Source organism: Gottschalkia purinilytica, from assembly GCF_001190785.1.
GTDB classification, from domain to species: Bacteria; Bacillota; Clostridia; order Tissierellales; family Gottschalkiaceae; genus Gottschalkia_A; species Gottschalkia_A purinilytica.
The window spans coordinates 1-57,671 of the sequence record NZ_LGSS01000016.1 but is presented as its reverse complement, the minus strand read 5'-3'; the positions used below and the strand labels follow the sequence as shown (position 1 = coordinate 57,671).

Here is a 57,671-nt window from a genome sequence, read left to right as displayed (position 1 = left end):
ATTCTTTTATACTTATTTTATAATAGTCATTTTCTAAAATTTCTTTTATGGAAAGTTTTATTATCTGTTGTTTTATTTCATCTATTATTTGTTCATAACAATAATCTTTATATGTTATTATAGTATAAAGAAATTTAGATAAAGCAACTCCTTCTAATAACGCTTCTATACTCCCTGTAGAGTATAATATATTTTTTATTATTTCTTCTTTTATAACATTCCAGTTTTCATTTGCAAATACTATAGGTATTATTCTACTGTATATACTATCATCTGAATTTTCCCAGTAATTTTTATAAGTCTTATTAACTAATTCTTTTAAGGAATTATTATATCCATGCTTATAAAATCTCCATAGATCTAGCTCTTTTTCGAATCTATCATATTGAATTATATTTCCATCTTTTTGTATATTAGGAACTAGAGATTTTATTGCAATTATCAATATTTCCACTATATACGACCATTGATCTTTTTCATATTCATCTATAGAAGGATAGTTGTTATTTACAATATATCTTTTTGTATCTTCATAACAAGCATTTAATATAAAGTTCTTAATTATATTTTCTGGCATTTTAAAACACTCCTGATTATATGTACAAGGTATTATACCTCTTGTCATAGTTTATTTTATTCATAGACTACATGAGTTTAAGTAGACTATAATTTATTGCACATTTTATTAAAAATATGTCATAATTATCTAGTCAAAACTCTAATATACTAATTATTTTTCCTTATTTTTTAGACTATATCCCAATGAAATAAATGTTATAGCTAAACTCATATAAAAAATTCCAAGTAATTTTTTTCATAAAATAACATCTACCTTAAAACTCTTTTACAGTACAGTAATTTACTATTGTTAACTAGCTATATCAAATGTAATCCATGATTTTTTATAAAATTTACTTCAAAGTAAGTTTTATAGCAGTTTATTTTAGTATATCAAAGTTTGCATATTTTAAAAAATAGTCTATACATTATAGCATAAAAAAAGCTAGGCAATGCAACATTAACCTAACTTTTAAAGTAGTTTTTAATTTTCTTTTATTTTTGTTTTTTTAAGTATATATAATCCTAATCCTATTAATACTAGTGGTGCTAGGAATGATCTTATAACATATATATCTATACTTATTAATTGTAATTGTATTAATTTATCTATTATTCTTTGAAATAATAGTATACCTCCTAATATAACAAGACCTGCTCCAATATGTTTAGGGTTCAATTTGTAAAGACTAGTTTCTATAAATAAATCCTCTTCAGTAATTTCTTCTCCTCTTTCAACTTTCTTTCTAGAGTGATAACAATCAAAGAATGAGTAGAACCAAACTATGCTACTAATAATAAATGCTGCACTTTCAGTATTTAAAACACTTCCTATTGCCAAAACTCCAAAAAACAAAACCATAAACTGTAAGCCTTTTTTCATTAATCCTAGATACATATGACCAGCTCCAGGTATAAATGAAAAAATAGTAACCCAAAACTTACTAACTCTTGAGCTTCCATATGAATTATAGCCATTTTCCATATTATTCATGTACGTCTCTCCTTTCTATTTATTCCATATATTTAAATTGGATATGATTTTAAATTTATCAGATATTTTACTAAATGGATTTACAACTATCTTATTTATTTCAGTTGCACTTTCATACATGCTTTCCATAATCTTACTAGGACTGTATTGAGTAAAGTTAAGAATCATTAATAAAATTCCTGCTGCTACAAGACTTGTTCCCCATCTACTTAAAGCTAGTTGTTTTATCTTTTTACTTGTTTCATAACTTTTAATATTATTCATAACTCTATCAGTAAAATTTAAAGGTGCTTGAATGTTACTACAATCTGAAATAATATCAAAAACATTCTTCATCTCTATATACTCTTTTTTACATGGCTGACACTTATCTATATGTTTCTTTATATTATGAGCCTCTATATCTGTGAGTCTTTTTTCAATGTATTCATCCATATTCTCTATTACTTCTCTGCATTCCATTTAGGTTCACCCCTAACAACAGTCTTTGAAAGTTTTTCTTTTAAGATTCTTCTTGCTCTATAAAGCCTTGTTTCTATGGTTCGTTGTGGTACGTTTAATACCTCAGCTATATCTTCATATGACATTTCATTAAAATGATACATTGTTATTACTGTTTTATATTTGTCAGGTAGACTATAAATTAAGTTATGAATTTCCTGACTCTTTTCATTAGCTACAATTTTATCTTCTGGTAATAATGATTCATCTTTTATTTCAATTTGTTGATCTTTATTTTCTTCACTTGTCATATTAGAAAAGTTTATACTTTTTATTTTTTCTTTTTTTCTTTTCCAATCTATACAAGTATTCATACATATTCTATATATCCAAGTTGATAACTTACTTTCGAATCTAAAGTTTTTTATTTGTTTATATATTTTCAAAAAAACTTCTTGTGATAAATCTTGTGCCTCATCATAATCATTTGTAAATTTATAAGCCATTCCAAAAACCTTATTTTTATATAAGTCAACTATTTGGGAGAATTCTGAATAGTTACCATTTTGAATTTCTTTAATAATTTGTTCTTCATTCAAATCTTAACACCACCCTAATAGTTGGTCTTTAATTAGAGTTAAGTCTTACATTCTCATTTTTAGTATTTATATTGATTCTTACTTCTCCCGAACCTTTTGTCTGTCTTACTATTTGTTTATTCATTTTATCTTCTACTTTTAATCCCAACTGATTTTCTATCTCACCATGTTCATTTATTATATTAAAGTTACCTTCTTGATTAGCTGGAATAGATATATCAGTATCTCCATATTGACTATATATCTCTAATTTTTCTTGTATAGGATTTGCTACCATATATTTTATATCACCATATTTAGATTTTATATAAACTGATTTATTTGATTCTTTTATATCTATATTTGCGTATTCACTTACTATATCTAAGTTATTATTTATTTTTTCTAAACTCATATCTCCATACTTTTTATCTGCTTTTAAGTTTCCAGATACATTTTTTATATCAATTTCACTATATTTATCTTCAATCTCGACATCACCATTTACAGAATCAATAGATATATCAGAGTATCCTGATTCTATATCCAATTTTCCAGTTATATTTTTTAATGTCATGTTTGAATAATTACTATCTACATCTATAGGTTTCTCAATATTCTCTAAATTAGTTTTTCCATATTTTTGATCTAAATCTAATAATAAATTGTTTGGTAAAGTCACTCTATACTCCATTTTCTCTATAAAAACATCAGATGATAATCTATTAAAATAATCTTTAACATCGCTAGTATTTATCTCTATAGAATCACCATTTTCTCTTACTTTAAGAAAATCCTTAACAGTTTTTTGTCCATATTTATTGTCATCATATTTATATGTTATTTTAGCCTCTACTTTAACTTCGTTTCCCTCACCCTTTACAATGGATACATCTCCATAGTAATCATCAACTTTCAATTCATTCTTTCCTTCTGAACTTATAGTAAATGTATCCTCAATATCTTGACTATATTTGTAGTTCGTTCTGGTTACCCTCTTTACGAATGATTTAAAATCAGAAGATCCTATCTCGTCTAAATAAATTGTTCTTACAAATGATGTTATAGCTAATATAAAAACAACCATCGATAGTATAATCACACTTATAACATCTATCTTAGTTTTTACATCTATTTCCTTTCTTTCATAAACTAATTTAGTTATGATAATTTCTAGTCCAAATAATATTATTATACAAGGCCACATTATAGAAAGTACATTAAATATATCTATTTTAATAAAGTTTTTAAGTAGCAATACTATTCCTAAGAATATAAGTGTTATTGCCAATGTTATTCTACCTATTTTGCTTGTTTTCAAAATATCTACCTCCTTACTTTATATTATTTACACTTTTTTAGTCTTAATAATCTATGTTAGTACTTCACTTTTTATTGCTTTTTTACAAATAAAGATAGCATCGCCATTTTTAGCGATGCTATTCAGTATTACAGGGGGGATATTAATTATTTTTATATCCTTGTATATATCGTTGTTTATATTTTAGTGCATTTCGACAAATCCAATTATATTATACTATATTTTTTCATTTTTGTAAATATATAAAACCATTTCAACCTTTTTCTACATTTTTTCAGGAGCTTCTATTCCTAATAGCCCTAGCCCTGTTTTTAAAACAGTTACAACCGAATATACTATACTTAGTCTAGCTTTTTGTGTCTTTTCATCTTCAACTATTATAGGACATTCATGATAAAATCTATTGAAAGCTTGTGCTAAGTCGATTATATGTCTAGCTATAAATGATGGTTCATTTTTTTCCATCGCTGAAACTACAGCATTGGAAAAGCTTTGTAATAATCTTATCACATTTATTGCCACATCATTTGTAAGTAAAGAATAATCTATATCTGAAGTTACATCATATTGTGCTTTTCTTAAAACACTATTTGCTCTTGCATGAGTATACTGTACATATGGACCTGTTTCTCCTTCAAAGCTTAACATTCTATCCCAGTTAAATACTATATCTTTTATTTTATTATTACTTAAATCGTTAAAGATTACTGCACCAATACCTACCATTTTAGCGACTTCTTCTTTATTTTCTAATCCTGGATTCTTTTCTTCTATAACTAATTTTACCTTTTCAATTGCTCTTTCTAATAATTCATCTAATAGGATTACATTTCCTTTTCTAGTCTGTAATTTACCTTCTTCAGTACTTACTCTACCAAAAGGAACATGCTCTAAATTTTTAGCCCAATCATATCCCATTAATTCTATAACCTTAAACCATTGTGCAAAATGTAAGTTTTGAGCATAGTCTGTAATATAGATTGCCTTTGCAAAATCGAATGTGTCTTTTCTGTATATGGCAGCAGTTATATCTCTTGTAGCATATATTGTAGTTCCATCACTTTTTATAATAAGACAAGGTGGCATATTATAGTCTTCTAAATCAACTATATAAGCGCCTTTACTTTCTTTTAGTATATTTTTTTCTTTTATCATATCAACTACTCTGTCCATTTTATCTTCATAAAAACTCTCACCTGTATAATAGTCAAAGTCAACTTTTAATAATTTATAAATTCTCTCAAATTCTTCTAGACTTAATTCAACAAACCACTTCCAAATCTTTTTTGCTTCCTCATCTCCATCTTCTAACTTTTTAAACCACATTCTTCCTTCATCTTCTAATGACGGTTCCTTTTCACATTCTTCATGAAACTTCACATATAAGCCTTGAAGTGTCTTTATTGGTTCTCTTTCTATTTCTTCTTTATTTCCCCATTTTTTATATGCACATATCATTTTTCCAAATTGTGTTCCCCAGTCACCTAAGTGATTTATACCTATAGAATTGTATCCTAAGAAATTATATATATTATATAAAGACTTTCCTATAACTGTTGAACGTAAATGTCCTACATGAAATGGCTTAGCAATGTTTGGTGATGAATAGTCTATAACTACATTCTTTCCTTCACCAATATTTTTAGATCCAAACTTTTCTTTTTGATTTAATACCTCTTCTAATACTGTCTTTGCAAGAATCTCTTTATTTACAAAGAAGTTTATATATCCTCCTACATTTTCAATCTTGCTAAAATATTTATTTCCTTTTAAGTTTTCTGCTAATTCTTCTGCAATTATATTAGGTGACTTTCTAAATATCTTTGCAAATCTGAAACATGGTAGTGCATAATCTCCTAAATCATAGTTTGGTGGTACTTCAATAAGACTTTCTATTTCTTCTACATTTAGTCCCTCTACCTCACTACTAATTAATATCGAGATTTCATTTTTAAAATCAATCATTTTATATACCTCCTACTTTTATACTATCTATTATCTTTTTTTGTTTTTTTATAATTTTTTCTTTTAATATAGTTATCTAAAAAACTAAAATAAGTACAATAAAAAATCTCGTCTCTATGAAAGAGACGAGATAAATTTCCCGTGTTGCCACTCTAATTGATATACATAGCATATATGTATATCCACTCTATCCTGTAACGTAGGAATACGTCAAGTCTTACTTTTTACTTTCAGATAGCTTCTCTAGGTCTCTTTTCAGATACACACGTGTATCAGGCTTACACCATTCCCGACTCGCTTTAACAATTGTATATCTTACTCTTCCCTTCATTGAATTTAACTTATATTTAACGATTCGTTATTATATCATATTGAAATTTTTTTATCAACAATCTAGTATAGAGCTTTCTTTTTCTATATCCTCTTCTGTATATATTTTTATTCCATTTTTTAAAAGAAGACTAGATGTAACTCCAACTCCATTTTTTAGCTTTCCACTAAATGTTCCATCATATATTTTGCCATAACCACAAGATGGACTTCTTGCTTTTAATATAGCTACTTTTATATCCATCATTTTAGCTATATTTAAGGTTTCCTCTGCACCTTTTACAAAATACTTAGTTACGTCTTCTCCTTCGTTGGTTAAGATTTTTATTTGACCTTCAGAATCTTTCACCATCTCACTAGGAGGTCTAGGAGTAGAAAGTCCTCCTAACTGTTCAGGGCAAACTAGAATAGCTTTTTTGTCTTTAACCAACTTCAATATTTTTTCATTTAAATTATTATCTCCATTATATCTACAATTAACCCCTGCTAAGCATGCACTTATTAAATACATTTTATTTTTCTCCTTGCATTAGTTATTTCATTTCTACTATGGTAACTCCTGTTCCTCCTTCTCTATAGTTACCTAGTCTATATGATTTAACATGTTTATGTTTTTTTAGAAGTTGTCCTATTCCTTCTCTTAGTATCCCAGTACCTTTTCCATGTATCAATTGTACAGTTTTAAGTCCTGCAATATATGCATCATCTAAATATTTATCAACATCTAACATAGCCTCTTCTAGATTTTTTCCTCTAAAATCTAGCTCATTTTTAATGTTTTTAGATTTATCTTTAATTACAGCTTTAGCAGAAACCTTAGTTTCTTTTTTACTTTCTTTCTTACTTATTTCTATAGTATTTAATGGAACCGTTATTTTCATAACACCTACCTGAACCAATACATTTCCTGACTCATCTGGTGGAGCTAAAACAGTACCTGTTTGATTTAATGAAAGTATCTTAACATCTTCACCAATTTTTACATTTGATAAAGGCTTTGAACTTTTTTGAGACAATATTTTTTCAGCTAAATCTCCTTCTATATTATCTAGCTTACTTTTTAGCTTATCTTTTGCTTCTTGTAGCTTTTTATTCTTTTCTTTTTCAATTTCAATAGATAAATCTCTTAAATCATTTATGATTCTTTCAGATTCTTCTTTAGCCTCTAATAGTATATCTTTTGCTTCTTTTTTAGCTTCTTTTATAATTCGGTCTTTACTAATATCTATTTTTTCTTTCTTTCTATCAAGTTCTTCTTTTAATTCTTGTATTTCTTTTTTAAGTCTTTCTGTCTCTTCTCTATTAATTTCAGTTTCTCTTCTATCTTTTTCTAAACTAGCAAGTACATCTTCAAAATCTATATTTTCCTTAGATATAAGTTCTTTGGCACTATTTATTATGAAGTCTTGAAGACCTAGTCTCTTTGATATTTCAAAAGCGTTTGATTTTCCTGGTACTCCTATTAAAAGTCTATACGTTGGACTCAAAGTTTCTACATTAAATTCTACTGAAGCGTTTTCTATACCATCTTTAGTAAGAGCATATACTTTCAGTTCACTATAATGAGTTGTAGCTACAGTTCTTATATTTCTTTCATGAAGATAATCTAATATAGACATAGCAAGAGCTGCACCTTCTGTAGGATCAGTTCCTGCTCCTAATTCATCAAATAGTATTAGTGAGTTATCTTCTACACTATTAAGCATATCTACTATATTAGTCATATGAGATGAAAATGTACTTAAACTTTGTTCTATACTTTGTTCATCTCCAATATCAGCAAATACATTTTTAAATACCGCCATTTCACTACCATAGTCTGCAGGTATTTGAAGTCCTGATTGTGTCATTAATGTAAGTAATCCTATAGTTTTTAATGTAACAGTTTTTCCACCTGTATTCGGTCCTGTAATAACCAATGTATTGAACTCATCACCTAAGTAAAAATCCGTAGGTACCACATCATTTATATCTAGCAACGGATGCCTACCTTTTTTTATGTTTATATATCCATTGCTATTTAACTCTGGCTTTATTCCCTTTATATCTAATGAAAACTTTCCTTTTGCAAATATAAAGTCTATATGAGCAAGAATATCTTGATTTGATTTTATACCTTCTGACTCACATGATACTTGTTGTGTAAGCTCTGTTAATATTCTCTCAATTTCTGCTTTTTCTTTTAACTTTAATTCTTTTAATTCATTATTTAAATTTACTATTTCCATAGGCTCTATAAAAAGAGTCGCCCCGCTTGAAGATTGATCATGTACTAGTCCTTTAAATTCAGCTCTATATTCTTGTTTTACTGGTACAACAAATCTTCCTTCTCTTATAGTTATAAGGGCATCTTGTAAATACTTTCTATGTGTAGAAGAATTTATTATTGAATTTAATCTACCTCTTATAGAGTCATTTTTCATTTGGATCTGTTTTCTGATATTTCTTAGTGTGGGACTTGCATTATCAGAAATTTCTTCTTCACTTATAATAGCATTAAATATATCATCCTCTAATTGTCTATAACTATTTAGCTCTTCTATTAGTCCTAATAATATTACAAACTCTGATATCTCATTTTCTTTATCCGATTTCATAAAGTTTTTTAAATTTCTAGCTGCTCTTAAAGTATCTGCTACTTTAAGTAGTCCACCAGGTGATAATATAGCTCCAATTTCCACTCGTTTTATTTCTTGAAGTATATCATGAATTCCACCTAAAGGTGGTGCTCCTCTTTTTAATAATATTCTTAAAGCCTCATCAGTTTCTTCTTGTAAAGTCTTAACTTCATTAAAGTCAGAACTTGGAGTTAATCTTAATGCTATGTCTTTTCCCAAAGATGATTCTGCTTTTTGAGATAATATATCTATTATTTTGTTATATTCTAATACCCTTAGGGTCTTTTCCTTCATACTAAACCCTCCTTGTTTTACGTCTTTTTAAAAATATATAATATCTTCTATAATATCCCTCTAAAATAATGACCTTTTGTAATTCCTTTATTTAATTTAAAGTAATCAACAAATTTTTCTACTTCTTTTATATCTACTTTATTGTTTGCAAAATCATAATACATACTTTGAATTTCGTTTATATTATCTTTTTCTAAAGTAAAGTCAAGTCTTCCTAGATTTACGTTACTAGAATATATTTTATCTAAATAATCTATAACCATGAGAGACTGACTATTATATATAGTAGTTGTTTCTTCTTTTCTTTTAAATTCAAATGTCATCCCTTTTCTATCATACAAACCATAATTTTCTTTAAAATTACATGAAGAACAGTCTTTACTTGATTTACATTTTTTAATTAGAGACATTGGACAATATTTCATAGTCATAAGTGGTAAATACCCATAAACTATGCTTTCGTATTCCATAAAGTTGTTTTTGCATATTTTTGATATTTGATTAAGCTTTAACTCTGGAGATAAAGTTAAACTACTAACTTTATTTTGATATAGTAATTTTGCATTAAGAGAGTTAAATATATTTAATCCAATATCACAGTGTATATTAGTTTTATAATTATCTTTTATGAACTTAAGTGTTCCTATATTTGATACACTTATACCATCTATCTCAGTTATTATTTTATCAAAATCATTTTTTAAATTTGCAAATTCCATATTAGATATTATTTTTTCAGTAGATATATATACCTGCTTATTATACTTTTTAACCTCTTTTATACAATCTAACAGATTTTCTCTAAAATTTAAATATATTCTGTCTAATTTATTTAAATTTAATTGTTTAAATTGATTTAAGGTATCTATTTTCACACTAATTTGTCTAGTTTTTCTTATATTATTTAAAGGAAAGTCGTAAACTTGATTTATTCTGTCATTTAAGTCCTCTTTTCTTATCTCCATTCTATTATTAAAATTACTTCTTTTTTCATCTAGTTTCTCTATTGCTATTCTTCTTACTTTATTTAAGACACTTATAGGTACCATTGCTCCATCTTCTAAATCTATTTTTATATTTTTTAGTATATATGGAGTATCTCCTAACTTTGACATCTGATTTTCCACTTTTTCTTTTTTTAGACTAACTTTCATAGCTCGTTCTACTAATTCATCGCTAATAACAGTTATTAGTCTATTCCCATCGCTAACTTTTAACTCAATTGGTTTCCCTATATTTATTTTTATATCCATATCTATAGGAAACATCTTCTTATTTTTTTTATTTTCAAAACTTTCTCTAGCCAATTGATTTAGTTTTATATCATATGTCTTGTGTACTTTAGCATTGTTTAAAACACCTTTAACAAACTTTACTTTAACTACATTTCCTTTTTCACAATGATCTACTATATTATCTGCCAATATAAGTTTATCAACTATAATTCCTTCACTTGTACTATTTCTATTTATAAATTCTATTCCATCACCTTTGTTTAAATTTTCTTTTAACTTTACATGTATATATTTCTTATCTATCTTAATAACGTCTCCTATATATATTCCTCTATTATTAGGTTTGTCAATTGAAACATAGTCTTCTCCAAAATCGTCTTTAATATATCCTTTTGTAAATCCACGATTAAACATTTGTGCCATATCTTTTTGATCTTTATCTTTTATAGATTTAGTTCTTTTATTTAATACATCATCTAAAGCTTTTCTATATTTATCTATAACAATAGCAACATATTCTGGTTTTTTCATTCTTCCTTCTATCTTTAACGAATCAACACCAGAATCTACTATATCATTTAAGTATTCAACAGTATTTAAATCCTTTGGACTTAAGATGTGTTTTTCTTCAAAGTCTTTAGCGAATACTTTGTTTGTATTTGAATCCACTATGGAGTATTTCATTCTACAAGTTTGAGCACAGGTTCCTCTATTTCCACTTCTACCGCCTATCATACTACTCATTAGGCATTGACCTGAATAACAAACACATAAAGCTCCATGTATAAAGGTCTCCAATTCTACATTTGTATTTTCTTTTATATATCTAGTTTCTTTTAGATTTAATTCTCTAGCTAAGACTACCCTTTCAAATCCCAATTCTTCAAGAAATTTAACTCCCATGTGGTTATTTATACTCATTTGCGTACTTCCGTGTATTTCTAAGTCAGGCAGTATGTTTCTTACAAGCATTGCTAATCCTAGATCTTGAATGATTATAGCGTCAACATCTATATTATATAAAAATATAAGATAATCTATAGCTTCTTTAATTTCTTCATCACTAAGCATTATGTTTAAAGTCACGTAAATCTTTACATTTCTTATATGAGCATATTTTATAGCCTCTTCTAGTTCTTCATAGTCAAAATTAGAAGCATATTGTCTCGCATTAAACAACTTTCCGCCTAAATAAACAGCATCAGCTCCATTTTCAACTGCAGCATACAGTGCTTCAATACTTCCTACTGGTGAAAGTAATTCCACTTTATTTAACATAAAAATTTCTCCTTATATTTATAAAAATATTTTCTTTAGTAAAAAATAAAGAGTAGAATTCTACTCTTTATTTTTTATATTTCTAATTTCTATTATAAGATTATTAATCGATTCATTCAATCTATCTATTTCTTTTCCCATTTGTGAAAATCTTCGATCTAAATATTTTGAACTTTCACCTTCGCCAAATATTTCTATATCTTTTCTTTTAATAGGTTCTTCCTCTTCCTTTAGTATAACAGTAAATTTTCCACAAGACTCGATAATACCTTCCTTTACTTCACAAATATTTGATATTCCATGCTTTCTTAATTCTTTTGTAATATCATCCTTACTTATATTTTCTTTATTTAGATTTTCTTCTATTACTTTACCATCTCTGATTAGATATGTAGGTCCTCCTTCTATAATTTTAGCCATTTTCCTACTTTTTAAGGTTAGCTTAGAAAGTCCTACTTCTAAAATTCCAAGTGTAATTAGGACTAAGACACCATCATGAAAAGGAACTTTTTTCTCTAAAACTATAAATGCAAGTATATCTCCTATACTGGCCATAAGAACAAAGTCAAAAGGTCCCAATTCTCCTATAGATCTTTTTCCCATAATTCTAACTATAATCATTGCTATGAAATATGCTCCAAATGCTCTTATTATATATATCGGGTCCTGAACTAAATGATTATGCATAACCTACCTCCGAAAAACATTCTCAAATATATTTTTTCTAAGGTAGGCTATTTTTATTCTTAAATTATTTATCTATCATTTTTAATGCTTCTTCTAATTCTTTTTTTACTTGAACAAGCTCTACTTGATTTTCAAATAATTTGTTTTGTAAGTCACTTATAATTTTTTGATTGTTACCAAGTTCTTCTTCATTTATAGATAAAGATTGTTCATATTTTTTTATTTTCTTATTAAGTTGTTCTAATTCTCGTTTTGATTGTAATAATTCATCTTTGTATGAATTACACTCAGATTTTAATAATTCCATTTTGTTTTTATTTTCTTCTAATTCTTCTTTTAATCCTTCCAGTTCATTAAGTGGTTCCGTTACGTTTTCTCTTAATGCTTCTAATTCACTATATTTTTTGTAATATCTATCTGCTATATTAAAAGCTGCTAACACAGAAGCCATAGTATTACTCAATTTGCTATTTTTTTCTAATATATCTTTTATATTTTCATCTACATAAGTAGCAATTTCTAATACATATTCTTCACTTTCAGTACTAACTACAATAAAATCTTGTCCATTAATTTTTACTACAACTTTTTTCTTATCTGTCATAGTATATCCTCTCCTTTAAGATATAGCTAAATATTTATATTCTTCTTTAGTTATCTTTTTCCTGCTTAAATGTATTGGTAATTATCTACATTGTATCAACATATTAGGTCAATTTTCACTTATATATTTATTATATATTTTTAAATAAAAAGTTAAGAGTAGATTCCTACTCTTAACTTCTTAAAGCAGCATGTAGTTTTTCTTCTAATTGTTTTAATATATTATCATGTACTTTTACAACTTCTTCATCTGTAAGTGTTTTTTCTTTAGATCTATATACTATGGAGTAAGCTATACTCTTTTTACCCTCTTCTATTTGACTTCCCATATAAACATCAAATAATTTTACATCCTCTACTAATCCTTTACCATTTTCTTTTATAATTTTCTCTATTTCTCTTACCAATATATCCTTATCTACTACTAATGCTATATCTCTTGTAACTGCTGGATATTTTGGTAAAGGACTATACTTTCTCTCTAAATTAGATAAAGATACTATAAGTTCAAAGTCTATTTCTGCTATATAACATCTTTCCTTCATTCCATAGTTCTCTATAACATCTGGATGAATTTCTCCTAATGTTCCTATAAGATGATTATCTTTAACTATATTAGCTGTTCTTCCTGGATGAAATGTATCATTATTTTCTTCTCTTACATATTCATAATCGTTTATTCCTAATTTATCTAAAAGATTTTCTATAACTCCTTTTAAAGTATAGAAGTCACTTTCTCCATACATACCTATACAAAGAGTTCTTATTTCATAAGGTAAATCTTTAATTGGAAGCTGTCTAGGTACAAATATATTTCCTATTTCATATGTCCAAGCTTTTTCAACACCATGTTTATAATTTCTAGACAAAACATCAATTGTATTTGATATTAATGTGCTCCTCATAACACTATAATCTTCACCTAAAGGATTTCTTATTTCAACACATTTTCTTTTAAAACTATCTGGTGCTAATTTTATTTTATCATATGATTTTGGACTTATGAAAGAATAAGTCATAATTTCATTTAATCCTAATCCTGTTAAGAAACTTTTAGCAATGTCCTCAGTGCTTCTTGAGTATGACTTAGAACCTTTAGTTAATGTACCTATTAAAGGCTCTGGATTTATTTTATCAAATCCATATATCCTTCCAATTTCTTCTACTAAATCAGCTTCTATTTCTAAGTCACTTCTAAACGAAGGTACTCTTGTTATTATTTTACCATCTTTATATTCTGATTTTAACTCTAAACTGTTTAGTATGTCTAGTACATTATTAACTTCTATTGATATTCCTAATAATCTAGTAACTTTATCTAATGATAATTCTATAATTTTTTCTTCTTTTTTATCATTATATATATCTACATATCCACCTACTATTTTACCTGAGTTCGTTTCTTCTATTAGCTGACAAACTCTGTCACATGCTATTTCTACTAAATTTGAATCTATATTTTTTTCAAATTTAGATGAAGCCTCTGTTCTTAATCCTACTTTTTTAGATGTAAGTCTGACACTTCTTCCATTAAAGTTAGCTGATTCTATTAAGATAGTTTTAGTATCAGATGTAACTTCACTATCCAAACCTCCCATAACTCCTGCAATTGCTATAGGCTCTTTATCATCAGCTATAACTAACATAGATTCATCTAAGTTTCTTTCTACCCCATCAAGAGTAACTAATTTTTCACCTTCATTGGCCTTTCTTACTATTATTTTTTTTCCATTTAGACTTTCTAAATCAAAAGCATGTAATGGCTGACCTAGTTCTAGCATTACATAGTTAGTTATATCAACTATGTTATTTATAGGTCTTACTCCTGCTTCCATAAGTCTTCTTTGCATCCAATATGGTGAAGTTTTTATAACTACATCTTTAGCTACTCTAACATAGTATCTATTACATAAGTCACTATCTAAAACTTCTACTCCATTTACAAAGTTATTTATATCTTCTTCTTCATTCTTTATTTCTATTTTAGGATATTTAATATCTACCCCAAGAGTAGCAGCTGTTTCTCTAGCCATACCTATAATACTTAAACAATCTGGACGGTTAGGTGTTATTTCAAAATCTATAATTTCCCCATACAGTCCTAATACTTCTTTAATATCTTTTCCTAGTTCATAATCTTGATCTAATATATATATTCCATCTTTGAGTTCTTTTGGAACTACACTATCAGGTATTCCTAGTTCATCAGCAGAACATAGCATTCCAAAAGATTCAACTCCTCTGAGCTTACCCTTCTTTATTTTTATTCCACCAGGTAGTTTTGCTCCCACCATAGCAACAGGTACAACATCACCTTCTTTTATATTATTAGCTCCAGTTACTATCTGTAATTGTTCACTACCTACATCTATAGTAGTTATAACTAACTTATCAGCATCAGGATGTTTCTCAATTTTAAGTATCTTTCCTACTACTACGTTTTCTACACCTTTATTTATATTATCTATAGAATCTACATGAGACCCAGATATAGTAAGTTTATCAGCTAATTCCTTAGTATCTATTTCAAAGTCTACATATTCTTTAAGCCATTTAACAGGTACTAACATATTTATCCTCCTTATTATCTACTATCATATCTATTAAAACTGATTTAAAAATCTCATATCATTTTCAAATAAAAGTCTTATATTATTAATTCCATATTTAACCATAGCAATTCTATCTATTCCAATTCCAAATGCAAATCCACTATATTCATTAGGATCTATTCCACAATTTCTTAATACGTTTGGATGAACCATTCCACATCCTAGAAGTTCCATACTCCATCCAGTTCCACTACAAGAATCGCAACCCTTTCCCATGCATTTAAAGCAAGTTACATCTACCTCTGCACTTGGTTCTGTAAATGGAAAATAATGTGGTCTAATTCTAGTTTTCATTTCACTTCCAAATATCTTTTTAATAAACATATCTATAGTATCTTTAAGATTAGCAAAAGTAACATTTTTATCAACTACAAGTCCTTCTAACTGATGAAACATAGGTGAGTGAGTATCATCAACGTCATCAAATCTAAAAGTCCTACCTGCTGAAACTATTCTTATTGGCGGTTTACTCTGTTTCATAGTTCTTATTTGTACTGGAGAAGTTTGAGTTCTTAATAGTATATCATCTGTAATATAGAAAGTATCTGATTCATCTCTAGAAGGATGATTTTCAGGAGAATTTAAAGCATCGAAATTATTATATACAGTTTCAACTTCTGGTCCCTGAACTATATCGAATCCCATACTCATAAATGCATTTTCGAGTTCTTCCATTACAGTTATAAGTGGATGTCTATGTCCTACTTTTATATCTTTACCTGGCATAGTTATATCTATTTTTTCTAGCTCAAGTCTAGCTTTTTTCTCTTTATTTTTTAGTTCATTTTTACTAGCTTCTATGTTTATCTCTATAGCTTCTCTAACTTCATTAGCTATCTGTCCAACAACGGGTCTTTCTTCCTTTGAAAGGCCTCCCATACCTCTAAGAACTTGTGTAAGTTCTCCCTTCTTTCCTAAATATTTAACTCTTATTTGATCTAAAGCTTGCAAGTCATTAACATCTTTTATCTCTAACAATGCTTTTTCTTTTATATTTATCAAATTATCTTTCATTAAATATACTCCTTTCTAACTTCTTATTCCTACAATATTTATTAAGATGTATAGCATTAATATATATATAACACTTGTAATCAAAGTGTTTTTTAAAACTTTTTTTACTCCATTATCGTTATATTTAGTTTTATCTTTTTTACTTTTCTTACATCTTTTATTAGATCGTCTTTTAAACATAGAATCATTCTTTTTAGATTTATTACCATTATCTTGCTTAGACTTAATCTTATACATTGCAAAATTAACTATAAAAAACGCTATGAAAAACATTATAAAGCAAACTAAGTATATCAAATTCAACATCTCCCTAAATATTATAAAACAAAAAAGAACCTTCGCTCCATAAGGGACGAAAGTTCTCCGTGGTACCACCCTAATAGCTTAGCAAAATTACTAAACTACTTATTTAGATTAACGACATAGCCGGCTTAAGTCTACTATTATTTCAACTTAGCAGTTCAAGAGAGAATTCTGTAATTATCCACCTAGAAATGCTTTCAGCCACGACATTTCTTCTCTATAGGCTTCATTAAATACATACTTAGCTCTATCATCACTTTTATATATTAAGTTGTATTCAGCTTAAGTTTAATCTTTTATATGCTAAATAAGCATCAATAGACCCCGTTTTTTCAAATAACTGCCAAAAGAATTTAGCATTAATCATTCCCTTACACCCCTTCAAGGATATTCAATTAAATTATACCATGAAGGCCAGTGAAATACAACAATGTCGCAAATTTATTTACCATTCACTATATTTTGCCTTTGTCTGACAACTTCATACATAATAATCGCCGAAGCTATAGCTGCATTTAAAGATTCTGCATTCCCTAGCATAGGTATTTTCACCAATGAACTCGATGCTTCTACAATAAAATCTGATATTCCCGAAGCTTCATTTCCAATGACTAAAGCAAAATTCTTATTAAAGTCTGTATTATAACAATAATCGCTAGATTGAAGAGTAGTAGATATTATGTCTATATTTTTAGATTTAAGATCGTATATAGCGTCTTTTATATCTTCATACTCAATTATAGGAACTTGAAAAATTGATCCCATAGTTGATCTCACTGTTTTAGGATTATAAATATCTACACAACCATTAGAAACTATTATTCCATTTGCTCCAAAAGCATCACAGGTTCTTATTATAGTTCCCATATTTCCTGGATCTTGTACTCTGTCTAATAACACTAGAAAGTTTTTTTCTTTTAACAATACTTCTTCTAATTTGTAAAATTTAAAACTTAGCACTGATAATATTCCTTGAGGATGCTCAGTATCAGAAATCTCCCTAAATAATTTATCAGTTATATAATAAATATCGTATCCTAATGTTTGTATTTTTTCTAGTAACTCTTTTCCACCCTTTGTATCAAATAGCATGTCTGAATATACTATATATTTTATATCAGCATTAGACACTATACTTTGTTCAACAGACCTTATTCCTTCTATAAAAAAACTTTTTTCCTTTTGTCTTCCTCTTTTTTTATGAAGTAATTTTAAAGTCTTTATTATATGGTTAGACGAGCTAGTTATTTGTAACGACATTTTACACCTCTAGTCTATATATCATGATGTTCTAATTTTCTTAATCCTTCAGTATGTCCTATAACTATCAGTATGTCACCTTTTTTTACTATATCATCAGCGTAAGGCGATATATTTATATTATTCTCATGTTTTATAGCCATAATGTTTATTCCATATTTATTAGGAAGTTTTAGATCTTTAAGAGCTTTTCCTTCCCACTCTGGTAAAGCTTCAATTTCAATAACACTATAGTCAGGTGATAATTCAATGAAATCTAATATATTAGTTGAGACTAAATTATGAGCAACCCTTATCCCCATATCTCTCTCAGGAAATATAACTCTATCTGCTCCTATTTTGTATAAGACTTTTGCATGAACATCATTCTGAGCCTTGGCTACTACAGTTTTAACACCAAGTTCTTTAACTATTAGTGTAGCCATTATAGAAGCTTGAACATCAGATCCTATACTTACAATTGCAACATCAAAGTTTCTTATTCCTATTGATTTTAATGTATTTTCGTCAATAGCATCTGCTTGAACAGCATGTGTTACAAACTCAGATATTTCCTTTATTATTTCTTCATCCTTATCAATAGCCATAACATCATAGCCTTGTTTATACAAGTTTTTAGCTACACTCTCTCCAAATCTACCACAGCCTATAACAACAAACTCTTTCAACAAACTCACCTTCCTACCCTATCATAATTTTTCCTTCTGGATATCTATATTTACCTTTACACTCTTTTTGTCTGCTTGCAAGTGCAAAAGCCAATGTAAGTGGCCCTACTTTACCAGTAAACATAGTCAGTATTATTAGTATTTTTCCTATCAATGAAAGATCAGGAGTTACTCCTCTTGTAAGTCCAACTGTAGCAAAAGCTGAAGTAACTTCATATAACAAATCTAAAAAAGGTTTATTTTCAGTTAAAGTCAATGCCATTGTAACAGATACTACCAAAAGTAATCCTACACTCATAACAGCTAAAGCTCTAAATATAAGTGTATTCGGTATTCTTTTTTTATATACTTCTACATCCTGATTTCCTTTAAGTACAGAAATTACACTTAAAATTATGACTCCAAATGTTGTTGTTTTAATTCCTCCAGCCGTAGAGCTTGGAGATCCACCTATAAACATCATAATTATAACTAAAAATATAGAAGCACTTGTCATTCCACTAACATCTATACTGTTAAATCCTGCTGTTCTAGGTACAACCGCTTGAAAGAATGATGCTAGAACCTTTTCACCATCAGATAAACTTTGTAAAGTCTTCGGATTATTATATTCAACTATAAAAATAAATAAAAATGGAATTACGATTAATAATGTTGTTATTAATAAAACCACTTTAGTATGAAGCGTAGATTTCTTTATGCTTCTATTTCTTGTTAAATCAATGTATACAGTATATCCAAGTCCTCCTAATATTATAAGTCCACAAATAGTAAGGTTTATAATAGGGTCTCCTACAAAGGGTACTATACTATTTCCTATAATATCAAATCCAGCATTACAAAAAGCAGATATAGCATGAAATATTGAAAACCATATGCCTTTTTTAAGTCCGTATATAGGTATAAACCTTGTAGATAATAATAAAGCTCCAATTCCTTCAATAATAAGAGTAGAGATAATAACATATCTAGTTAATTTGACTATACCAGATAATGAAAACTGATTTAGCTGTTCTTGCATTATAAGTCTTTCTTTAAGTGATATTCTCTTTCCTAAAGCAAATGCAATTAAAGTAGCTAATGTCATAAATCCTAGTCCACCAGCTTGAATGAGTAGTATTATAACTACTTTTCCAAATAAAGTCCAATGTTCAGCAGTATTAACTACTACAAGTCCAGTTACACTTACAGCGGATGTAGCTGTAAATAAAGAATTTATAAAGCCTATACTCTGTCCATCATTTGAAGCCATGGGTAAATTAAGTAAAAAAGCTCCAATTAATATGATACCTGCAATCCCTAATACTAGAACTCTTGCAGGCTTTAACATTAGTCGACGAATCTTCTCTTTCATAAGTATGATTACCATCTCCTATATTTTAGATATTATATTGAATTTTTATCTATATATTATACTACTTTATTCTTCTGGCAAAAAGCTTTAAAAAATACCTATATCAATCATTTTTATAACATATAATGTTTTTTATACATAAAAATAAAAGTTCCTTAACAGGAACTTTTATTTTACGCGTTTTTTGAAATTTCTACTAATTTAGCAAATCCTTGTGGATCATGTATACCCATTTCTGCTAACATTTTTCTGTTTATTTCTATATTAGCTTTTTTAAGTCCATTTATGAATGTACTATATGACATACCATTTAATCTAGCTGCTGCATTGATTCTTGTTATCCATAGTCTTCTGAAATCTCTTTTTCTTAACTTTCTTCCAACATATGCATAATTTAATGATTTCATTACAGCTTGATTAGCTGGTCTATATAATTTACTTTTTGCTCCATAGTAACCTTTAGCAAGCTTCAATACTTTTCTATGTTTTTTTCTTGCATTTAAAGATTTTTTAACTCTTGCCATTACAATCTTCCTCCTCTATCTGTATACTAGTATGGTAATAGTGTACTAATTCTCTTTTCATCTCCACTGCTTACTAAGCTTGCTTTTCTTAAGTTTCTAACTCTTTTAGCTGATTTTTTCCCTGTTAAGTGACTTTTGTAAGCTTTATATCTTTTTAACTTTCCTGTACCAGTCTTTTTAAATCTTTTTGCTGCTCCTCTGTGAGTTTTCATTTTTGGCATGATAGTTCCTCCCTCCCGGTTATGAGTTTTTTGGATTTAAAAACATAACCATATTTCTTCCTTCTAATTTTGGTTGTTTATCAATAACTCCATATTCTGAAGTCAGGTTTGCGAATTTTCCAAGGACTTGTTTTCCAACTTCTGCGTGTCCAAGTTCTCTTCCTCTAAATCTAACAGTAACTTTAACTTTGTCACCATTTTTTAAGAAATCTATAGCTCTTTTAGCTTTAACTTTTATGTCGTTTTCCTCTATACTAGGTGTTAGTCTTATTTCTTTAACATTTATAACTTTTTGTTTCTTCTTAGCTTCTTTTTCTTTTTTAGTTAATTCATATTTATATTTTCCATAGTCCATTATTTTGCAAACTGGTGGTTTTGCATTAGGAGCTATTTTAACTAAGTCTAGTCTCTTCTCTTCAGCTAATTCCTGAGCTTTTCTTCCTGGCACTATTCCTAATTGTTCTCCATCAGCATCAATTAGCCTTACCTCTTTGTCTCTAATCTCTTCGTTAATTTGAAGTTCTTTAATAATAAGACACCTCCTGGATATTTTTATATATCATTACAATTTAAAAAGCGAATAGTATAAAATACTATCCGCTTCATTGTACAATATAATAAGGCATAGCCATACGAACTTAATAACCATATCAGCTATTCAATACAATAATATTAACCTTATAAGCCCTATTACCATAAGGTGAGAAGCGGATAACTTCTACTTTGTTGTATAAACAATGTAATCGAACCAATTCTAAAGTTCTCATCTATACATTATATTTAAGTGTTAGTGTTTTGTCAACATATTTATCACTTAATTTTTTATAATATTATTTTACTACATTCTTTTACCTTGTTAATTCATATAATGCCTTAGTATAGATTTTAGTAATTTTTATTAAATGCTCTATTTCAATATATTCATCTTTTTGATGAGCTAATTCCTTTTGCCCTGGAAATAATGGTCCAAATGCAACTGCATTATCCATAGCTCTTGCATATGTTCCACCACCAATTGTTATAGGCTCTGTTTCAACATCTCCAGTTTCATCTCTATATACTTTCATTAACTTTTGTATTAGCTCATGGTCTTTGGATATGTATATTGGTCTCATATGGCCTTTTTCTATTATTTTAGCATCTATACTTTCTAATTCCTTTTTAATACCATTGTATACATCATCAACATTATATGTTATTGGATATCTTACATTTACCGTAGTTATTACTTTGTCTTCTCTATATTCAATTGTTCCAACATTAAACACAAGTTTTCCTGATAAATCATCCTCAAAACCACATCCAATATTTTCTCCATTATAGTTTATACCTATTTTTTCTTTATAGAATTTTATAAATTTACAAATATCATTATCCTCATTCACAATTTGATCTAATAGGACCATTAGCTGTGAAATAGCATTTTTACCAGATTGAGGTGTACTTCCATGTGCAGAAATTCCTCTTGATTTTATAGTTATAACATTTTTATCATCTACTAATTCAAATTTAGAGTTACTATTCTTTATATATTTATTTAATTTATTAATTAAAGATTCTTTGTAATTCTCCTTAACTTTTAGAACAGCTTCACAATTATCTGGAACCATATTAGGTCTATTTCCACCCTGTAACTTCTCTATATTTATATTTTCATATTCTTTATTCTCTATATTTTTTATAATCTCAAAATCTAATATTCCCATTTCTCCATATATAGCAGGAAAGTCTGCGTCTGGAGTGAATCCTATATTTGGAGCCTTATTCTTTTTAAAATAGTAATCCATATCTTCCCATCTTGTTTCCTCATTTGTCCCAAATATTACTCTTATTTTTTTATTTATTGGAATCTCTAACTCTTTTATGGCTTTCATTGCATATATTATAGATATTGCTGGTCCTTTATCATCAATAGCTCCTCTTCCATATATTTTTCCATCGTATATTTCCCCTCCATATGGAGGATATGTCCACCCATCACCTTCTGGAACAACATCTAAATGAACAAGTATCCCTACAGTTTCCTCTCCATTTCCTATTTCTGCATGTCCTGCATATCCATCAAAGTTTTCCACTTTAAACCCAAATCCTTCACATAGATTCAAAGCGTATTTTAAAGCTTTATCTACTTTATCTCCAAATGGCTTTCCTTTTTCAGGTTTCTCTTCCACACTTGGTATTTGTATTATGTACTGAGTTGATTTTATTATTTCTTCCTTATATTCATCTATTATTTTATCAATATTCATAGAGTTTCCTCCTTTACGTTCTAAACTTTCAAAATTAATATATACAATTAATTTTATATTAAAACATCGTATTAATGTATACTTTTGTATATTATTTTTTTGTATTATAAAAAATTTGTACTATGCTCTTAAATTGAATAGAACTAAATACTGTATAATACTTGTCTTTAAATTATAGTATAAAGAATATTGTAATTGTTAGTTATCTAATTAAATATATCTATTCTTTCACAAATTTTTATTAAGTTAATAAGATAATAAGTATTGAACAGCTGAAACTTCACAATATTTGCTTTTCATTAAGTATTTTTACAAATAAGTGTTCCTTATATATAAGTTAATTAATATTATGAATTAGTGAACAACCTATAAATTAACTAAAAATCAAAAAAGATTTTTAGTTAATTTTTTGGAAGTTATTATTCAAATCAAGACTAATGTTGGAAATTAGCCAGTTATAATTATATTTTGACTAATTTCTGTATAAGTATAGAAAAATTTTCCTTGACATTGTAAATTCTTACTCTTATATTAACTTTTTCATTGGTTAAAATAATAATAAACTTAATCTCAATATAGAAAATTTATGAACAAAGAAGGTGTTTAGTGTCTTGAAAAAAAATATAATATTAGTTTTAGTTATATTCAGTACAATATTTTCTTCTTTTGTATTTTATAACACTTATTTTGCCGAGACAAATGTCTATAACTTTAACTCTTTTGACAGAACTATAGTTTGGGCTATTACCTTGGGTTTATTCATATATTATTTGAAATTAGATTCAAGATTATCTCTAGCTCCAGCTTCTATTAACAGCGAAAGAAAAAAAACAACTGAAACTTTAAATGAAAAAGATAAATCAGATATTTCTTTTAAAGACGTAGCTGGTTTACACGAAGTAAAAGACGAGTTACAAGAGATAATTGACTTTATTAATAACTCTGAAAAGTATGTTAAAATGGGTGCTAAGGTTCCAAATGGGATACTATTTCATGGACCACCTGGAACAGGAAAAACTCTTTTAGCAAAAGCCGTAGCAGGTGAAACAAACTCCACTTTTCTCTATTCAAGTGGTTCCGAATTTGTAGAAAAATATGTTGGTGTTGGTGCTAAAAGAGTAAGAAGTTTATTTGAAAGAGCAAAAAAAGAATCCCCGACAATAATCTTCATCGATGAAATAGACGCAATAGGATCAAAAAGAAACTCTGATAGTAACAACGAGAAAGATCAAACTCTTAATCAGCTTTTGGTAGAAATGGACGGATTCCATAAAAGTAGCACTATAATAGTAATAGGAGCAACTAATAGATTAGATCTATTAGATGAAGCTCTCTTGAGACCTGGAAGATTTGATAGACATATTTATGTTGGTAATCCTAATATAAAATCTAGAACAGAAATTCTTAGTGTTCATACTAAGAATAAACCTGTTGACTCAAGTGTTAACATCAATGACTTAGCAAAAAAAACGCATGGTTTTTCAGGAGCTCAACTTGCAAATATAGCAAATGAAGCCGCTATAATTGCCGTTAGAAATAAAAAGAAACTTATTGGAATAGATGAATTTAATTCAGCTATAGAAAGAGTAGTAGCTGGATTAGAAGTTAAAAATCCTTCCGTATTAGATAAAGAAAAAAATATAGTTGCATATCATGAAGCTGGTCATGCGTTGGTTGGAAAATTATTAAATGTTGACATGATTCAAAAGATATCTATTATACCAAGAGGTCAAGCTTTAGGCTATGTTATAAAGCTTCCAGATGAAGAAAGATATCTTTTAACCGAAAAAGAACTTTGTAATAGAATAAAAGTTTTACTAGGTGGTAGAGCTTCAGAGCAAGTAATTTTTAATGAGGTAACTACTGGAGCCAAAGATGATCTTTTAAAAGCTACTGAGATAGCTTTAGACATGGTATGTAGTTACGGTATGAGTTCACTTGGTAATGTAGCCATACAAAATCAATTTATTAAATACTCTTTTGAAAAAATAGATTGTGAAGTAAAAAAAATAATAAACGCATGTTATAAAGAAACACTAAAAATAATACAAGAAAATAAAGATTTAATTGCATATGTAGCTAACTATCTCATTCAAAATGAAGTTCTTACTGGCGAAGAATTAGATACACTTATAGAAGAATTTAATAACATTGATAAAATGGCAAATATAAGTTAATATTTTAAACTAATATAAAAAAGCATGTACACTTTAGTAGTGAACATGCTTTTATATTAATATTACTATAATACCTTGAACTATTCCTATAATAAAACCTAGAACTCCACCTAGAACCTCAATATGTTTAAGTTCTCTACTAGAGATTGATAAAATAATCTTTTCTATTTTTTGTAACTCAAAGTCATTTATCTTATCTTCCACTATTTTAGAAATACTTATTTTTTGATTAGGGCTATTTACTATATTTTCAATGAAGTCAACAATTATTCGTTCTCCTTCTTTTTCTACTAAATCATCAACATAGCTATATATCTTAATTTTAAAAGTATTTGGAATTATTGAAGGAAGCTTTTGTTCAACTATTTTATTTATTTTTAATTTTAGCTTTTCTTTTATAGGAGTAATGTTACCTTCTTCTAAAGCCTTATCAACAATTTCATCTATAGACAATAGTTCATCTTCTATTATATCCCCTATACTCTTAGCTATTTCAGTTTTTCTTTTAGGTATAACACCTTGAAATTTATATCCAAATATATTTATAGGATTAAGTGGTCTAAAAATCAGTTTAATTGCTACAATATTTGTAGTCCATCCTATTATAGCTCCTATAATAGAAAGTAATAAAACTCTTAGAACATCATTCATTTTATTATTCCTCCCGTTATTTCATAGTTGCTAAATTATTATAGCATACTTTGAATTTAACTTGTAAATAGAAAAATTCCAAAGAAACCTTTGGAATTTATATTTTACTATTTTTCCTTATTTATACTGCTTTCCATTAAAACGCTAAATCCACAAAGTTCACATCCATCACATATGGTAACTTTGTCTATAAAAACATTTTTTATAATATTTATTATATCACTCTCTATATCATCTTCTAAGTGAATCTTTATCTTTTTAGGCGCTATAGTTATAAGTGAGCTTATTAATAAGTCGTCATAGTTAATATCTATATCATATAACTCATTTGCTATTTCCTGCATAAATTCATCATTTATGAGCCTATTTCTATTATCTATAAGTTCATATTTTTCATCTCTAAAAATAATATTAAGTTCATCTAATTTAGGCTCTTGTATTTCTACAAAGTATTGAAGTATCTTAATAAATTCTCTATATTCTTTTTCTATAAAAAAATCTTCCACATTTTTTTCTAAAGCATCTTTTATAGTATCTATATAGAATTTAAGTCTAAAGTTAACAAATCCATCTATATTTAGAGTATCATTATTCTCTAAATATTCCAAAATTTCTTTGAGAATTTTAGTTCTTTTATTTACCTTTAATATAATTCCTTCCAAGTTAAGATATTCATTTTTTCTTAAGTACTCAGTAGTTTTATGTTTAACTTTTTCTTTTTCTTCTTTATCAAGATAAGAAAAAGAACTAAAAATTTGTCTATCTATTATTTTATCTTGATATATTTTAAATATAATATCACATATAGCATTTGATATATAATCTCTAAATACTACCTTTAAGTATTTTTCATTTTTTTTATCACTCTCAGATAGTTTATATTTTATAAAAAATGTGTCATCAATTTTATCAATTTTTCTATCTATATCAATTTTCTCCTTGAGAAAATCTAAATTTTCATTTAATATTTTTTCAATATTATATATATCGCATTTTGTTTCAATACAAAGCAAATCCACTTATGTCACTCCTTTCTTTTAGGTAATAGTAGTATATGTTGTATGAGTTCCTATATTCGTTAATACAATAGACATTAATTGTATTTTAAAGTAATAATTGAGCCTACATCTATTATTTTATCTTCACTTAAAAAAATTGGTTTTAATCTATATTTTTTCAAAAAATTATCTATAGCTTTTTTACTTTCATGCTCTTCATAATTTCCTGTAAATAACACCTCATATTGTGATAACATTCCTGTTGCTCCACCTATAAATCCATAATTTAATCCAGGAAGTTCTATAAACCCTTGTTTTATTAAGCACACATCTATATTATATTTTTTTGACTCTTTATATATTGAAACATCAGATGTAATAATAGCATTATTATTTATTATGGCTGTAGAACATTTTGAATATCCTTGTTTTACATTTATAAAGCTTATACCTTCTTTTTCTAAATAAAACTTAAGTTTTTCATCTGTATACCTTATATTATGTATGGCATATTTAGAAACTCTTGCTACATTATATGCAATATTATCAGGATAGTTTCTAAGCAGTTTTTTCTCTCCTTTTATCAGCTTAAATCCTTTATATGAAAATATGTCTTCATAGTATTCAAATACATTAGGTGCAATCATTAATGTATTATAGTTTATGGGATGTATCACTATATCAGGATGATATGATATAGAATCATATAATTCTTCACATTTACAAGTTAAAATAACTTCTAGATTTCTTTTTTTAAGATTATTTACTATACTACTGGAAGCTCTTCCATCAATTATCGCTATATTACCTTTTTCTTCTAATACAAAAGGATTATTCATCATATTTATCTCCTGTTATTCTTAAATAAATCAAAATGTAATCTTTTAAATTAATAATAAAAAGTCATCTACTTTAAATATATCTTAAATGATTTAAAGATTTTTTTAAAAGAAATAATTTATATGATTATACCACTTATAGTAATATAAAATAACTCCTTTTATTTAAAATTGTAAAACCTTAACATATATAATATCAAAAATTAATAAAATAAAACCCTCAAAACTTATAATAAAGTCTGAGGGTAATTATAACTAATTAATTAATAATTCCATATTTTTGAATTAAAAAGTTATTATATTATACTTTATCTTTTTAGTCTTCTCCTAAATAGGCTTTACGAACTCTATCATCATAGAGAAGATCCTTAGCATCTCCTGTAAAAGCTATTTCTCCAGTTTCAATTACATATCCTATATCTGCAAGTTGTAGTGCTATATTAGCATTTTGTTCAACTAAAAGAACTGTAAGTCCATTACTCTTATTTAATTCTTTTATAGCTTCAAATATTTCATCTATTACTATAGGAGCCAATCCCATTGAAGGTTCATCTAGCATTAAAAGTTTAGGAGCTGACATTATTGCTCTTCCTATGGCAAGCATTTGTTGCTCTCCACCACTTAAAGTTCCTCCTAATTGTTTCACTCTCTCTTTCAATCTAGGGAAAAGTTTATAAACAAATTCTAAATCTTTATTTATTCCATCTTTATCATTTCTTAAGTAAGCACCCATTAGTAAATTTTCTTCTACTGTTAAAGCTGTAAATATACGTCTTCCTTCTGGAACATGTATTATACCTTTCTCAACTATTTTTTCTGAAGATAGTCCAGTTATTTCTTCCCCGTTATATTTAACACTTCCTTTAGTTTTAACTAAACTTGATATGGCTCGTAATGTGGTAGTTTTACCTGCACCATTACTGCCTACGAGAGTTACTATTTGACCTTGATCTATTTCAAATGTAACCCCTCTTAATGCATGAATTCCTCCATAATATACGTTCAAGTCATCTACTTTTAACATAATTATGAAGCACCTCCCTTGCCAAGATAAGCAGCAATAACCTTTTCATTTTTTTGTATTTCTTGTGGTACTCCTTCTGCTATTTTGTTTCCATAATCTAATACAACTATCCTATCTGATATTCCCATTACTAGCTTCATATCATGTTCTATCACGAGTATAGTATATCCCTTTCCTCGTATTTTCTTTATTAAATTAGTCATTTCAACTTTTTCCCCTGTATTCATACCTGCTGCTGGTTCATCTAGCAATATGAATTTTGGATCAGTAGCAATAGCTCTTGCAATTTCCACTTTTCTTTGACGTCCATATGAAAGACTTACTGCTATTTCATCCTTAACATCAGTTAAATCAAGAAAATCTAATATTTGTAAAGCTTTTTCCCTCACTCTTTTTTCTTCTTCTTTAACTTTAGGAGTTTTTATTATAGCTCCAAATAAGTTAGTAGAAGTTCTACAATATTGCCCTACCATTACATTTTCTAATACTGTCATACTACTAAATAATCTTATATTTTGAAAGGTTCTACCTATTCCTAATTTAGTTATTTCATATGGTTTTGATTTTTTAAGCTCCTCTCCTAAAAAATTAACAGTACCTGAAGTAGGTTCATATATTCCTGTAATAAGATTAAAAAATGTTGTTTTTCCAGCACCATTAGGCCCAATTAAACTTACTATTTCTCCTTCATCTATATGAAAGTCTACGTTATTTACTGCTGTTAAGCCCCCGAATGACTTTGTAACGCCTTTTGCTTCCATTATTCTCATTTTTATTGCCACCTCCTTTTAAGCTATCCATGCTAATCATACCTTGTGGTCTTATAATCATCATCATAACTAACAGTATTCCATAAATAGCATAACGATAAGTTGCTATATCTCTTAATGCTTCTGGTAATACTGCAAGAACTGTCGCACCAATAATAACTCCTGGTATGCTTCCAACACCACCAAGCACAACCATAGTTAATATAACTACTGATTCCATATATGTGAAGTTATCTGGGTTAACATAGTGTATAAATGAAGCGAAAAATCCACCTGCAATACCTGCGATAGCTGAACCTAGTACAAATGCAAGTATCTTTAAATATATGGGATTGATTCCCATAGCTTCTGCTGCTATTTCGTCGTCTTTAATTGCTATAAGACCTCTTCCAAGTCTTGAATTTAAAAGTCTTAAAGATATAAATATTGTAAAAATACCTAAGATAAGTATTAGATAAAAATATCCTATGTTACTTCTTATTGTCATACCAAATATAGATGGTGATGGAATTCCTGGAATTCCAGCAGGTCCTTTCGTAACATCTGTCCAGTTTATTAAAACTAGACGTAGTATCTCTCCAAATCCTATTGTAGTAATTGCTAGATAATCTCCTTTTAATCTTAATGTAGGTATCCCTAGTAATAAGCCAAATATTCCTGATATCAAAGCACTTGCAATTAATGCAATCCAAAAAGAAACTTTGAAATTAACAGTAAGTAGAGCTGTAGTATATGCTCCTATAGCATAGAATGCAGAATGCCCCATTGAAAGCTGTCCTGCAAACCCTAATATTATGTTAAGACTCAGTGCAAGAGCTATATATATAAGCGCTATAATACTAGTTCTAAGAACGTATGGCTGACCAGAAAATATTATTGGCCAAACTAGCACTAAAGCTAAAATTCCTGTTATTAATATGATCTTTGTTTTCTTATCTGCTTTTGAAAAGTACCTTGTTATAAAGTCGAATACCTTTGACATAACTTTTATAGCTATATAAAGTATTATTGTATATATGGCTAAATTTTTCAGTACTGTCAAAAAGTTGCCCATGCTATCTCACCCCTTTATACTTTTTCTCTAACTGATTTTCCTAGTATTCCTGCTGGTTTAAATAATAGAATTATTATTAAAATTATAAAAGCTATTGCGTCTCTATATCCTGATGAAATATATGCTGCTCCTAAACTTTCTGATACTCCCATTATAATACCGCCTAACATAGCACCAGGTATACTTCCTATTCCTCCAATAACTGCCGCAATAAATGCTTTAAGTCCTGGTACAAATCCCATCATAGGAAACACTGCCTTATAATACATTCCTACTAATACCCCTGCTGCTGCACCTAAAGATGATCCTAAAGCAAATGTAAAATATACTATCCTATTTGTATTAATTCCCATTAATCTTGATGCATCCATATCTTGAGATACACATCTCATTGCTTTTCCCATTTTTGTATATTGAACAATATAAGTTAAGATTAAAACTAAAACTATTGTAGTTCCTAAAATAATCAACTGTAACTTTGAAACTCTTAATCCACCAAATACATAAACAGTATTCTTTATTACATTAGGAAAAGACTGAGTTTCAGGTCCCCATACTAACATTGCAAAGTTTTCTAAGAAAAGAGCCATTCCTATGGCTGAAAGAAACAAGTTTATTCTTGGTGCTTTAAATACTGGACTATAAGCAAACTTTGCTATTAATATACCAACTATTGAAGCCCCTGCCATTCCAAGTAAGAAAGCTGGTACTATAGGTAAGTTCAATGCAGTAATTCCCAAGAGTGCAATAAAAGCTCCCACCATGTATATATCTCCATGTGCAAAGTTTATAAGCCTTATAATTCCATATACCATAGTAAATCCTATAGCTGTTAATGCATATATACTTCCAAGAGCAATTCCATTACTAAAATGTTCTAAAAACATGCTTCTTCACCTTCTTTCTGGATTTTAGATATCTAAAGTTTATATATTTATACAAGATGGTGGAAAGTTTCCACCATCTTTAAATATTATTTATCTGGTTGAATATCTGCCGGAACGATTTTTCCATCTTTAACAGTAAGGATAATTATGTTTCTTGATGCTGCATTATTCTTAAATGACACTGGTCCTGCAACTCCTGGAAAATCTTTAACTTCTTCTAAATATTTTTTAATACCATCTCTTGATACTCCGTTTTTCTTTAAGCCTTCGAGAATAAGTTTAGCTGAATCGTATGCTAATGCCCCATAAGTATCAGGATCTTTATTATATTTCTCTCTAAATGCCTTAACAAATTCTTTTGTCCCTGGGAATTCTACTTCTGGATGGAAAAAGCCAGTAAATTTTATTCCTTCTACTGCATCTCCACCTAATTTTACAAGCTCTTCAGAACTTATCCCTTCTGTTCCAAGCATATCAACATCTAGCCCTAACTCTTTTGATTGTTGTGCAATTAATGCAGTCTCAACATAATATCCTGCTATAAATAATAAGTCTGGATTTTTTCCTTTTATTTTTGTAAGCTGTGGACTAAAGTCTTTAGATTGTCCTTCAAAATATGTTTCAGTTCCTACTATATTTCCACCTAGAGATTCAAATTTTTTAGTAAAATCATTTTTTAAACCAGTTCCAAAATCATTAGCTGTAAATAAAATAGCTGCATTTTTTTTGCCTAATTTTTTATAAGCGTATTCAGCAAGTTTATTTGCTTGATCTGTATCTGTTAAAGATACACGGAATACATAAGGAGTAGTTCCATCTGTAACAGCTTTATTTACTGAGTCAGTTATAACAGGTATTCCTGAAGAATCATATATTCCTCTTGCAGCTAAGGTACAAGAACTATTCCAGTGACCTATAACCGCTAATAGTTCGTCATTAGAGGCAAATTTTTGAGCAACATTTGGTGCTTCTTTTGGATTTCCAGTATCATCACCTATTTCTAATTTAACTTTTTTTCCATCTATTCCCCCTTTTTCATTAACCTCATCTATAGCAAGTTGAATTGCCTTTACTTTCATATCCCCAAATTGAGCAGAATCTCCAGTCATAGGATTAGCACTTCCTATAACTATTTGTGATATGTCATCCCCTGATACTCCACACCCTACTAGCGAAAACGCCATCAAACCAATTAATAGCCCTGATAACAACCTCTTTTTCTTCATAATAGACCCCCCTAAAATTTTTAAACGGTTATTATTTTTTTAATGATTTTTCTAATTCTTAAAATCTCACTCCTTCATGAATAATTTAAAAAACATAATATATGTTTGCATTAATATATATACAAAAACTGTGCCAACCTTTTAAATTTAAAATAATATTTTTTTATATCAATCTAAAACATTGGTAAATACATGTTTAAAATATTTTAAATTTAATTATTTAATAAAAAAAGAGATTCAAATATTTGAATCTCTTTTACCAAAAATATGAAATAATTTCATATACTGAAATTATTTCATATTTTCTCTTCTTCTAAATAATTTTTTAATTTTGTATGAATATGTCTTTCACTAATTCCCAGTATCTTTGCTGTTTTTCTTTTATTTTCATTACAATATCTATATGTAGCTAATATTAGTTTTTTCTCTGCCTCTGCTAGTGACTCCCCTATATATATAGGAATCCATTCAGAGGTTGTACTAATTTCAACACCCTCTATTATCTCTCTAGGAAGATCCTTTACATTTATTATATTATCCGAAGTTAATGCTACGGCTCTTTCAATAATATTTTCAAGTTCTCTTACATTACCTGGGTAATCATACTTTTCTAAAATTCCTACTGCACTTGAAGATATTCCAGAAACCATTTTATTAAACATGGAACTGTATTTATTCATAAAAAATTTTGCAAGAGAAGGTATATCTTCTTTTCTCTTTCTAAGTGGAGGCATCTCTATAGATATTACATTTAATCTAAAAAATAAATCTTCTCTAAATGTTCCTTTTTTAACTTCCTCTAATAAATTCTTATTTGTAGAAGCCACAAGTCTAAAATTAACCGGTATAGATTTTTCACTTCCCAGTGGAGTAATCCTTTTTTCTTGTATAACTCTTAAAAGCTTAGCTTGTAAAAAAACATCCATTTCTCCTATTTCATCTAAAACCAACGTTCCCTTATCTGCTAGTTCAAACTTTCCTTTATATCTTTGATTTGCACCTGTAAAAGCTCCTTTTTCATAACCAAATAGCTCACTTTCTAGTAAACTATGAGGTATAGCAGCACAATTTATAATCTCTAATGGCTCTGATGATCTCTTACTAAGATCATGTATCGCCTTAGCTATTAGCTCTTTTCCAGTTCCACTTTCCCCTGTTATTAAAACATTTATATCTAAATCTTTTATTCTATCTATTATTTTAAATACCTCGTTCATAGATTTACTAGATGAAACTATATTATACTTATTAGAGTTTTCACTTATTTTTTTAGTTAAATTTGCTACTTTATTAGTAAGATTCTTATAATCAAGAGCTTTATTAATGAGAAGCTTAAGTCCGGTTATGTCTAATGGCTTAGTTATGTAATAATATGCACCATTTTGAATAGCCTCAATTGAAGATTCGATACTTCCATATGCAGTCATAGCAATAACCAAAACCTCTGGATTTTTCTTCTTAATAGTCTGAAGTACCTCTAATCCATGATATTCACCTAGATATTGATCTAAGAGAACTAAATCTATATTTTTAGCATTTATCATGTCTATACCTTCTGGTACATTTAAAGTGCAGTATACATTAAAGCTATCCTCTAATCCAAACTGTAAAGCAGTAAGAATTGCTGGTTCATCATCTATAATAAGAATGTTATTCATACAATATCCACCCCTTTGATCATTAATTAATCTGGATATATTGGAAATCGAATAGTAACAAGCGTTCCCTCTCCCTTTACACTCTTTATAGATATTTCACCTTTGTTTTCTTGTACAAGTTGATGAGTTATAGATAGTCCTATTCCATATCCATCTTTTTTAGAAGTGTAAAATGGATCAAATACTTTATTTATATTTGACTTATTTATACCACATCCATTATCCCATATTCTTATTACAGCCTTATCATCTTCAATATGACCTGTTATATCAATTCTTCCTTTTTTAACTATTGCATCAATACTATTTACTATTATGTTAAGTATTATCTGTTTTGTTTGAGACACATCTGCCCAAAATATTAAATTATTGAATTTTTGAGTTATCTTTATTTCTTTTTTCTTAAAATGTGGATTAAGAAGTAGTAAAACATCCTTAATTAATTCATCAAAGTAAACTTCTTGAGGATTTGATTCTTTAGGTCTTGAATAGTCTAATAAAACACTAACAAGATTATTTAATCTATTTAATTCTTGTGGTACTATCCGCATAAGTTGTTCTCTAAAATTAATATTATCAATTTTTTCTGGAATCATGTCTATAAATGCTTTTACTGATGTTAGAGGATTTCTCAATTCATGTGCTACTCCTGCTGATAGTTTTCCAAGTGCCTGCATCTTGTCATGGTGAATAATCATTTCATTCAAATTTTTTTCTTTTGTGTAATCATAAAAATACATTATTACACCTTCAACACACTCAGGACCCTTTATTGGAATAATACTACAATCTATATACTTTATTTCCCCATTTCTTAGTTTCCATTGTATACTTTTTTTCAATGTCTCGTTAGATAATACTCTTTTTATTTCTTCAACTTTTATTCTTTCATATATATCAATATCATGCCAAGTCATACCTTCCTGTATATCTACTTCTAACAGATTTTTAGCAAAGCTATTAAAGTTTATAATTTTTCCTGTAGAGTCAAATGCAATTATCCCACTTATAATACTCTCTATTATCTTCCCTTTTAGTCTATCATTTTGATCTATTTCTTTTTGTTTTTCTTTTATTTCTCTCGTTTGCTTTTCTACTTCTTTCTTTAATCTTTTATTCCAGTAGTATACAGATAATGTAAATCCCAATGTAATAATAATCATTATTTGAGCTATATAAAATAGCTGTTTCCATTTTTCATTTGTATCTGAAAAACTTTCTCCAAACCATTTTTTATATATTTTATCATATGTACCATTTTTCTTTATTCTCTTTATACCTTCATTTAAAATTGCTAATGTTTCTTTGTCCCCTTTTTTAGTTGCAGAACAATACTGTATTGTATGCATAGGCTCTCCTACAATTTTTACATCTTCTATCCTCTTGGTTTTCTGAAGATAGTATAATCCTGTAAGCCTATTTCCAACAAAAGCATCAACTTCATTATTTAACAATGCTTCTATAGCTAATCCCTGATTTTCTTTCTCTAATAAAGTAATATCTGAAACATTTCGTATCAGCTCATCAGATACATCTCCTTTTTGACATGCAACTTTTAATCCTGATAAATCTTTAACTTCAGTTACAAAGCTAGTATCTTTTCTAACGAATATTGCTTGTGAGTTAATAACAAGTTCATTTGAAAATTCAAAAATACTTTTTCTGTATAAGCTTTTTGTCATTCCTTGTACTATATCAACTTCTCCTCTTCTTAAAGACATAAGAGCATCATTCCAATTCATAGGAATTATTTCTATATCTATTCCTAGCTCTATAGATATAGCATTCATTACGTCTACATTAAATCCTTTATAGTTTCCATTCTCATCTACAAACTCATACGGTGGATAGTTATTATCACCTGCTATCTTTAATGTTTCTTTATATCCATAAGCATAAGACTCACTAACCAAGATAAAAATAGTTAATATAATACTTAATACTCCCCTATACCTCAACATAAACCCCCTTAATATCCTTATTTAACTTATTAATCTACTTTATTTCTTAAACTATGAATACTTATTTTTATAATATCAAATAATTGTATTATATGGAAATATGTATTTATACACTTATAAACTAAATTTTATTTTATGGAAATAAGAATCGTATTTAAAATATCGTTTTCATTATAACTATATGTTATAATTTAATTGTATTAATATTTATAATTTTTCAATTACTGACAAATAATATTTATCATTTGGGAGTGATTAAATGTTACAAAGCTTTGATTTAAACTTATCACAGTCTCAAAAGCTAATAATAACTCCAAGATTAAAGCAAGCAATACGAATACTACAATTTAATAATCAAGAACTGTACGATTATCTACAAAAAGAAATGGAAAAAAATCCTTTAATTGAAATAAACGATAACTATGCCTCAGATGAAAATAGATCACTTTATACTAAACAGGAATATAATATAGATTGGAAAAAGTATTTAGATCATAACATAAACAGCGGATATTATAAGTCTTATAGTGTAGGAAACAATGACAAGCCTTCCTTTCAAAATTTTATGTACTATGAAAAAACTCTAAAAGAATACTTAATGTTTCAATTTAATTTATGTAATTTAAAAGGTAAAGATAAAAAAATTGGTGAATTTATAATCGAAAGTCTAGATGATAATGGATATTTAAATAATACAGTAGAAGAAATTTCTGCTCAAGTAAATGAATCACATAAAAAAGTTGAAAGTATTCTTAAAGTAATACAAACATTTGATCCATATGGTGTTGGAGCAAGAGACCTAAAAGAGTGTTTGACTATACAACTTAATATGAAAAAAATAAATAACTTAACAGTTTATCATATAATCAATAAACATCTAGAAGATGTAGGTAAAAATAGACTAAATAAGATAGCAAAATCGTTAAATATTAACATAGCCGAAGTACAAAAGTCATGTGATTTAATAAAGTCTTTAGAACCAAAACCTGGTAGAGAATTTAATCAAAGTGGTAATACTGTTAAATACATAAAGCCCGATATCATTCTACATCATATTAATAACGAATACATAGTACAATCTAATGAAACTGCTCATCCTAATATAATAATAAGTAACTTTTATAAACAGTTATTAAATAATTCTAATGATAAAAATACTATAAATTTTCTTACAGATAAACTTAATTCTGCACTATGGCTGTCAAAAATTTTAGAACAAAGAAAATGTACTATAAAAAAGGTATCTAGCTCTATTCTTAAGTTTCAAATTGATTTTTTTAATAAAAATATATTAAACCCTCTGACATTGCAGGATGTAGCAAATGATATAGGAGTACATCAATCCACCGTAAGTAGAGCAACTAATGGAAAGTATATACAGACCCCTAAAGGTATTTTTGAGTTGAAATTTTTCTTTTCAAATAAAGTTGAAATTAAGGATGGATATGTTTCTTCTTCAACCATAAAATCATTAATAAAAGAAATAATTCAAAATGAAGACTGTAAAAAGCCTTTTAGTGATCAAGAAATATCTAATATATTAGAATCTAAAAAAATTAACATATCTAGAAGAACTGTTGCTAAATATAGAGACGAACTTGGAATACCATCATCTCCTTTAAGAAAAAGATTTTAGTCATAATAAAAACTCCTTTGACAAATTAAGTAAGTGTACAAAGGAGTTTTTATTATTAATTACTATTTAATTCTTGTTTATTGTATTGATGTGTAAATAACTTGGCTATTAATCCCCCTATAATTGCTGGTATAACCCATGCAAATCCTAATGAAGCAAATGGAATTTTAGCTATTAGATTGTTTATTGGTTTTAAACTCATACCTATAGAATCTAAAGTATTAAATAAACTTATTAAAAAAGCTCCTAATACTGCACCTTTATAGATATTCTTATTCTTTATATGTTCATCCACTACATTAAGAATCATAAGAATAATTGCAATTGGGTAAATCAATTTTAGTATAGGATTAGATATTTTCACTATATTATCTACTCCAATTATTGACATTAAGCCACTATATACTGAAATTATTATAATTATTGCCTTATATCCTACTTTACCATTTAAAATCCTACTAAAAAAGTCTCCACATGTTGCTGTAAGTCCTATTGAAGTTGTGAGACATGCTAGAGATACTGTAATTGATAACAATGTTTGACCTATATTTCCAAGTAGACTTTTAACAATATTCATTGTAAGTACAGTTTGATCTGAACCACTACTGAAGACTGAACTTGAAGTAGCTCCAAGATAAGTAAGACCTCCATATATAATTATGAATCCCATCATAGATATAATTCCTGCCTTGATAGTTAAAGATATCTGACTTTTTGTATCATTGTATCCTTTTTGAACAAAGTATCCAATAATAATTCCTGCAAATACCATAGATGCAAGTGCATCCATTGTTTGATATCCTGCTGCAAATCCTTCTGAAAAAGGCAGTTTAATATTTGTTGAAATAGGTTTTCCAATAGGAAGTACTATTCCTTTAACTATAATTATAAGTAATGATATCATAAGTACAGGTGTAAGAACTTTTCCTACCCTATCTATAACTTTTGAAGGTGTAATAGTAAAATATACAGTAAGTCCAAAAAATACTATAGATGTTATGATGGCAGCTTCTTTTCCTGGTGATGTCATAAATGGTAATACTCCCATTTCAAAAGTAGTAGCTCCTGTTCTTGGAATTGCAAGTAAAGGTCCTACACACAGCATTATTAATACTGAAAAAAATCTACTAAATTTTGCACCTACTTCTTTTCCTACATTTTCAATAGATCCTCCTGCTTTTGAAGTAGCTATAATTCCTAATAATGACATACCTGCACCAGTAATTATAAATCCGATCATAGCAGGAACCCAAGATTTTCCTGCCATATATCCCAAGGAAGGTGGAAACATAAGATTTCCGGCACCAAAAAACATGGCAAATAATGCTAGTCCGACAGTAATAATGTCTTTAAATGAGTTTTTCACTTTATTCACTTCCTTTTAGTGTTTTAGACTAGTATAGCTCAAAATAATTTATGTATATCCATAGATTATATATCTTTTTCATACTCGTTTGAAAAGCAAACTTTAGACTTATTAATCATAGGATAGACTTATTATATTGATATAAATAAAATCAAAGAACTGATATTTATATATTGATCTATATCACTTTTATCAATTTATTTGTTATTGATAAATCAATAACAAATAAAAAAACCTTAAAGGCACTTACTCTTTAAGGTTTTAAATGGAGGCGGCACCCAGATTTGAACTGGGGAATAAAGGTTTTGCAGACCTCTGCCTTACCGCTTGGCTATGCCGCCATATTTTTTTATTGGAGCGGAAGACGAGATTCGAACTCGCGACCCTCGCCTTGGCAAGGCGATGCTCTACCACTGAGCCACTTCCGCATATATGGTGCCCAAAGGCGGAATCGAACCACCGACACGGGGATTTTCAGTCCCCTGCTCTACCGACTGAGCTATTTGGGCTTATTTTTCATCTCAAGTTTTTCTCTAGCAACGAATTTTAGTATACTATAATTCTAATATAAAGTCAACATATTTTAGCATATTTTTTATATTTTTTTATTTTGTAATAAGAGATTATTTATTTTAACTTTTACTTTCATGAACATTTAATTTATTTATTTTAATTATATGTTAGTTATTTGAAAATATTATAAAAAATTATAATTTAACTCAATAAAACAAAGTCCTAAAAAATTTATTTTTTTAGGACTTTGCTAATTTGAATTAGCTCTTAGCTTGTTCTAGTATATCTATAAGCTCTTGTTTGTTAAATTGATATTTATGATTACAGAAGTGACAAACTACCTCTGCTTTTTCATCTTCTTCTATTATTTTTGCTAATTCAACTTCTCCTATACTTATAAGCGCTCCTTGGATTCTTTCTAAAGAACAATCACATTTTAATTGTATATCTCTTTTTTCTGTAATTTTCATGTCGAATCCTTCGCATACATAATTAAGAATATCTTCAGGAGTATAACCTTTATCTATAAGAGTTGATACTGGCTCTACCTCGCTTAACCTTTTCTCCAATTTACTCAAAGCTTCCTCTTCTATATCTGGTAGAACTTGTATTATATATCCACCAGCAGCTTTTACACTTAAATCTACATCTACTAATACTCCTAGTGCTACAGCTGAAGGCTGTTGTTCTGAATGGGCGAAATAATGAGTTAAGTCTTCTGCAATTTCTCCTGAAACTAAATCTGATTGTCCTATATACGGTTCTCTTAACCCTAGATCCTTTATAACTACAATCTTCCCATTTCCTATTGCTCCACCTACGTCTAGCTTACCTTTTCTCTTTGGAGCCAAGTCTACACTTGGATTTGAAATATATCCTTTAATTTCTCCTCTGCTGTTTCCAACTGCAAGTATTGACTTTATAAGAGAGTTTCCCTTTATTTGTACTGATACAACATCTTTATCATTTTTTAGCATACTTCCCATGATAGCTGTAGCTGTTAAAGTTCTTCCTAAAGCAGCTGTAGCCGTAGGAGCAGTATTGTGTATTTTCCTAGATTCTTCAACTAAATTTGTTGTTGAAGCTACAAATACTCTGATATATCCATCTTTATCCATAGCTCTTATTATATAGTCTTTCATGATTGCCCTCCCTAAATAATATAACTAATAAGAATCATCATTATCTATTTTATATCAAAATAAATATTTTAACCAAAAAACATTTAAAACCCCGATTAACGGGGTTATTAAACTGATTCAAAACTATTATAAAGGGTAATTTTCTTTTTTAAAAAAACTTTATATATATATATAAACTTCGATTAAATTTCGAGAGTATTATCCCAAATTATAGTTTTGTAACGTTTGTAGCTTGAGGTCCTTTTTGTCCTTCTACTACATCAAACTCAACTTCTTGTCCTTCTTCTAATGTTTTGTATCCATCACTTTCAATAGCTGAGTAATGTACGAATACGTCTTCTCCATTTTCTCCTGAAATAAATCCGTATCCTTTTGTCGCATTAAACCATTTTACTTTACCTTTAACCATCTTAAAACATTCCTCCATATACAAATAAATTAGTAGATTATTATCTATACCTACTCTATGAACCATGTTATCATATCTTCTTATCCTTGTCAATAAGTATTTAGCTGTTTTTTGAAGCTATGAAGAAGATTCTTTCACTTTTTTCACTTACATTGTAAAAATTAAATGCGTCATATGTATCAACTTTACTAAACCCAACTTTTTTCAACATATTTTTCAGTTGATTCTCAGTGTAAGCTTTTTCAATATGTGTTTCGTCAAATCTTATGTATTTTTCATTTTCCTTCATAAAAAACGTTAAATAAAAATAACAAAGACTTTCTTCCTCTATAAACTCATTTTCCCAAGTATAAAATACTTCATCAGTATCTTCTATAAAAGTATTTTCTCCTATTATGTATTTAAGCTTATAGTAAGAATTTATATCAAATATAAACAATCCATTTTTAGTAAGATGTTTATAAGTGTTTTCAAATACCTTATATAACTCACTTTCATCTGTTATATAATTTATACTATCACAACAACATATTATAGATTCAAATTCCTTTTTATTAAGATTAAAATCTATCATATTCTGTTTTAATATATCCACATTATTATAATACTGTAATTTATCATAAGCTACAGTTAACATTTCGTCTGATAAATCAAAACAAGTAACATCTCTTATTTCTTCACATAAATACTTTGTTAAATTTCCTGTTCCACAAGCCATCTCTAGTATCTTATCAGGCTTTTTATTATATTTTTTGAATATACTTTTTATATATTCAAACCACATCTTATAATCAACATCTTCCATCAATCTATCATATAAAAAAGCAAAATCCTTGTATGTTTTCATGTTAATCCTCTTTCTTTAAAATCTCTACAGTTTGGGTTATATCTTTCTATCTTATCTTTCATAACTATATCTGAATACTTATCATAAAATGTTTTCATTATAGTTATAATTATAACCTTTTTAGTGATTTTGAGCAAAGTAAATACCTTGAAAAATAATAACATCTAGTCTTAGTATTTTTACAACATTATAACTTACCTATTAAGTAGAAGCTCTTTAGATTATACCTTATAGTACAATGAAACCATACATATATTTCACTTTATTTTTATACTTTTTATATCTGATAGTTTTTATTTTTTAATATTTAATAAATCTTTGTATTAACTTTAATAATAAATATCTTATTATATTAGCATAGTTCTTTAAAACTAAAAAATTTTATTCTTTTTTGTCCTCTTGTTTTTTCATTGCTTTTTTCCTTACAGTCATTATTCCACCTATTCTTCCTGTTTCCTTAGCTGTAAGTCCACCCCATCCCATTTTTTCTATTTTTTCAGCTAATCCTAGTTCTTTAGCTATCTCATACTTCATTATATCATCTGGTGTTAATACTTTTTTTCTTTTGTCTTTTCTACTTTTTCTTTTTATTTCTGCCATAATCAATCCCTCCTTTTTTCTATTATGTCAATATAGAAAAATAATATACTTATATATGTAAATTTGTAGATTTTAAACTCTTTAATACAATCTAGTAATTGTTAACATTTCTTCAAATATTTTTCCTTGATTTATATTTATCAAAGTGTTAGACTAGTAAACGTTGAAAAAGTACTACTTTCCCGCTACCCCTTTAATATATATTCTTAAAATTTTTAAGAGACTTTATCCCCCAAAAATGAGTCTCTTAATCCAAAAAGGCTATATATAAAAAAGCACCTTAAAAGGTGCTTTTTTCATTATATTATTTATACATATATACCAGTATATGACTACCTATATAGATTAAAATTGTAATTACAATAGGTATTGCTGCCAATAATTTATCACTTGTATTCGTCTTTTCTATTTTCCCTTCTAAATAATCACTATCAATACTATTGTATTTAAAAGATGATAATGAATTTATAGAGTCTACATTTTCAAGTACTCTTTTAGTTTCTGGCAAAGCTCCTAGAAGTGAATATACTACTAAAAATGATACTAATGCAAATGCTCCAATTACTAATAATCCTATTATTAGAAACGTACCATTAATATCAATATTAGTTTGAGCAGGCATATCTGGAGAACTAGCAATTTTAGTTAGTATCAAAGCTATACTATTATTCATAGTGTGACCAATTATTGACGTATATATAGAATTTGTTTTGTACACCATGTATCCTAATAGTATTCCTAAAAATATTGGAGCAAAAAGATTTTGTATATTAAAATGAAATACTCCAAATAACACTCCTGATATAACTATAGCCTTCCATTTTCCTAATTTTTCATATGACTTCATTATAAATCCTCTAAACATTACCTCTTCGCATATCCCTGCTGAAAGAGCAAACATTAGAAATCCTAATATAAATTGGGAGCTTGTTTTAGAAATTGGTAAAGGACTTGGAGCTATTTCCATACCTATAATATTCATAATCACAATTACTATATAGTTAAAAAATATTGCTACTGGATATGAAAATATCATTATTAAAATAGTAATAAAACATTGCTTAAGTGTAATTTTATTAAGTCTAAGATTACTCTTTAAATCATACTTTCTAACTACTAGATATAGCATAATAGGAAGCAATATAATTAAATATTCGGTTATAAATATTCCACTATAAATATTATTTTGTTGTGCTTTCCCACCTAGTGTTAATAGCATTATTCCTAAAATAAAATACATATAGTTTGCTTCTATAATAGAAGGTACTTTTTTTCTCTTTTCCATAAGACGTCCCCCTAGTCTACTGATCTCACTTTCATACTAAATAAATATAAAATAAGCTGATAGTTTATTCTATCAGCCCTAATGTTTATTATTCTTGGAAGCTAAATATATATGGAACTCCTCTATAGTAGTCACCATAGTTTAATCCATATCCAACTATAAATAAATCAGGTATCGTAAATCCTACATATGAAGGTGTTATGTCTACTTTTCTTCTTTCAGGCTTATCTAACAAAACACAAGTTCTAACTGAATTTGGACCTTTAGATTCTAGATGCTCTATAATTTTTTTCATTGTAAGTCCAGTGTCCATTATATCATCTACTATAAGTATGTCTCTTCCTCTTACATCTACATCTAAATCATTTAATATATCCACTTCTCCTGCACTTTCTTCATTATGACCATAACTAGATGTTGTCATAAACTCAACTTGTGTAGGAACATTTATTTGCCTTACTAAATCAGCTGTAAATATAAAGCTACCTTTCAAAAGAGAAACTACAAGTATATCTCTTCCTTCGTAGTCTTGAGATACCCTTTTGCCGACTTCTTTTATCTTTTCTGTAATTTCATCTTCTGATATTATTACCTTTCGCTTCTTATTTTCATCCATTTAAGTACTCAACTCCCTCGGTATTTTTACGTCAACGCCAAAAAATTTCTGTTTTTAAAGCTATTCTATTCTATATAATATATTTTGTCAATATTTAAGATGTTTTGTAGTTTACTTTTTTTGGTAGCTGAATATAAAGGAATATAGCTTGTTTGGATTTACCTTTAATATTTTGGATACTTTTATAATATCTTTATATTTATCCAATAAATCTATAATATCGTTCTTCGTTTTGTTGACATTCATATCGTAATCTAAAGTTGACTTCTCCATAACTCTTTCTACTTCTAATATCTCTTTAAAAGATAATTCAAATATACTATATATAACTTTATCTATTTCTTTTTTTAATTCTTCAATCTTAATTTGGAGTTTATATTTTAGTTCATTAGAGTAGTTTCTATTAGAATTTAGATATTTATTTATTAGTATTATATGTTCTACCATATTTACTAAGTACTGTTGTATTTCTCTGGCAGGAGTTATTATAGGACTATTTTGAATATGAAATATTTTAACTTGTGGGAATACCTTTCCTTTTTCTCTAACTAATGTTGTATAAAGAAAATTATAAAATTTAGAATTCAATAATGCTAGTATATATTTTAGATTTATAATATCTTTATAGTCTTCTTTGACTATAAGAGAATATAGTGTATTTAGCAAATGATAGTTTTCATCATCATAACAACATATAAATCTATCCGATGTTTGACGTATAAGTATTTTATCACTATATATATAATCATTTTTCATAAATGTAGCATATTCACCTTTATCTTTATTTATCAATGATCTATCATTTACCAAATACATTCCTGACCATTTATAGCCATATGAAAAGATATCTTTTCCTTCTAAAAGCCTTTTATAGTTTTTATTTTCTTTTTTATTTTTTACTAGCTTCTTTTTCACATTTCCTGTAGCTATTCCTGCTACTATAGTACTTACATCACTAAGTTTCTGATATTTATTTTTGAATACTTTTTCTCTAAGTTTAAATGTTGTTTCTGAAGAATTTATGTCAAAAACATTATTTAAAGTATTGTAATAATATCTTTGAGGAATCTTTCTGCCTTTTTTATATAATATATGTTTTTGCTTATCTCCATTATCAAATATATCTTTACAACTTATTATATTACTTATACCATCTTTACTTTCTTCTAGACTTAATATAGTCATATTCATATCTACATCTTCAAATATTTGCTCTCCTAAATTTACGATCTCTTTTATTTTTGTTTTATCTAGTATTAGTTTTCTAATAGGTGTAAAATTATTATTGTATAAAATACTCCCTGGTATAATAAACGAAATAATTCCATTATCATTTATCTTATTTATTGATTTTTCAATAAATAAACTATAAAAATCAAATCTTCCAACTGCTGTTACAAAATTACTTTTCAATTCTTTTTTATCATAATATTTATTAATCTTTCTATTTTCTACATATGGAGGATTTCCTAATATAATATCAAAGTTCATATTTTTTATATAGTTATCTTTAAAAAAATCACAATTAAATAAATTATATTTAATATCTAAATATTTTTTTGTCTTTTTTAATGCTTTTAGAAACATTAAAAATTTTGATATTTTTATAGCTACTTTATCTACATCTACTCCATATAAGTTTTTTTCTAGTATTGTTTTAACTATTTCGCTATTACTGAAATTAGTATTTAACTTATATATTTCAAATAAATAATCAAACATATAATCTAAGAATACTCCACTTCCACATGATGGTTCTAATATTCTCATTGACTGTATATCCTTGATATCTATATTTTTAAGAACATTGTTTGTTATATATTCTACTATCCATTTAGGAGTATAATGTATGCTATACTTTTCTTTTTTATTACCTTTTTTATTTAATATATACACATATATTTCAGGTATTAAATCCCCTATAGATACAATATGTTTCTTCATAACATTATTTATTATCTCATACCCTCTTAAATCATAATTATCTATGAACTTTATGCAAACGTCTTCCTCAAAATTAAACGCTTCTCCTAAGTTATCAAGAGATACCTTAATTATAGTATTTATCATTATTTCCTCTATGTTGACATAGCCATAGTTATCTATTAGCTCCTCATACATATTATCTATGGCTGCAAAAAAATCATCCATAAGCATTTCACCTACACACTATTGACTATTTATTTTATTACTATCTTTTCTTAGCAATTTCTTTATGTCTTTAAGTTCTATTAATATTTTATTCAAAGAATATTGTATGCTTATTAATATAGTAAATAAAACAAATAATATTATTACTTTATAATACATTAAAATCACCTCTTAATGTATTATATCAAAAAACAAGACCTTTTATAGGTCTTGTTTAAATAACTACTCCTTGTACTTCTTCATCTTCAGAATTTTCCTTATAATCATCAAATTCTTTTCCTTCTCTATTATTATCATCTTTCAGATATTCTAACTTTGATACAGAAACTTCAAATGCAACTTTATTTAATACTTCACCATCTGTCAATTTCTTTTGATATTCTCTACTTTGAATTCTTCCCCAAAGCTTTATATGATCCCCTACTTCTAATTTTTCACAAAATCTAGCATTTCTTCCCCAGGCTATACATGGTATGTAGTCTGACTTATTATACGGTCTATTTACAGCAATTAATAAGTCCGTTATTTCTCTTCCAAATGGCGTTGTTCTATAAACTGGTTCTTTGCAGATATATCCATCAAGATATATTTCATTTGGCCTTTTAAGTATTTCATTTAATTCTTCTTCATCTTTAGGTATGTATGTTTCTCTGGCAAATATCGTTAAAACTAATCTATTATTTCCATTTACGTATCTATTGTAAGATCTTAATTGTCCCTCTACTACTAAATATTCCCCCAGCTTCAAGTTCACATCCACTAGTAATCTTTCTGATATTGTAACTGGTAGAATATCTACATGATTACTTAATCTAGGAACTTCTAAATCAAATGAATAAAACCCTTCTCCATACATTTCATGACTAAATTCCTTATCACTAGCTATTTTCCCCACAATAGTTACCATATTTGTATCAATTACTTTGTCAGTCATTTTAGACCCACTCCCCTTCTATTCTTATGTTTTTTGGACTAATCTACAACTATGTTTATTCACTACAGATTAATAATATGATTGTTTTTTTATCATTTTCTTTTTTTATCCTTAGTAATATATAAAACATAACGTATTAGTTCTTTATAACCTGTTAAAATACCCCTTAAAAACTCTTTAACAAGCCATATATAATAAAAAAATAAATTAAATTACTGTTTAATTTGTATTTGACACCAAATATAAAAAATCCTTCTCTTTTGTAAAATATTATTAAGAATAAGTAAAAAGCTAGTCTTTTGACCTAGCTTTTTAAAAAAGAAAGTTTTTGTTTATTATATATAGCCTTTAATAAAATATTTTCTCCTTTATTCATTCCCTCTGCTCCTAATAGAAGAACTATATCATTTTTTTTACATATTTTTAATGCATTATTTATAGAATCTTCTAATCTATCATATACACTATATTTTATATTATTTTCTTTAAATTTTTTTTCATAATCTAAAATTAATTTATTTAGACATTTATCTTTTTTTTCTGTAACATCAGTTCCTAATGATAGTATTATGTCATTAGCTTTTAGTATATCAATCCATTCAGATATTATTTCTATATTATCTCTACTAACTTCATTTTCATCGTCTTCATCTATAGAATTTATTACTATTAAGTTATTATAGTCTAAGTTTTGTATAGTATGAAAAACAGCATCATAAGATAATGGATTATTTGTAAACGCATCTATTACTAAAAAATCTTTATCATATACTTTATTCAATCTTCTACTTAGTCCCTTTATCTTCATTAAGGTTTCAGATATAACTTTAATATCTATACCAAAACATAGACATGTACTTATAGCAGCTAAGCAATTATATATGTTATAACTTCCTAATAAATTTAGTGATATAGGAAATTCTAAAGGATCTATCTGTACACCATTTATTGTAGTTATACCTCTTTGTAAACATAAGTTAAAATCAGATACTTTATCAAGCTGTAAACTAGATGCAGTTACACTAGCCTTTCCATTAAATCCATATGTTATTACTACAATATTATTATTACTTTGAACTAAATTTACAGAATTTTTATCATCTTGATTTATTATAGCTATTTTATTTTTTGCTAAAGAATCAAACAGTTTTTTCTTCTCTTCTCTATACTTCTTGATAATACTGTTATAATTAATTTTTTCATAATTGTTAGTATTTATAACTATATCAAATTCTATATTATATTCACTAATAAGAGATATATCTTCAAAAGAAATCTCTATTATTATTATATCTATATTTTTATATTTGAACTTATCCATTAAATCAACTGTAGAGTATGTATCTATCTCTTCTTTATTTAAAATATATTTACCATTAATTTTTAATCCTAGAGAGCTTATCAACCCTGTCCTATATCCTGAATTTGTAAATATCTCCTCTATAATATGAGCTGTAGTTGTTTTTCCATTAATACCTAATACACCTATTATTTTTACATCATTATCCATTTGAGTAATACTTTTGTCAAATCCCCTAGTTATGCTGTACTCAACTTTATTAATAGAATTAACTTCATAAGTATCATGAAAATTCATAAATTTAGCTCTCCTTTTTATTTTTTAAAGAATATAAATTTTTAAGCTATAATTATTTTCTACTATTTATTATTTTTTATGTATATATTTCAAAGTATTCATATATTTCTACTAAATTACATTCATATTTTATATTCTGACTGTAAATAATATTATTGAGGTGATAAAAGTGAATAAAGGAAATAAGTTTTCATCTAAGTCCAAATTCTCTTCTGATAGTTTTAAAGAAGAAATAGCTCAAGATATGGAGATAAGCTTTAGAGATAGAGAAAACAATATGACTAAAGTTACTGATTCTTTTATAGACAGTGTAAAAAAGACAAGTATAGATAAAGAAAGTAATCTTGGTAGATCATAAATATAATATTAATAAATTAATAATATCATTGTAATATATTTAATATATAAAAATGACTAATAATGTTGGCAAGGATTCTTTGTAACAAAAGGATTCTTGCTTTTTTATGAGACTCAGTTATAATTTATTTGTGTACAATACATATTTTTACATTTGTTATATTTTTTATACAAAGGAGGTTTTGTTACATGCACTTAACTAATATAGCTTTTATTCCTGCTACTATAATATTTTTAATTTACTTATCATTAGCTGGACTAAGTATTTATGCCTTAATTTTGTTTATTAAAGCTTTAAGAATCTATATAAGAAAAAATAGTTAATTTAAAAAAGAATCCTTTTAACATAATATCAAGGATTCTTTTATTTATAATTTTATTTATTTTTTAGTTTGTTTCTTTATTTGTTTTCCGTCAACATCAACATCATAATTATCTTTATATATAAGTTCCGATATTGGAACTATTTTATATCCTTCCGCTTGTAGCTTTTCTATAACTAGTGGTAAATATTCAGATACGTATTTTGCATTGTTATGAAATAAAACTATAGATCCATTTTTAACATTTCTAGTAACTGTGTCTACAACGGATTGTGCACCTTTTTCTTTCCAATCTAAAGAATCAACATCCCACTGAATTACATGATATCCTAGTTCTCTACAAGTATTAATAAGATTATCATTATAGTCTCCAAATGGAGGTCTAAATAAAGTAGTCTTTTTTCCAATTACTTTTTCAATACTTTCTTCTGTTGTTTTAATCTCTTTTATAATTTCCTCTTTAGATAACTTTGACATTTCAGGATGATTTGTTGAGTGATTTCCTATTTCATGTCCCTTCTTATCTATCTTCTTAAGTACATCTGGATGTTTTTTTACCCAGAAATCTACTAGAAAAAAAGTTGTCTTTACTTTATATTTATCCAAAGTATTAAGTATATCTTCTGTGTATTCTGTTCCCCAAGCTGCATCAAAACTTATTGCTATCTTTTTTTCTGGTGTATCCACATAATATATTGGAAGTTCTTTTTTATTTGAAAATACATCTAGCGTATTATTACTCATAGTGCTTGTATATAATATAGATACACTTAATAATATAAAAACTGAAATTACTTTAACTACACTTTTTTTAGCAAGTACATATATTTTCATTCATTCTTTCCTCCTTAATGTAATAAGAATATATCTCTTTCTTTTAATTAATATTATTTTCATTATATAAATATGACTCTTATCTTTAAAATTAACAAGTAGAAAAATATAAGTTATAATTGTATAATATAGTTTATATTTTTTTATTAATGTAAACATAAATAAAAATGTATTAATTATTTAGTTTCAAAATGGTTATATTGAACTTAAAAAATATGAAAATTTATAATTATTAAATAAATATAAGATAGAGGTTGATATTATGGAAATTTATTATATAGATAGAAAAACAGGAGAAAAAAAGAAAGAAACTGTAGCGGGTGAAAAATCTTTAAAGTGGATTCATGAGACTAATTCTGGAAAGACGCTATTAGAGTTACTAGTAAAGAAAAAACTATTTTCTACCTTGTATGGTAAAGTACAAGACTTTAGTATAAGTAAAAGAAAAATAAATAGTTTTGTAAAAAATTTGGCTATAGATATGAACGAAGCTGAAATAGAGGATATAAATAAATATAGGAACTTTAATGACTTTTTTACTAGAAAAATAAAAAAAGAATCTAGACCTATTAATTATGATGATAATGTTTTAGCTTCACCAGCTGATGGTAAGATATTAGCTTATGAAAATATTGATATAAATAGCTTGATTCAAGTAAAAGGTTCTTTATATACATTAAAAGAACTTATACAAGATGAAGAATTAGCTAATAAATATAATAAAGGCACTTATATGGTTGTAAGACTTGCACCTTCTGATTATCATAGATTCCATTTTCCTGACAATTGTATACCAAGTAGTATTAAGAAAATTAGTGGTTCTTACTACTCTGTTAATCCAATATCTTTAAAAAATATAGTTAATGTATATTGTCAAAATAAGAGAGAACTTACTATTTTAAATTCAGATAATTTTAAAGAAATACTCTTTATAGAAATAGGTGCAACATGTGTTGGGTCTATAATTCAAACATACACTCCTAATAAATATGTAAATAAAGGTGATGAAAAAGGTTATTTTAAATTTGGTGGCTCTACTGTAATTATGTTTTTTAAAGAAGGGACTGTTTCTGTAGATAAGGATATAATAAAGAATACACTTGAAGGTTTTGAAACTAAGGTATTAATGGGTGAAAAAATAGGACATAAAATATAATTTAAAATATATAAATATCATTTAAGTTACTTGCTCCTAAATTATTTGTACTTGTTTTTTTACACAAGCATATAATTATTTAGAAAAGTTTTATTAGGGGGTAAGTAGCTTGTTAAAACTTACTAGTAATTTATACATAACATTGATTGTAGGAATCATTTTGGGCTTAGCTCTATTCTTAAGTGGTATAAAGATTATGTCCAATACTTTTAAAAACTTTATATCTAATAATCTAAAATCTAAAATTAATAAATTCACTTCAAGTAAATTTATTGGAGTTATAGTTGGTATAGTCGTAACCGCACTTCTTCATAGTAGTAGTGCTACTACCATAATAGTAGTGAGTCTTGTTCATAGTAATATTCTCAATATTTATAACGCAGTTCCTATTATTATGGGTGCTAACATCGGAACTACATTTACTTCACAGTTGGTAGCTTTTAAAACTAGTATTTCTCCGGTAATACCTCTACTAATATTAATTCCAATATTTATAATATTAAGGAAAAGTAGATACAGATCTATTATTAAACTTCTAATAAGCCTAGCCTTAATTTTTTTAGGATTAGACATAATTTCAAATGCAGTATTACCTTTAAAATCTAGTAAAGCATTTTTCAACTTAATTACAATATTGAGTAATAATAAAGTATTATCCATATTTGCAGGTATCCTTATAACTGCAATAATACAAAGCAGTACAACAGGTATAGCAATACTTCAAGTAATGTCAGCTAGTAATATAATTTCTGTTAAGACAGCTATCCCTATTATATTAGGTCAAAATGTTGGAACTTGTGTAGATACTGTAGTTGGTAGCTTGGCAACTAATAGAGAAGGAAAGCAAGTTGCATTTATTCATGTAATATTTAACTTAGTAGGTGCTATCATATTTTTCTTTTTGATAGACTTTTTATACGATATCGTAGTATATTTAACTCCAGATAATCCTTCTAGACAAATAGCCAATGCTCATACATTATTTAATATATTTTCTACTCTAATTCTTTTGCCTTTTTCTTCGTTATTAGTAAATATATCTAAGAAAATAATATAAATTAATAATTATAAATAGTAAAATTCTTAGAATTTCGTAATAATTCTACTTATTAATTATAAGATTCTAAGAATTTTGCTTTATTTAATTTGTATTTAATTTAAACTTATTTTTTAATAACCTTTGTCCCCCTTGGACATCTTGAAAGACATATTCCACAAACTGATCCTCTTCCTATTTCCTTATAATATTGACTCATATGAGTACTACATGCATGTGCGTCATATATATCTTCCCTTTTTAATTTTATATTCCAATTCACTCCTTTTATTGCTAGAGAAGGACATAACTTCATACATATATTACAAGTTCCACATTTTGATTCTGTTACTGGAGCATCATACTCTGCTATCATATTCGTTAAAACAGTTCCTAGTCTAACCCTGGGACCAAATTCTTCAGTAACTAAACAAGCATTTTTACCTATCCACCCAATTCCTCCTTGAGTTGCAGCTGTTTTATGTGGAAATATTCCTTTTAATCTTTCATTTTCGCTTTTAACTGTTTGTGATGCTGGAACTGCCATAGCAAGGTATCCCTCTTCTTGAAGCATCATTGTTATTGATAAAGTTATTTGATCTATAAGAAAATTAACTGTTCTATAATGATGATAATAAGTATGAGTAGGAATGTCCACAACATCATTCATAATTTGATCTGAAAGCCTTATAGCAATAGATATTCCTGTTTGTAAATGTGAAAATTCATCTGGAAGATATCCTGATAAGTTTGCAAATCCGATCTTAGTTACTCCCATACTCTTAGCTTTTTTTATAATTTTTTCTTGTAAGTTATTCATATCTACCTCCATAAAGGTTTAATTCCATAAAATTATATAAAACATATTAGTCAAAATTCATTGTTTTACTTGTTATAAAATATTATGATAATAAATCCTCTTTTTCTAAGTATTTATACCATTCTATTATAGTAAATATTTCAAAGTAAAAAAAGATTAATAGAAAATGTTGTTACTTATTTTCTATTAATCTTTTAAATTAATTTTTCATAACACTAAATCATTTTTTGTTAAGTATCTTCCCTACCTTTCTTCACCATTTCTTTTGATATCTTCCTAGCCATAAAGTTAATTTTATCTTCATCATGTTTTACTAATTTTCCTTTCCTCACAACTACCTTTCCATTTACAATAGTTGTATCAACCATACTACTGTTCCCTAAATTTACTATAGATACTATAGGGTCATGGCTTCCTGCATAAGATACTTCATTTAAATCTATAAGAACAATATCTGCTGCTTTTCCAGTTTCCAAGGACCCTATATCTTTTCTTCCTAAAACTTCTGCCCCACCACGAGTTGCAGTTTTTAATATATCATATGCAGTCATACCATTACTTCCATATTTTAATTTATTTAATAAATAGGCTCTTCTAACTTCTTCCCACATATTTGAACCATCATTACTTGCACTACCATCAACTGCTATACTGAGCTTTACACCAGACTCTAAAAGCTCACTTGTTCTACATATACCACTACCTAACTTCATATTACAAGTTGGACAGTGAGATATTCCTGTATTTCTTAACTTTTTAATTTCTTCATCGTTAAACCAAATACCATGTGCAAACCATACGTCTTCTCCTAGCCATCCTATCTCTTCCATAATCTCTAATGGTCTTTTTCCATACTTCTCTAAACAATATTTTTGTTCATCTAAAGTCTCTCCAAGATGGGTATGTAACATCACACCCTTACTTCTGGCCAAATCTCTAGATTCTTTCATGAGATCTAAAGTAACAGAAATCTGGGAACTTGGAGCTAATGCAACCCTTCTCATAGAAAATTCACTATTATCATTAAATTTATCAATAACTCTAATAGAATCTTCTATAATTTCTTTTTCACTTTGAACAAGTATATCTGGAGGTAGTCCTCCTTTACTTTTACCTGCTGACATCGATCCTCTTGTAGCATGAAAGCGTATTCCCATTTGGGTTGCTGCATCAAACTGAATATCTATAAGTTTACTTGATATGTCTTTAGGAAATAAATAATGATGGTCAGCCGTAGTAGTACATCCTGTTCTTAACAATTCTGTAAATGCTAGCAAAGAACTATAATATACAGCTTCTTCATTTAAATGTTGCCAAAACTTATATGAGTCTGATAACCATGAGTATAATGGCTTATCTTGAACTTCCGGAATACCTCTAAAAAGTATTTGATAAAAATGATGATGAGTATTGACAAATCCAGGAATGGCTGTTAAATTAGAGCAATTTCTTATCTCTGTTTCTCTATCTGGGACAATATCTTTGGAAATAGCCTTGATTTTATTTCCTTCAATTAATATGTTCACATTTTGAAGGATTTCATCGTTGTCATTACAAGTAATAACATGTTGAAGATTTTTCAACATTAGCTTTTTCAAAATAATCCCCCTCTTCGTTTTAAAATTAATTTTTAAAACTCTATAAGAACCTTTTTCATTTGTTTATAATGATCATTCCTGACTAAATTGTATTAATAATTTTCTTTGTCAATTATTAAAAGTGCAAGAAATAGATATGATGTACGTCATATTTAAATTTGAATATTAAGGTATGTAATATAAGAAACCTATATTCACCTCCTTGTTTATAATTATTTCTATAAATATTTATTTTTTCCTTTATTTAAAATATTTTTTATTAATTTATTTAAATTTAACATTCATCAAATTGTTTCTAATTATAAGGTGCCTTATATTTTTTGTAAATAATTGTATATTATTTAGATTATTGAATAATTAAATATGGCAATAATAAAAATATATGTTTTTTCATAAGATATGAATTGTTGCATTTTTAATTTTTCTAATAATCATTTTGATTTATATGCTAAATAGCTTTATTTAATAATTTTTAAAGTCTTTCAGGGTTATGTAATTATATTTTAAATCAATATTAGTTATATATTTTAGTGTTTTCTTAAAAATTTGTTTATTTTTCATTTTTGCTAATAATATCTAAATTTGCTATAAAGTAATGATAATTCATTTAATTTCTAGCATATACTTTTTTCTTTGAGGTTATATTAATATTACAACATCAATAGATGTTGAAAATAAAAATCTCAAGTTTGGAGGGAATATTAATGGCTAGATCATCAAATAGATTAGTAGTTCCTGAAGCTCGTCAAGCTTTAAATCAAATGAAGGCTGAAATCGCTAGTGAATTAGGATTAAGTAACTACGAAAGTATAGATAAAGGAACTTTAACTTCAAGACAAAATGGATACGTTGGTGGATATATAACAAAAAGACTTGTAGAACAAGCTCAAAGATCATTAGCTGGAAAATAGTTAAAGCTAAATAGTTTAAAAAGATAAGTGGTATTATACCACTTATCTTTTTTTATATGATATAATTGTATAATAAAATATAAGAAGGTGATAAAGTGTTCATAGAAAATACTAACGAACTAGTTCAACACAAACTACTTATTCTATATATATTAGATAAAGTAGATATTCCAATGACTAATGCAGAAATCACCCAGTTTGTTCTAGAAAATAATTATATGAATTATTTTATGGTTCAACAATTCTTAAGTGAACTTGTTAATTCAAAATTTATTGAATTTTCAACAAAAGATGGGCATGAATATTATCATCTATCAAATGCTGGAAAAGATACTTTAGATTACTTCAACGATAGGATATCTCAAACTTTAAAAAATGAAATAGATAAACGATACGAAAAAAAGAAACAAGAGATGATAAAAGATACTCAAATTATTGGTAATTCTTACAAAAAAAATGACTCTGAATACATAGTTAATTTAAAAGTAATTGAAAAAGATATAATTCTTTTTAACTTATCTTTAAATGTAGTTTCAAATAAACAAGCACAACTTATATGCAATAATTGGAGAGAAAATCCGCAGGAAATTTATAAAAAAGTTGTAGACTTATTAATTGACGATAAAAGTGGCCATGAATAATTTCCATCTTTAGTTTATAAGTCGAATAAATAAAAGACTTCTTTCTGTAATATCATAAATATTACAGAAAGAAGTCTTTTTTACTTTTTACACAATTTAGATATTTCTACTATAAGAAGTGGTATAAAGGAAATTAAAATCACTATTATAAAGTGAGGTGCATCTAGTTTAACAAGCTTAAATATTTCTCTCAATTTTGTTATAAATATTACACCTAATACTAATAATACAGAAGTTATATTTGCCAATATTAAGTGTTTATTTTTAAATAATCCTATATCAAATATAGATTTATCTATGGATCTTACATTAAGTGCATGTACTAATTGAGAAAAACAAAGCGTAATAAACGCCATAGTTCTACCATGCATTAGGCTAGTTCTAACTCCTATTTGGAACGATATTAATGTAAGTAATCCTATCATAATACCTTGAACTATAATCATAAATCCTAAATCACCTGCAAACATACTTTTGCTTGGATCTCTAGGTTTTCTCTTCATAATATCTGGATCAGCTGGATCAACTCCAAGTGCCAATGCTGGTA

55 protein-coding genes, 3 tRNA genes and 2 other annotated features (1 of these 60 running past the window's edge) are annotated in these 57,671 nt (G+C 27.3%); of the genes, 8 read left to right on the top strand and 50 right to left on the bottom strand.

Annotation, left to right across the window (positions count from 1 at the left end; genetic code table 11):
* From CLPU_RS13590 to pepV, 22 genes are all read right to left on the bottom strand, one after another.
* Positions 1–577: the 5' portion of a hypothetical protein gene (locus CLPU_RS13590; protein ID WP_050356215.1), read on the bottom strand. 458 nt of this gene lie to the left of the window's left edge; only the first 577 of its 1,035 coding nucleotides appear in the window; it begins with the start codon at positions 575–577; its stop codon lies off the left edge, out of view.
* A gap of 465 nt (positions 578–1,042) precedes the next feature.
* Positions 1,043–1,552: a hypothetical protein gene (locus CLPU_RS13585; RefSeq protein ID WP_050356214.1), complete on the bottom strand. Its 510-nt coding sequence runs from the start codon at positions 1,550–1,552 to the stop codon at positions 1,043–1,045.
* A 15-nt stretch (positions 1,553–1,567) separates the two neighbouring features.
* Entirely contained in the window at positions 1,568–2,014 is a 447-nt protein-coding gene (locus tag CLPU_RS13580) for an anti-sigma factor family protein (protein WP_050356213.1), read from the bottom strand.
* Positions 1,996–2,592 carry an RNA polymerase sigma factor gene (locus tag CLPU_RS13575; protein WP_050356212.1) on the bottom strand — a complete coding sequence of 199 codons (597 nt, stop codon included), beginning with the start codon at positions 2,590–2,592 and terminating at the stop codon, positions 1,996–1,998. Before CLPU_RS13575 ends, CLPU_RS13580 begins: the two co-directional genes overlap by 19 nt.
* A gap of 28 nt (positions 2,593–2,620) precedes the next feature.
* The gene (locus tag CLPU_RS13570; protein WP_050356211.1) at positions 2,621–3,892 is read right to left on the bottom strand and encodes a DUF4097 family beta strand repeat-containing protein; all 1,272 of its coding nucleotides are present in this window, start codon (positions 3,890–3,892) and stop codon (positions 2,621–2,623) included.
* Positions 3,893–4,156: 264 nt separating this feature from the next.
* Positions 4,157–5,857: an arginine--tRNA ligase gene (gene argS / locus CLPU_RS13565; protein WP_050356210.1), complete on the bottom strand. Its 1,701-nt coding sequence runs from the start codon at positions 5,855–5,857 to the stop codon at positions 4,157–4,159.
* A 118-nt stretch (positions 5,858–5,975) separates the two neighbouring features.
* Positions 5,976–6,197, bottom strand: a binding site (T-box leader).
* A gap of 45 nt (positions 6,198–6,242) precedes the next feature.
* Positions 6,243–6,698 (bottom strand): 2-thiouracil desulfurase family protein, encoded by a 456-nt coding sequence (locus CLPU_RS13560; RefSeq protein ID WP_050356209.1) that lies wholly within the window; start codon positions 6,696–6,698, stop codon positions 6,243–6,245.
* A 22-nt stretch (positions 6,699–6,720) separates the two neighbouring features.
* A complete protein-coding gene (locus tag CLPU_RS13555; RefSeq protein WP_050356208.1) occupies positions 6,721–9,099 on the bottom strand; it encodes an endonuclease MutS2 in 2,379 nt (792 codons plus the stop codon).
* Between the two features lie 47 nt (positions 9,100–9,146).
* Positions 9,147–11,612: a U32 family peptidase gene (locus CLPU_RS13550; protein WP_050356207.1), complete on the bottom strand. Its 2,466-nt coding sequence runs from the start codon at positions 11,610–11,612 to the stop codon at positions 9,147–9,149.
* A gap of 60 nt (positions 11,613–11,672) precedes the next feature.
* The gene (locus CLPU_RS13545; protein WP_050356206.1) at positions 11,673–12,299 is read right to left on the bottom strand and encodes a DUF421 domain-containing protein; all 627 of its coding nucleotides are present in this window, start codon (positions 12,297–12,299) and stop codon (positions 11,673–11,675) included.
* Between the two features lie 64 nt (positions 12,300–12,363).
* On the bottom strand, positions 12,364–12,903 hold the full coding sequence (locus CLPU_RS13540) for a cell division protein ZapA (protein ID WP_050356205.1): 540 nt from the start codon (positions 12,901–12,903) through the stop codon (positions 12,364–12,366).
* 172 nt (positions 12,904–13,075) lie between these two features.
* Complete coding sequence (gene pheT, locus CLPU_RS13535; protein WP_050356204.1) at positions 13,076–15,472, bottom strand: phenylalanine--tRNA ligase subunit beta; 2,397 nt, start codon at positions 15,470–15,472, stop codon at positions 13,076–13,078.
* A gap of 33 nt (positions 15,473–15,505) precedes the next feature.
* Positions 15,506–16,528 carry a phenylalanine--tRNA ligase subunit alpha gene (gene pheS, locus CLPU_RS13530; protein ID WP_050356203.1) on the bottom strand — a complete coding sequence of 341 codons (1,023 nt, stop codon included), beginning with the start codon at positions 16,526–16,528 and terminating at the stop codon, positions 15,506–15,508.
* Positions 16,529–16,543: 15 nt separating this feature from the next.
* Positions 16,544–16,825, bottom strand: coding sequence for a hypothetical protein (locus tag CLPU_RS13525; RefSeq protein ID WP_050356202.1), 282 nt, complete (start codon positions 16,823–16,825; stop codon positions 16,544–16,546).
* Between the two features lie 48 nt (positions 16,826–16,873).
* Positions 16,874–17,094: a binding site (T-box leader), on the bottom strand.
* Positions 17,095–17,108: 14 nt separating this feature from the next.
* The gene (locus CLPU_RS18295) at positions 17,109–17,198 is read right to left on the bottom strand and encodes a YqzL family protein (RefSeq protein WP_115840416.1); all 90 of its coding nucleotides are present in this window, start codon (positions 17,196–17,198) and stop codon (positions 17,109–17,111) included.
* Positions 17,199–17,272: 74 nt separating this feature from the next.
* Positions 17,273–18,091 carry a TrmH family RNA methyltransferase gene (locus tag CLPU_RS13520; protein ID WP_050356201.1) on the bottom strand — a complete coding sequence of 273 codons (819 nt, stop codon included), beginning with the start codon at positions 18,089–18,091 and terminating at the stop codon, positions 17,273–17,275.
* A gap of 14 nt (positions 18,092–18,105) precedes the next feature.
* A complete protein-coding gene (locus CLPU_RS13515; protein ID WP_050356200.1) occupies positions 18,106–18,762 on the bottom strand; it encodes a potassium channel family protein in 657 nt (218 codons plus the stop codon).
* A 10-nt stretch (positions 18,763–18,772) separates the two neighbouring features.
* Complete coding sequence (locus CLPU_RS13510) at positions 18,773–20,113, bottom strand: TrkH family potassium uptake protein (RefSeq protein ID WP_235436184.1); 1,341 nt, start codon at positions 20,111–20,113, stop codon at positions 18,773–18,775.
* A gap of 173 nt (positions 20,114–20,286) precedes the next feature.
* Positions 20,287–20,637, bottom strand: a complete 351-nt coding sequence (gene rplT, locus CLPU_RS13505) for a 50S ribosomal protein L20 (protein ID WP_050356199.1) — start codon at positions 20,635–20,637, stop codon at positions 20,287–20,289.
* 26 nt (positions 20,638–20,663) lie between these two features.
* A complete protein-coding gene (rpmI, locus tag CLPU_RS13500) occupies positions 20,664–20,858 on the bottom strand; it encodes a 50S ribosomal protein L35 (protein WP_050356198.1) in 195 nt (64 codons plus the stop codon).
* Positions 20,859–20,877: 19 nt separating this feature from the next.
* Complete coding sequence (gene infC, locus CLPU_RS13495; RefSeq protein WP_050356197.1) at positions 20,878–21,414, bottom strand: translation initiation factor IF-3; 537 nt, start codon at positions 21,412–21,414, stop codon at positions 20,878–20,880.
* A 292-nt stretch (positions 21,415–21,706) separates the two neighbouring features.
* Positions 21,707–23,107 (bottom strand): dipeptidase PepV, encoded by a 1,401-nt coding sequence (gene pepV, locus CLPU_RS13490; protein ID WP_050356196.1) that lies wholly within the window; start codon positions 23,105–23,107, stop codon positions 21,707–21,709.
* A 611-nt stretch (positions 23,108–23,718) separates the two neighbouring features.
* On the opposite strand from pepV, the gene ftsH reads away from it, so the two are divergent.
* Positions 23,719–25,284, top strand: a complete 1,566-nt coding sequence (ftsH, locus tag CLPU_RS13485; RefSeq protein ID WP_050356195.1) for an ATP-dependent zinc metalloprotease FtsH — start codon at positions 23,719–23,721, stop codon at positions 25,282–25,284.
* A gap of 51 nt (positions 25,285–25,335) precedes the next feature.
* Here the strand turns inward: ftsH and CLPU_RS13480 are convergent, their stop codons facing one another.
* The 10 genes from CLPU_RS13480 to CLPU_RS13435 all read right to left on the bottom strand — a co-directional run bounded on the left by CLPU_RS13480 (position 25,336) and on the right by CLPU_RS13435 (position 36,352).
* On the bottom strand, positions 25,336–25,935 hold the full coding sequence (locus tag CLPU_RS13480; protein WP_050356194.1) for a DUF445 domain-containing protein: 600 nt from the start codon (positions 25,933–25,935) through the stop codon (positions 25,336–25,338).
* Positions 25,936–26,042: 107 nt separating this feature from the next.
* Positions 26,043–26,954, bottom strand: a complete 912-nt coding sequence (ytxC, locus tag CLPU_RS13475) for a putative sporulation protein YtxC (RefSeq protein ID WP_050356193.1) — start codon at positions 26,952–26,954, stop codon at positions 26,043–26,045.
* A 74-nt stretch (positions 26,955–27,028) separates the two neighbouring features.
* Positions 27,029–27,772 carry a DUF6873 family GME fold protein gene (locus tag CLPU_RS13470; protein WP_050356192.1) on the bottom strand — a complete coding sequence of 248 codons (744 nt, stop codon included), beginning with the start codon at positions 27,770–27,772 and terminating at the stop codon, positions 27,029–27,031.
* Between the two features lie 316 nt (positions 27,773–28,088).
* Positions 28,089–28,796, bottom strand: coding sequence for an ABC transporter ATP-binding protein (locus CLPU_RS13465; RefSeq protein WP_050356191.1), 708 nt, complete (start codon positions 28,794–28,796; stop codon positions 28,089–28,091).
* 2 nt (positions 28,797–28,798) lie between these two features.
* Positions 28,799–29,566, bottom strand: coding sequence for an ABC transporter ATP-binding protein (locus tag CLPU_RS13460; protein ID WP_050356190.1), 768 nt, complete (start codon positions 29,564–29,566; stop codon positions 28,799–28,801).
* A complete protein-coding gene (locus tag CLPU_RS13455; protein WP_082154242.1) occupies positions 29,505–30,620 on the bottom strand; it encodes a branched-chain amino acid ABC transporter permease in 1,116 nt (371 codons plus the stop codon). The genes CLPU_RS13460 and CLPU_RS13455 overlap by 62 nt, the downstream gene beginning before the upstream one ends.
* Positions 30,621–30,634: 14 nt before the next feature.
* Entirely contained in the window at positions 30,635–31,507 is an 873-nt protein-coding gene (locus CLPU_RS13450) for a branched-chain amino acid ABC transporter permease (RefSeq protein WP_050356189.1), read from the bottom strand.
* An 86-nt stretch (positions 31,508–31,593) separates the two neighbouring features.
* Entirely contained in the window at positions 31,594–32,733 is a 1,140-nt protein-coding gene (locus tag CLPU_RS13445; protein ID WP_050356188.1) for an ABC transporter substrate-binding protein, read from the bottom strand.
* 296 nt (positions 32,734–33,029) lie between these two features.
* A complete protein-coding gene (locus tag CLPU_RS13440; protein ID WP_050356187.1) occupies positions 33,030–34,391 on the bottom strand; it encodes a sigma-54-dependent transcriptional regulator in 1,362 nt (453 codons plus the stop codon).
* A gap of 26 nt (positions 34,392–34,417) precedes the next feature.
* Positions 34,418–36,352: a transporter substrate-binding domain-containing protein gene (locus tag CLPU_RS13435; RefSeq protein ID WP_082154241.1), complete on the bottom strand. Its 1,935-nt coding sequence runs from the start codon at positions 36,350–36,352 to the stop codon at positions 34,418–34,420.
* A 259-nt stretch (positions 36,353–36,611) separates the two neighbouring features.
* Here CLPU_RS13435 and rpoN point away from each other — a divergent pair, with 259 nt between their 5' ends.
* Positions 36,612–37,988, top strand: coding sequence for an RNA polymerase factor sigma-54 (rpoN, locus tag CLPU_RS13430; RefSeq protein WP_050356185.1), 1,377 nt, complete (start codon positions 36,612–36,614; stop codon positions 37,986–37,988).
* A 55-nt stretch (positions 37,989–38,043) separates the two neighbouring features.
* On the opposite strand, the gene brnQ is transcribed toward rpoN, so the two are convergent.
* The 14 genes from brnQ to CLPU_RS13365 all read right to left on the bottom strand — a co-directional run bounded on the left by brnQ (position 38,044) and on the right by CLPU_RS13365 (position 49,448).
* Positions 38,044–39,354 (bottom strand): branched-chain amino acid transport system II carrier protein, encoded by a 1,311-nt coding sequence (gene brnQ / locus CLPU_RS13425; RefSeq protein WP_050356184.1) that lies wholly within the window; start codon positions 39,352–39,354, stop codon positions 38,044–38,046.
* Between the two features lie 266 nt (positions 39,355–39,620).
* Positions 39,621–39,695 (bottom strand) — tRNA-Cys (locus CLPU_RS13420).
* A gap of 12 nt (positions 39,696–39,707) precedes the next feature.
* Positions 39,708–39,782 (bottom strand) — tRNA-Gly (locus tag CLPU_RS13415).
* Positions 39,783–39,787: 5 nt separating this feature from the next.
* A tRNA-Phe gene (locus tag CLPU_RS13410) sits at positions 39,788–39,863 on the bottom strand.
* Positions 39,864–40,127: 264 nt separating this feature from the next.
* A complete protein-coding gene (hslO, locus tag CLPU_RS13405; RefSeq protein WP_050356183.1) occupies positions 40,128–41,009 on the bottom strand; it encodes an Hsp33 family molecular chaperone HslO in 882 nt (293 codons plus the stop codon).
* Positions 41,010–41,217: 208 nt separating this feature from the next.
* Positions 41,218–41,418, bottom strand: a complete 201-nt coding sequence (locus tag CLPU_RS13400) for a cold-shock protein (protein ID WP_050356182.1) — start codon at positions 41,416–41,418, stop codon at positions 41,218–41,220.
* 100 nt (positions 41,419–41,518) lie between these two features.
* A complete protein-coding gene (locus CLPU_RS13395; RefSeq protein ID WP_050356181.1) occupies positions 41,519–42,265 on the bottom strand; it encodes a class I SAM-dependent DNA methyltransferase in 747 nt (248 codons plus the stop codon).
* 381 nt (positions 42,266–42,646) lie between these two features.
* Positions 42,647–42,865 (bottom strand): alpha/beta-type small acid-soluble spore protein, encoded by a 219-nt coding sequence (locus CLPU_RS13390; protein ID WP_050356180.1) that lies wholly within the window; start codon positions 42,863–42,865, stop codon positions 42,647–42,649.
* Between the two features lie 304 nt (positions 42,866–43,169).
* The gene (locus CLPU_RS13385; protein ID WP_050356179.1) at positions 43,170–44,150 is read right to left on the bottom strand and encodes a type II CAAX endopeptidase family protein; all 981 of its coding nucleotides are present in this window, start codon (positions 44,148–44,150) and stop codon (positions 43,170–43,172) included.
* An 88-nt stretch (positions 44,151–44,238) separates the two neighbouring features.
* The gene (gene hpt / locus CLPU_RS13380; RefSeq protein WP_050356178.1) at positions 44,239–44,766 is read right to left on the bottom strand and encodes a hypoxanthine phosphoribosyltransferase; all 528 of its coding nucleotides are present in this window, start codon (positions 44,764–44,766) and stop codon (positions 44,239–44,241) included.
* Between the two features lie 111 nt (positions 44,767–44,877).
* Positions 44,878–46,917 carry an N-6 DNA methylase family protein gene (locus CLPU_RS13375; protein WP_050356177.1) on the bottom strand — a complete coding sequence of 680 codons (2,040 nt, stop codon included), beginning with the start codon at positions 46,915–46,917 and terminating at the stop codon, positions 44,878–44,880.
* Positions 46,918–46,935: 18 nt separating this feature from the next.
* A complete protein-coding gene (locus tag CLPU_RS17540) occupies positions 46,936–47,076 on the bottom strand; it encodes a hypothetical protein (RefSeq protein WP_164492061.1) in 141 nt (46 codons plus the stop codon).
* Between the two features lie 55 nt (positions 47,077–47,131).
* Positions 47,132–47,851, bottom strand: a complete 720-nt coding sequence (locus CLPU_RS13370; protein WP_050356176.1) for a single-stranded DNA-binding protein — start codon at positions 47,849–47,851, stop codon at positions 47,132–47,134.
* A gap of 304 nt (positions 47,852–48,155) precedes the next feature.
* Entirely contained in the window at positions 48,156–49,448 is a 1,293-nt protein-coding gene (locus tag CLPU_RS13365; RefSeq protein WP_050356175.1) for a Mur ligase family protein, read from the bottom strand.
* 169 nt (positions 49,449–49,617) lie between these two features.
* Here CLPU_RS13365 and CLPU_RS13360 point away from each other — a divergent pair, with 169 nt between their 5' ends.
* Both CLPU_RS13360 and CLPU_RS18075 read left to right on the top strand, forming a co-directional pair.
* On the top strand, positions 49,618–49,806 hold the full coding sequence (locus CLPU_RS13360; protein ID WP_050356174.1) for a hypothetical protein: 189 nt from the start codon (positions 49,618–49,620) through the stop codon (positions 49,804–49,806).
* 188 nt (positions 49,807–49,994) lie between these two features.
* The gene (locus tag CLPU_RS18075) at positions 49,995–50,129 is read left to right on the top strand and encodes a hypothetical protein (RefSeq protein ID WP_268760478.1); all 135 of its coding nucleotides are present in this window, start codon (positions 49,995–49,997) and stop codon (positions 50,127–50,129) included.
* 56 nt (positions 50,130–50,185) lie between these two features.
* Here the strand turns inward: CLPU_RS18075 and pdaB are convergent, their stop codons facing one another.
* The gene (gene pdaB / locus CLPU_RS13355; protein ID WP_050356173.1) at positions 50,186–50,962 is read right to left on the bottom strand and encodes a polysaccharide deacetylase family sporulation protein PdaB; all 777 of its coding nucleotides are present in this window, start codon (positions 50,960–50,962) and stop codon (positions 50,186–50,188) included.
* Between the two features lie 262 nt (positions 50,963–51,224).
* On the opposite strand from pdaB, the gene CLPU_RS13350 reads away from it, so the two are divergent.
* Positions 51,225–52,118: a phosphatidylserine decarboxylase gene (locus tag CLPU_RS13350; protein ID WP_050356172.1), complete on the top strand. Its 894-nt coding sequence runs from the start codon at positions 51,225–51,227 to the stop codon at positions 52,116–52,118.
* A gap of 109 nt (positions 52,119–52,227) precedes the next feature.
* Positions 52,228–53,175: a Na/Pi cotransporter family protein gene (locus CLPU_RS13345; protein ID WP_050356171.1), complete on the top strand. Its 948-nt coding sequence runs from the start codon at positions 52,228–52,230 to the stop codon at positions 53,173–53,175.
* A gap of 106 nt (positions 53,176–53,281) precedes the next feature.
* Here CLPU_RS13345 and CLPU_RS13340 read toward each other — a convergent pair whose 3' ends face one another.
* Both CLPU_RS13340 and CLPU_RS13335 read right to left on the bottom strand, forming a co-directional pair.
* A complete protein-coding gene (locus CLPU_RS13340; protein WP_050356170.1) occupies positions 53,282–53,974 on the bottom strand; it encodes a 4Fe-4S double cluster binding domain-containing protein in 693 nt (230 codons plus the stop codon).
* Positions 53,975–54,204: 230 nt separating this feature from the next.
* On the bottom strand, positions 54,205–55,572 hold the full coding sequence (locus CLPU_RS13335; protein WP_050356169.1) for an 8-oxoguanine deaminase: 1,368 nt from the start codon (positions 55,570–55,572) through the stop codon (positions 54,205–54,207).
* A gap of 704 nt (positions 55,573–56,276) precedes the next feature.
* Here CLPU_RS13335 and CLPU_RS13330 point away from each other — a divergent pair.
* Complete coding sequence (locus CLPU_RS13330; RefSeq protein ID WP_050356168.1) at positions 56,277–56,483, top strand: alpha/beta-type small acid-soluble spore protein; 207 nt, start codon at positions 56,277–56,279, stop codon at positions 56,481–56,483.
* 95 nt (positions 56,484–56,578) lie between these two features.
* Positions 56,579–57,124 carry a DUF4364 family protein gene (locus CLPU_RS13325; RefSeq protein ID WP_050356167.1) on the top strand — a complete coding sequence of 182 codons (546 nt, stop codon included), beginning with the start codon at positions 56,579–56,581 and terminating at the stop codon, positions 57,122–57,124.
* Positions 57,125–57,204: 80 nt separating this feature from the next.
* Here CLPU_RS13325 and CLPU_RS13320 read toward each other — a convergent pair.
* On the bottom strand, positions 57,205–57,671 hold a 467-nt coding region (locus CLPU_RS13320), incomplete at its 5' end, for a cation transporting ATPase C-terminal domain-containing protein (RefSeq protein WP_200898594.1).

Bases quoted from the DNA above. Each gene is read 5' to 3' on its own strand.
- CLPU_RS13450 (WP_050356189.1), bottom strand. From the start codon at position 31,507: ATGTTTTTAGAACATTTTAGTAATGGAATTGCTCTTGGAAGTATATAT.
- CLPU_RS13550 (WP_050356207.1), bottom strand. From the start codon at position 11,612: ATGTTAAATAAAGTGGAATTACTTTCACCAGTAGGAAGTATTGAAGCA.
- CLPU_RS13560 (WP_050356209.1), bottom strand. From the start codon at position 6,698: ATGTATTTAATAAGTGCATGCTTAGCAGGGGTTAATTGTAGATATAAT.
- CLPU_RS13580 (WP_050356213.1), bottom strand. From the start codon at position 2,014: ATGGAATGCAGAGAAGTAATAGAGAATATGGATGAATACATTGAAAAA.
- CLPU_RS13585 (WP_050356214.1), bottom strand. From the start codon at position 1,552: ATGAATAATATGGAAAATGGCTATAATTCATATGGAAGCTCAAGAGTT.
- CLPU_RS13395 (WP_050356181.1), bottom strand. From the start codon at position 42,265: ATGAAAACATACAAGGATTTTGCTTTTTTATATGATAGATTGATGGAA.
- CLPU_RS13390 (WP_050356180.1), bottom strand. From the start codon at position 42,865: ATGGCAGAAATAAAAAGAAAAAGTAGAAAAGACAAAAGAAAAAAAGTA.
- CLPU_RS13340 (WP_050356170.1), bottom strand. From the start codon at position 53,974: ATGAATAACTTACAAGAAAAAATTATAAAAAAAGCTAAGAGTATGGGA.
- hslO (WP_050356183.1), bottom strand. From the start codon at position 41,009: ATGAAAGACTATATAATAAGAGCTATGGATAAAGATGGATATATCAGA.
- CLPU_RS13510 (WP_235436184.1), bottom strand. From the start codon at position 20,113: ATGAAAGAGAAGATTCGTCGACTAATGTTAAAGCCTGCAAGAGTTCTA.
- CLPU_RS13470 (WP_050356192.1), bottom strand. From the start codon at position 27,772: ATGAATAATCCTTTTGTATTAGAAGAAAAAGGTAATATAGCGATAATT.
- CLPU_RS13465 (WP_050356191.1), bottom strand. From the start codon at position 28,796: ATGTTAAAAGTAGATGACTTGAACGTATATTATGGAGGAATTCATGCA.
- CLPU_RS13330 (WP_050356168.1), top strand. From the start codon at position 56,277: ATGGCTAGATCATCAAATAGATTAGTAGTTCCTGAAGCTCGTCAAGCT.
- CLPU_RS13365 (WP_050356175.1), bottom strand. From the start codon at position 49,448: ATGAATTTTCATGATACTTATGAAGTTAATTCTATTAATAAAGTTGAG.
- CLPU_RS13400 (WP_050356182.1), bottom strand. From the start codon at position 41,418: ATGGTTAAAGGTAAAGTAAAATGGTTTAATGCGACAAAAGGATACGGA.
- CLPU_RS13385 (WP_050356179.1), bottom strand. From the start codon at position 44,150: ATGGAAAAGAGAAAAAAAGTACCTTCTATTATAGAAGCAAACTATATG.
- CLPU_RS13540 (WP_050356205.1), bottom strand. From the start codon at position 12,903: ATGACAGATAAGAAAAAAGTTGTAGTAAAAATTAATGGACAAGATTTT.
- pdaB (WP_050356173.1), bottom strand. From the start codon at position 50,962: ATGAAAATATATGTACTTGCTAAAAAAAGTGTAGTTAAAGTAATTTCA.
- rpoN (WP_050356185.1), top strand. From the start codon at position 36,612: ATGTTACAAAGCTTTGATTTAAACTTATCACAGTCTCAAAAGCTAATA.
- hpt (WP_050356178.1), bottom strand. From the start codon at position 44,766: ATGGATGAAAATAAGAAGCGAAAGGTAATAATATCAGAAGATGAAATT.
- rplT (WP_050356199.1), bottom strand. From the start codon at position 20,637: ATGGCAAGAGTTAAAAAATCTTTAAATGCAAGAAAAAAACATAGAAAA.
- CLPU_RS13375 (WP_050356177.1), bottom strand. From the start codon at position 46,917: ATGGATGATTTTTTTGCAGCCATAGATAATATGTATGAGGAGCTAATA.
- CLPU_RS13555 (WP_050356208.1), bottom strand. From the start codon at position 9,099: ATGAAGGAAAAGACCCTAAGGGTATTAGAATATAACAAAATAATAGAT.
- CLPU_RS13520 (WP_050356201.1), bottom strand. From the start codon at position 18,091: ATGTCGTTACAAATAACTAGCTCGTCTAACCATATAATAAAGACTTTA.
- CLPU_RS13460 (WP_050356190.1), bottom strand. From the start codon at position 29,566: ATGAGAATAATGGAAGCAAAAGGCGTTACAAAGTCATTCGGGGGCTTA.
- CLPU_RS13370 (WP_050356176.1), bottom strand. From the start codon at position 47,851: ATGACTGACAAAGTAATTGATACAAATATGGTAACTATTGTGGGGAAA.
- pheT (WP_050356204.1), bottom strand. From the start codon at position 15,472: ATGTTAGTACCTGTTAAATGGCTTAAAGAATATGTAGACTTTGAAATA.
- CLPU_RS13455 (WP_082154242.1), bottom strand. From the start codon at position 30,620: ATGGGCAACTTTTTGACAGTACTGAAAAATTTAGCCATATATACAATA.
- CLPU_RS17540 (WP_164492061.1), bottom strand. From the start codon at position 47,076: ATGTATTATAAAGTAATAATATTATTTGTTTTATTTACTATATTAATA.
- CLPU_RS13350 (WP_050356172.1), top strand. From the start codon at position 51,225: ATGGAAATTTATTATATAGATAGAAAAACAGGAGAAAAAAAGAAAGAA.
- CLPU_RS13445 (WP_050356188.1), bottom strand. From the start codon at position 32,733: ATGAAGAAAAAGAGGTTGTTATCAGGGCTATTAATTGGTTTGATGGCG.
- CLPU_RS13480 (WP_050356194.1), bottom strand. From the start codon at position 25,935: ATGAATGATGTTCTAAGAGTTTTATTACTTTCTATTATAGGAGCTATA.
- CLPU_RS18295 (WP_115840416.1), bottom strand. From the start codon at position 17,198: ATGATTAATGCTAAATTCTTTTGGCAGTTATTTGAAAAAACGGGGTCT.
- pheS (WP_050356203.1), bottom strand. From the start codon at position 16,528: ATGAAAGATAATTTGATAAATATAAAAGAAAAAGCATTGTTAGAGATA.
- CLPU_RS13435 (WP_082154241.1), bottom strand. From the start codon at position 36,352: ATGTTGAGGTATAGGGGAGTATTAAGTATTATATTAACTATTTTTATC.
- pepV (WP_050356196.1), bottom strand. From the start codon at position 23,107: ATGAATATTGATAAAATAATAGATGAATATAAGGAAGAAATAATAAAA.
- CLPU_RS13440 (WP_050356187.1), bottom strand. From the start codon at position 34,391: ATGAATAACATTCTTATTATAGATGATGAACCAGCAATTCTTACTGCT.
- CLPU_RS18075 (WP_268760478.1), top strand. From the start codon at position 49,995: ATGCACTTAACTAATATAGCTTTTATTCCTGCTACTATAATATTTTTA.
- rpmI (WP_050356198.1), bottom strand. From the start codon at position 20,858: ATGCCAAAAATGAAAACTCACAGAGGAGCAGCAAAAAGATTTAAAAAG.
- CLPU_RS13545 (WP_050356206.1), bottom strand. From the start codon at position 12,299: ATGCATAATCATTTAGTTCAGGACCCGATATATATAATAAGAGCATTT.
- argS (WP_050356210.1), bottom strand. From the start codon at position 5,857: ATGATTGATTTTAAAAATGAAATCTCGATATTAATTAGTAGTGAGGTA.